This window comes from Rhodococcus sp. NPDC059968, from assembly GCF_042738615.1.
Classification (GTDB): Bacteria; Actinomycetota; Actinomycetes; order Mycobacteriales; family Mycobacteriaceae; genus Rhodococcus_F.
Genome location: NZ_JBHWUE010000022.1, coordinates 57,672 through 114,679 on the forward strand (window position 1 = coordinate 57,672; position 57,008 = coordinate 114,679).

A 57,008-nucleotide genomic window follows, 5' to 3' on the forward strand; every position below is an offset into this window, starting at 1 on the left:
CGGTGAACGACGTTTACCAGGGTGGCCTTGCCGCCCAGCAGCGAGTGACGTCATATGTAAACCTCGCCGCGAGTTCCAACGTCGCTCAACGCGTCGTCGACCAACTCGGGTTGCCGATGTCTGCCGGCGAGCTGCAGGGCAAGATCACGGCCTCATTCCCCCCTGCCACCGCGCTGCTGGACGTCACGGTCACCGATTCGACCGCCGAGGGTGCCGTCATGTTGACCGACGCCGTGGTAGCTCAGTTCCGCAGGCTGATAGACGAATTGGAGACCATCCAGACCGACGCGGCTCCTGCTGCGAGGGTTTCGGTCGTCGATCCGGCCACAGATCCCACCGCGATCAATGGACCCAACTCGCGCCGGCTGCTCGGTATCGGCCTTCTCGCCGGATTGGCGCTCGGCTGTTTGGCGGCGCTCGTGAAGGACCGCATGGACCGCACGATCCGGACATCACATGAACTCGGTGAAATTCTGCCGGTCCCCGTTCTCGCCATTCTCGATGTCGGGGAACCCGGTGCCATCGGGGAGGCTCGGCGACTGCGCACTCGATTGATCCAGGCGGGTGGTGGCGACAGTGGGATGACAGTGATGCTCACAAGTCTGTCGGCACGTTCACAACCGGATGTCTCGGTCATGCTCGCGAAGGCATTCGCCGACAGCGGTCGGCGGGTCGTGTTGATCGACGCGGATACCACGGGAAGTGGCATCTCCAACCATCTTCCCGTGTCCGACTCGGGCCTCGCAGACCTCCTGCGCACGACTGCGTCCCCCGTCGACGAGTTGTCTACGTGCGCTGACACCGGGATCAGCGTGCTGGCCCTCGGATCTGTCGACGATCAAACAAGTGATCTGCTCGCATCCGAGCGCCTCACTCAGATCGTATCCGCACTCCGTAACGACTTCGACTACGTCGTCATCGACGCCGCCCCGGTCGGATCTGCCGCCGACGCACTGACGCTCTCCGGGCGTTGCGACGGCACAGTCGCTGTCGTCGAAATGGGGAGATCGACGTCGCCGCAGGTACTCGGCGCACTGGCGACGTTCGATCAAGGTGGATCCCGGCTGGTCGGAGCGGTAGCAATATCGAAGAAGCACGCCAACTGGCTTCGCAAGATCTTCCGCCGGCCGAACAGCGGACCAATCCGAACACGGAGTACCGACACGGAACCGCAGAAGGAGGAACCCGCGATCGTCCTCGATGCAACGGCAGACACACTCGAGGCGGACCGGTGACCGACGATGTCCTGAATCGGCGGCGGTTGCTGGCTCGTTCACTGGGTGTCGCTGCAGCACTACCGCTGGCGGTTGCCGCATGTTCGTCATCGGCCGAAAAACCGACTGTCGAGTTCACCTCGCCACACGTCTCCGATGTCCCCTCCGCGCGCAACGTCCGTGATTTCGGGGCTGTCGGCGATGGCAAGGCCGACGACACAACGGCGATCGCCACCGCTTGTGCGGTCGGCGACGGGCCCCTAGTTCTCTACCTGCCCGCCGGTGCCTACCGCGTCACCGCATGGCCCGACCTGCCCGACTACGCCGCAGTCATTGGGGACGGCAGCGACGTCACAACCATCGGTTACGCCGGGGACGGACCATTGATCGCACTTCGAGGAAAGCATCGGGTGAGTTTCAAGCGCCTGGGGATCTACGTGACCGGCGCAACCGGCGCGGCGGTGTCCCTGTCCGAATGCTTCAGATGCTCGTTCGATTCCGTCGTACTCCGTGGCGGACACGTCAGTAACAACTATCCCGAGTTCGCACAGCAGCGAGGGGTAATACTCGACCAGAACACGGGTGGCACTGCGTTCATCAATTGCGATGTCAACAACTTCGGAATCGGACTCACGACGTCATGCATTCAGAATTACGTCACATCCTCGAAGTTCACGAGCAATTACGTCGGAGTCCTGGGGACGGGAAACGATCACAGTGCCGGGCTGTCCATGGTCAACGTCGAGTTCGTATCCGACACCGATCCGAACACGACAGACAAGCACGTGTTGATCGACGGAGCCGCAAATGATTGGTGGTTGACGAATGTATGGTTCGAGGGCGCCGACATCGCCCTGTCGATCGGGAATCGCGATCGTGGTGGGCCCGCACAATTCGGCCTGGTCAACTGCAAGGTCGCAGCACGCTCGGTGTGTATGGACCTGGTGTATTGCCGACAGCCCTACCTCGCCAACGTCCAGTTCGATTCGGATACCCAGCGGCCGGCAATCGAAGTCCGCGTCGATTCCGAGGGGTGTCCGGATGGCACCGCTGTCAATCTGCTCTCCAGCACAACTTCCGACATCGATCCGAAATCGTTTCCCGAAGGGTGGAGCGTGACTGGTCGCGGGCAGGTAAGTGGAGTTACCTTCGTAGGAACCGTGATTACTCGCGCAGGCATTGGCAGTGCCGACCTCCTGCAAGCGCAATCCCCCGATGGTGAAGTACTTTCCGCGGTTCTGCCGTCCGGAGAGTGGCTCGTCGACCAAGCGGACGGCGGAGTCGTACTCAAGGATTCGGCCGACAACTACTGGAGACTGACGGTCTCGACCGATGGCAGCGTGAAGACCTCACCGCTCGGCAGGCGCCGACCGACGGGCTAGGCATGCGCCGCTCGCCTTGCAACCCCGAACCACGCTCGGGCCGACGCCCTGAATGTGCGCATTCTCCGTTGGCATCGGCCTTGTTCCAGCGTGCACTCTGGATGCTCGTCATCCTCCTCTCTGCTGTCGCCGCAATTACGGCGGCAGGATGGCCGGTCTATGTGCGCCCGCAGATCGACCCGCTGAGAAGGGCAGACGCAATTGTGGTTCTCGGCGGAACTCCGTACGAGCGATTCGACGTCGGCGTCGAATTGGCCGAGCGCGGATTTGCACCTCAACTCGTCATCTCGAACTCCGTCGGGGGTGGCGACACGACGATGGACAAGTACTGTCAGGGCCACTTCGACTTCGTGGTGAGTTGCTTCGAGCCCGATCCGTGGACCACCAGAGGGGAAGCCCAGGAGATAGGGCGCCGCGCCACCCAGCAAGGGTGGCATCACATCATCGTCGTGACCTTCACGCCCCACATCTCGCGGGCGAGGTACATCGTCGAAAAGTGCTTCGACGGCGAACTGACCATGGTCGCAAGCCCGAGCCCGTCCGGGCTACTCTTCTGGGCCGGAATGTACATCCGTCAATCCGCCGGGTACCTGAATGCCTTCACCGAGCGAGGGTGCTGAGATACCAATCGCCCGGCACTCAGTCACGGCGCCAGCACGCCATCGACGACCGCCTGCATTCTGTACCGAAAAATGCTACGAGAGAACAGCTCCGCGTGTCGGCGGATCGCAGCCCCGTCATAGGTTGATCCGTCGAACGCGCGTATCGCGGTCACGAATCCAGCCACTATCTCTTCGTCGAGAACTCCGGAAACGAATTGGCCCGTCACGTGTGGCACCACGCTGTCGAGTGCACCACCTCTGCCCAGGGCAATCACCGGCGTTCCGCAGGCCATGGCTTCCACCGGGACTATGCCGAAATCCTCTACGCCAGGCATGAGCAGCGCACGAGTCCGGCGCAGCAGATTCAACAGCTGCGCATGCGATACGTGCCCAAGGAAGACAACTGTGGGCCCCGCTATACTGCGGCAATACTCGAGGCTGCGGCCGTCCCCCGTAACCACGAGGGGCACCCCGGCGGCGTTCGCGGCGAGAATCGCCAAATCGGGCCTCTTGTAAGGCACCAGACGCCCGGCGACCAAGAAGAAGTCCTCCCTGCGGGCACCGGGGTCGGGCGTGAAGGCATCGGTGTCGACGGGCGGATGAACCACGACCGCATCGCGGCCCCACCACTTCCTGATGCGCTGCGCGACGGTAGTCGAATTCGCGACTAGTTTAGTCAACAGCGGAGCCGCAGCGAGCTCGGCACGTCGAGCTGTCGACGCGAGCATCGTCAGTGCCGCAGCGCCGGCTCTCCCGCCTGCTTCACCCTCACGGAGCGATGCGTCCCACGCCCAGCGCGCCGGGCTGTGCACATACGCGATTGTGGCGGCGGAAGTCGCGAAGACGGCTTGGGTCGCAAATGCGTGATGACTGATGATCACTGCGGCAGCATCTCCGATATCCATTCGCCGGAAGGCATTCGGCATCAACGGTAGCAACGGCGCATAGGAGCGTTCGCCACCGAGTCGGTACAACTGATTGAGCCAAGTAGTCTCCGGCGCCGTCCGCAGTCCCGACGGAATCCCTTCCGGACGCGCGATCGGAACAAGAACGCGCGCATCCGGCCATTGTGCCGACAACTGTTCGACAACATGCTCCGAACCGGCGACTTCGGTGAATCGCTCATGGACGAGCGCGACGCGGGGAGGGGTCATCGAGCATCCCGTTGGACGATGCCTGCGGAGGGAATCACGGTACACACCTTCCTTTCGGATCTGCGCCGTCGACCAACACCGCCGACAATACCAGCCAGACGTCAGCAGAAAGTCGCATTCATGCAGGTAACAGCACCTTTATCCAGGTTTGAATCATCTGCCTTCCCCCATGTTTTCGGGACCTCGGTTCGGGTAGGCTTACTCCAAGCTCTCCACCGTCGTCGTCTGGCGTGGCAGATCGACTGCTTCAGTCAGGCTTGCTGGCCAGAGGTGAAAGCATGAAGCCTCCACGATCATTGGTGGTTCTCGTCGCGGCCGGCAAGCTTTATACGAGGCCCCTCAGGCATCGAATCGGATCCCACGGTGTACCCAGCGCTGGAATCCGGCTTGGCCCTGTGATGTCGGCCGAGCAAAGCGTTGCTCTTCGCTCGCCCAGGCTTTCGGATGCCTCGGCTTGGCAAACCCTACGGCTGCGGGATCAGCACTTGATCGAGCCGTTCTGGGTGTCGTCCCCGAAACCCTGGGTGCAACGCCACACCGAAGGCGCCTGGGTAGACGAATTTCTCCACATGCGTAGGGAGGCCCGCGCAGGCCGCGCACTACCGCTGGTAATCGAGGTTGAAGGCCGATTCGCCGGTCAGTTCAACGTTGAGCACATCGATTGCGGAGCAAAGAGCGCAGAGGTCGGCGTATGGATCGATTCTTCGCTCACCGGACAGGGCCTCGCGCTCGCAGCTGCGAACCTCCTCGCGGAGTATGTGTTCGACATACTCGGATTGCTCCGGGTCACCGCTCCCGTATGCGTCGACAACCGGCAGGCCACCCGGCTCGTGCAACAGGCCGGGATGCAGCGAGAGGGCACGATGGCCAGCTACCTTGACGTCGGCGGCCGCCGCAAAGATCACGACCTGTGGGCAATTACTTCGACGATGTGGGCGGCCAAGTCGGCCCGGGATTCGAATTCGACCGCGCCGTGACGTCACCCTTGACAAGCTGTGCAGCACGGTCGAACGCGGCTCTGCTCGCTTCGATCTGACTCACCGCCCGACCCAGCAAACCAACCCTCAGCTCCGGAGCGCGCAACCATGTGCTGCGCATCGCACGGCGAAGTCGGTCGTCGACCTCTTCCCCGTCCAGCCTTATCAACTCGACTCCGGCGTCGAACATCGCGGCCAGGCCCTCGAACTTGTCGTCGTAATACCGTGAGGTCGACAGCCCGACGACAGGGATTCCTTGAGACAGGGCGAAGACTGCTACGTGGTAGGCACCTGTGACGATTATCCGGCATCGGCCGATCCGCCGCGAGAGTGATTGCGCGCTGGCGAAACGACCTAGCGGCGGTACCACGTCGGGGAACCCGGTAAGGAGTGGCATCGTCGAGCGACGGTCTTCGGAGTCGTACTCGGACACGATCAGCGGCACCAGTCCGGCACCGGATTCGGCGGCCACGTCACGAACGGCGCGACCCAACACGTCCTGCACCTCGGCTCCGACCGGAGAGTATTCCGCGACTCTGAGACAGACGCCGATGTCCGTGCCGAGGTCCCCGCGCCGAGTCGAATAGCCGAGTTCCACCGCGTCGTCCCCGGTAACCACGACGCGTTCGGGCGGAACACCGAGGGAGTGCAAGAGTTCTGGGCCCCGCAGTCCTTCGCGCAGCGCGATGAAATCGACCCGGGGAAGCACGCGGGCGGCGTGTTCCAGCACCCCGGGATCGTGAATCGGGCCAATCCCCTGCCCGACCATCGCGGTAGGAATTCGATGATTCGTTGCGTACTCGAGCAAATCGAGTGTGCGCTCTGTCTGGAACCGGTCGATATCGGTAAGGTACCCACCACCGATCGCAAGCACCAAAGATGCGCCGTCGATGGCATTCGGTAGCCGTCCACCGTCACGACTCAGTAGCAACCGTTCCGAATTCGTTGTCCTCGCATCGGACTCGTCGTTCGCACCTTCGCCCTCGCCCCTGCGAAGGACGACCCGACGTGCCCGCCGCACGACAGACGCGGGTGCGGCCGCCGCGGCTTCCCATCCCCTGAGGAACGGCCCCGCCGCCTCGGGGCCGAAACGGCCAGCCAGTCCACCCCAACCACGCCTTCTCGGCCAGTCGCCGCCTCGCTGATACCGAATCGGCTCCGCGTTCGGCTCATAGGCCTTCAACAGTGACGATCTGTCGGTGAGGACACCGATTGTGGCGTTGGGCCATCGCTCGGTAATCCTGCGCACTGTGACGTTGAGAATCGCCAGGTCACCCTTGTTGTTCAGCCAGTATTCGCCGTTCTCCAGGAGGACACGGATGTTGGATCCGCCGACCGGCGTCGCGCGGGATTCGCGATTCTCCATATCGGCCCCTTCGGCCACTCATTCGCGCGAGGAGGTCACCGCCCCCCGAGCATGTAGCACCATGTCAGCCCTGACCGAAGGGGCAGGTAGAGGTCGATTTGACGATACCGCAACCCTTTCCTCAACACCACGGTCCGCGCCCGCTACTTCGAGACCACGTCCAGCATTTGGTTGACCCTTTTCCCCCGTTCAGCACAACAATCGACCTACTGGGTGACACAATTACGTCGCGATGCATCTCCGAGCCATGGAGGTCGCCATGCCCCTCACGGACAACGCCGTCAGTCGCTCCTTTTCTCGCTCGAACGAGCTGCAGGCACGGCTGAACAAACTTGTACCGGGCGGCGCGCACACCTATGCGCGCGGTCCCGACCAGTACCCGGACTTCATGGCGCCGGTACTTGTTCGTGGGAAGGGCGCCCGCGTATGGGATGTGGATGGGAACAGCTTCGTCGAATACGGTATGGGACTCCGGTCCGTGACACTGGGCCACGGATACCCCCCCGTTGTCGACGCCGTGTGTGCGGCCATCTCCCGCGGTACGAACTTCAGCCGTCCAACTGAACTCGAATTGCACGCGGCCGAGGACTTTCTCCGAATCGTTCCCGGCGCAGACATGGTGAAGTTTGCCAAGAACGGGTCCGACGCCACCACTGCGGCGGTCCGCCTCGCGCGGGCCGTTACGGGACGAGAGCTGGTGGCGGTCTGCGATCAACCGTTCTTCTCCGTGGACGACTGGTTCATCGGCACAACCGCAATGAACAACGGCGTTCCCTCCGATGTCGCCGCCAAGACACGCGGCTTCCGATTCAATGATCTCGATTCACTTGTCTCGGTGTTCGACGAGGATCCACACCGGGTGGCCTGCGTCGTCATGGAGGCAGCCACCGCGACAGCTGAGCCGACACCCGGATACCTCGACGCAGTTCGGTCGCTCTGCGACGAGCGCGGAGCCCTTCTCATCTTCGATGAGATGATCACGGGATTCCGGTGGTCGCAGGGCGGCGCACAAACGGAATACGCGGTCACACCCGACTTGTCGTGCTGGGGTAAGGCGATGGGTAACGGCTTCCCGATTTCAGCCCTCGCGGGTAAACGCGAGTACATGGAGTTCGGCGGCCTGAACACGGACCACGACCGGGTATTCCTCCTATCCACCACCCACGGTCCCGAATGCGGAGCGCTCGCGGCTTTCCGCGCAGTCGTACACGCCTACGCGACCGAGGATCCGATTTCGCGCATGGAGCAGTCCGGTAGGCGCATCGCTGAGGGAGTCGGCGCAGCCGCTGCAGATATGGGGATTGCGGACTACGTCCAGGTGATCGGCCGGCCCTCATGCCTGATTTTCGTCACGCGCGACCTGGACCGTCAGCCATCGCAGGAATTCCGGACGCTCTTCCTGCAAGAACTCTTGTCCGGTGGCGTTCTGTGCCAATCGTTTGTCACGTCTGCGGCACACTGCTCGGCTGACGTCGATCTCACTCTGGAAGTGATCCATCGCGCTCTCGAAATCTACCGTAGGGCAATTGAATCCGGCGGCGTGGCCGGATTCCTCCGCGGCCGCCCTGTCGCCCCCGCCCTGCGCCGCTATGCGGCACCCCGCCGGATCGATACATCGGACTGATCGTGCAGCCGCAGGGACGGCTCAGCGCAGCAGGCGCCGCGATGCGAACTGGCGGAAATAGGCGAGCTTCGACGGCTCGACCAGTCCGGGAAGAATGAAGTACCAGACCCGTTCCATGCGACGCGGAAGGTCCTCGAAGGCGCCGGTCGCGGTCGCGACCACATGGGCTCCCAGTAGCGACCCGAGCAGGAACGTGGACAGAGTTCCCGTGGAGACGTCGTCTTCCGCGAGGACGTCACCCTCCTCGACCGCACGTGCGACGAGTCGTTCGAAACCCTGCTGCCACGAGGCCACCACGTTGCCGTGCGTCCCCTGGTAGTCGCCGATCTCGTGCTGCAGTCGCAACATCGCCGCGACGATCGGATCGGAACTCGCCGCCTCGATCGCCACATAGGACAGGGCGACGAGCGCTTCCAGCGCCGGCGTCGGCCCGTCACTGACGGACGTCATTCCGGCCGTGAGACGGATCTGCCCCTCGTCGATGACACCGCGGGCCAGGTCTTCCTTGGAACTGAAGTGGAAGTACAATGCACCTTTGGTCACACCGGACTGCTCGATGATCTCGTTGAGACCCGCGTTCGCGTAGCCGAGCCGCAAGAACACGTCGGCCGCCGCCATGAGGACCGAAGCCCGAGTTACCTCTGCTCGAACCTGTCTAGCCATCGACTGCCTCCCGAACAACCCCCCCGACGGGGCGCGCAAACTCCAGCGAACCCTAGCACTTGACAGGCGCAGCCCTGGGGAAGTTGAACCGCGAGTCCGAAAACGAGAACGCGTTCACCGAGGCGTCGTGCGGGGCCGATCGGTGCCCAGCTGCGGATCCGCCTCGAGATTGGTCAATCCGTTCCAGCACAGGTTGACCAGATGCGCGGCGACGACCTCCTTCGGCGGCGTCCGCTCGTCCAGCCACCATGTCGCGGTGGTGGACACCATTCCGACCAGCGCCTGCGCGTACAGCAGGGCAAGGTCAGGATTGAAACCGCGCCGCGAGAAGTCGCCGGCGAGGATGTGCCCGACCTGACCGATGGCCTCGTTGAGAAGACTCGAGTACGTTCCGTCCGGTGCCGCCACCGGAGAGTCGCGGACGAGGATGCGGAATCCGTCGGTGTGCTCCTCCACATAGGTCAGCAGCGCCAGCGCCACCCGCTCGACCCGGATCCGCGAGCGGTTCTGCTTCAGCGAGGACGTCACCATCTCCAGCAGCCTCGACATCTCCCGATCCACGACCACGGCATAGAGGCCCTCCTTGCCTCCGAAGTGTTCGTAGACGACAGGCTTGGAGACGTGCGCCCGCTGTGCGATCTCCTCGATCGACGTCGCCTCGTAGCCTCGCTCGGCGAACAGGGCACGACCGATCTCGATCAACTGCTCCCGGCGTTGCGTACCGGTCATCCGGGTGCGGACCACCCTCTCGGGGGTCGCGTCCACGTCCGTGGCTCGGGGCACCGGAGCACCATCCTTTCCTGACACTCGCGACGACGAAGTGTCGCGGGCAGCGCAGAAACACTGCAGGTAGCACCCACTCTATCGGGACGACCGAGACAAATTTCCGCAGCGGTTCGACGGGCGGCGGGTCGGCATGCGAGGATTCTCTCGCGCAAACGGGCGTGACACCCCGTGTGTGTGGCAATCCGCCGTAGTGTAATGGCAGCACCTCTGATTTTGGTTCAGATAGTTCAGGTTCGAGTCCTGGCGGCGGAGCAGAAGCCTGCGGAGCGATTCCCGCAGGTGGGGCTGTCGAGAACAGCAAGAGCAGGACGACCCAGAGGGAGCTTCATGCCAGTGCAGACCGCCGTGGTCGTCCTCGCCGCCGGCGCGGGAACTCGGATGCGGTCGAAGACCCCCAAGGTGTTGCACGCCCTGGGAGGACGCACGATGCTGGCGCATTCCCTCCACGCCGCCGCGGAGGTCGATCCGACGCACCTCGTCACCGTCGTCGGTCACGACAAGGAACGCGTCGGCGCCGCTGTCAGCGCGCTCGAGACCCAACTGGGCCGCCCTATCGCGATCGCCGTCCAGGACGAGCAGAACGGCACCGGGCACGCTGTCGAATGCGGCCTGTCCGCTCTGCCCACCGATTTCCGCGGGACCGTGCTGGTCACAGCAGCAGACGTCCCGCTGCTCGACGGCCGCACCCTGCACGCTCTCGTCGACGAGCATCGCAGCGAACCAACGCCCGCGGCGGTCACGGTGCTGACGTTCACCGCTCCGGAGCCCACGGGCTACGGGCGGATCGTCAGACTGCCCCACGACGGTGAAATCGCCGAGATCGTGGAAGAGGCCGACGCCACCGAAGAGCAGGCGGTCATCACCGAGGTCAACGCAGGTGTGTACGCATTCGACGCCGAGTTCCTGCGCTCCGCGCTCGGGCAGCTCAACGCGAACAACGCGCAGGGCGAGCTCTACCTGACCGACGTCGTCAAGATCGCACGCGAGGCCGGTGCACCCGTCTTCGCCGCCCACCTGTCCGATTCCGCGAAGGTCGCAGGCGCCAACGATCGCGTCCAGCTGTCGAGGCTGGCCACCGAACTCAACCGCCGCACCGTCGAGAACTGGATGCGGGCCGGGGTCACCGTCGTCGATCCGTCGACCACCTGGATCGACGTCGGCGTCACTCTCGCTCGCGACGTCACCATCCATCCGGGAGTGCAACTGCTCGGCACCACCGCCGTGGGCGAGGACGCCGTGATCGGTCCCGACACCACGCTCACCGACGTGTCGGTCGGCGAAGGCGCCAGCGTGGTGCGTACCCACGGCTCGGACTCGACGATCGGCGCAGGCGCCACCGTCGGCCCGTTCTCCTATCTGCGTCCCGGCACCGTCCTCGGTGCGTCCGGCAAGCTCGGCGCATTCGTCGAGACGAAGAACGCCGACATCGGGGCGCACTCCAAAGTTCCTCACCTGACCTACGTGGGCGACGCCACCATCGGCGAGTACAGCAACATCGGTGCGTCGAGCGTGTTCGTCAATTACGACGGCGTCGCCAAGAGCCGTACGGTGGTGGGGTCGCACGTCCGGACAGGATCGGACACCATGTTCGTCGCTCCGGTACAGGTCGGTGACGGTGCTTACACCGGCGCCGGCACGGTGCTGCGTTTCGACGTACCACCGGGGGCACTCGCAGTCTCCGGCGGGAAGCAGCGCAATATTGACGGCTGGGTGCAACGAAATCGGCCCGGCACCGCCGCCGCCGAGGCGGCGTCCGCCGCGGGACTGCACCACAGTTCAGATCTGCACGAAACCGAGAAGCAAGATTTAAAGGATGGCATAGAGCAGTGACCGCGAATTGGATCGACAACCAGAAGAACCTCATGCTTTTTTCTGGTCGCGCGCATCCGGAGCTGGCCGAACAGGTAGCGAAGGAACTCGACGTGCGGGTCACCCCGCAGACTGCCCGTGACTTCGCGAACGGCGAGATTTTCGTCCGTTTCGAGGAGTCGGTCCGCGGCTCCGACGCCTTCGTGCTGCAGAGCCACCCGGCCCCGCTGAACACGTGGGTGATGGAACAGCTGATCATGATCGACGCGCTCAAGCGCGGATCGGCCAAGCGCATCACTGCGGTCCTGCCGTTCTACCCGTACGCACGCCAGGACAAGAAGCACCGCGGCCGTGAGCCCATCTCGGCTCGCCTGATCGCCGACCTCCTCAAGACGGCCGGCGCCGACCGCATCATCACGGTCGACCTCCACACCGACCAGATCCAGGGCTTCTTCGACGGCCCTGTCGACCACATGCACGCCCAGGGTCAGCTCGCCGAGTACATCCGCGGCAACTACGGCACCGAGAACATCGCCGTCGTCTCCCCCGACTCCGGTCGTGTCCGGGTCGCCGAGAAGTGGGCCGACACCCTCGGTGGCGCGCCGCTGGCGTTCATCCACAAGACGCGCGACCCGCTGGTGCCCAACCAGGTGAAGTCCAACCGCGTCGTCGGTGACGTCGAAGGCCACACCTGCATCCTGATCGACGACATGATCGACACCGGTGGAACCATCGCCGGCGCCGTGAAGATCCTCAAGGAGGCCGGCGCGGGCGACGTCATCATCGCCGCCACCCACGGTGTCCTGTCCGATCCGGCGGCCGAGCGCCTCGCTGCGTGTGGTGCCAAGGAAGTCATCGTCACCAACACGCTCCCGATCGAAGAGTCGAAGAAGTTCCCGACCCTCACGGTGCTGTCCATCGCACCGCTGCTGGCTCGCACCATCAAGGAAGTTTTCGAGAACGGCTCGGTCACGTCGCTGTTCAACGGCAACGCCTAGGCGCTCCGCACCCGTGCGCCTTTCTGGTTGCTCCAGCTACCAGAAAGGCGCACAGGCGTAGCCTGTCCCTGTGTTCACCGGGATCCCCACCGCTGCTCTCGACTTCTACGAGGACCTCGAGGCAGACAACAGCAAGAGCTTCTGGACCGCGCACAAGTCCGTCTACGACGAGTCCGTGCGCGCACCCATGACCGCCCTGCTCGCGGAACTCGAATCGGAGTTCGGCGCGGGCAAGGTGTTTCGCCCCTACCGCGACGTCCGGTTCTCGAAGGACAAGACGCCCTATAAGACCCATCAGGGCGGATTCGTCGAAACCCGCCCCGGCGTGGGCTTCTACGTGCAGATCGATGCCGCCGGGTTGTTCGTCGCGGGCGGCTTCTACTCGCATACCCCGCTCCAGGTCGGGCGTTTCCGTGACGCCGTCGACGACGACCGCAGGGGCCGCGAACTCGTCCGGCTCGTGAAGAAGGTCCGGTCGTCGGGATTCGAGATCGGCGGCGACACAGTCAAGACCCGTCCCCGCGGTGTCGCGGAGGACCACCCGCGACTCGACCTGATGCGTCACAAATCCCTGACCGCCAGCAGGACCTACCAGTCCCCCGACTGGATCGAAACTCCCCGCGCCGCTGACGAAGTGCGCACCGCCTGGCGTTCGATGCGACCGCTCGTCGACTGGCTGACCACTGTCATCGGCGCCGGAGAATGAAACTTACCGGTCGGGAAATGATGTGTGGCACACAGCGTTTGCGCAGCACTTCGAGCGCCTCGGCATGATCTTCGTCACGCTGGGCCGCAGAACCGCAGGTCGTACTTACGGCGATGTGACTCGCACGCCCGAATTCCCCTACTGTGGCTCGTCGTGATCGACGCGCAGACTCTCTCCGGCCCTATCGATATCGCTGCAATTCGAAACGTCCGGCGTTGGTCGCCGGGGGCGTGCGTGTGGTGCGGAGACGACAACGCCGTCGAGATGTTCCGCAACGAACCTCGCTGTGGCACTTGCCGCGAGAAGGAATCGGTCATCGACGAGGCCCGCCGCTTCCTGGGCATGTACGGTCTGCGTCCGCTCGGCGGCACATTGCAGTCCGACGACGACGAAGAGCGCGAGCACCGGATCAACGCCCGCGATGCCCGCCGGGAACTCAACGAGATGAAGCTCGCGGAACTCCCTGACCCGGCGGCCGTCCGCAAGGCACTGCGCCCCCGAGCAGCGAGCGTGGTGTCGGAGCCGCGCAGCACCGCGCATTCCGGAACGTCGTCCGCGACCACTTCGAGCCGTCCGAGCACGTCCCGCACGTCCGCCTCGCCGCCGGTCGCTCCGGTGCGGACCGACGCCGTCGATGTCGCCGCACTGGAAACCCGGGTCACGGGCCTGCTCGATCAGCTCTCGGCCATCGACGCCCAGATGAACCTCATCGGCGAGCCGGCCGGCCTCGCCGCGCGTGCTCGAATCAGCGACCTCGAGAAGCAGCGCGCCACGGTGCTCCGCACTCTCGCGGCCCTGGAGAAGGCCCGGATCGCGGCCGGCCAGTAGGCCATACTTTTCGGGCTGCGGCCGGGTGATACTCTCGCCCTTCATGCAGCCCGCCTCCTCACCCACCGCGCTCGTCATCGACGCGAAGAAGCCGCCGATGGGCCCGATGCTGGTGACGCCCAACGCCCGAATCAACGGCTATCCCGTGCCGCTTCGGTGGGGCCACAACGTCATTCCGGCACCTCCCGGTGTGCATCACATCCAGATCTCCGTCCCGTGGATCGTGGAGCAGGGCAAGGCGCAGATCACCGTCGACAACCGGTACCACCCGGCTCCCCCGGTGTACTACGCGTCGCCGTTCAGCAGTTTCAGCAAGGGCGCCATCGGCCATCGGCCGGTGAAGAACCCGGGGCTGCTCGGGTTGCTGCTGATCCTCACACCGGTACTCGTGCTGATCCTCGCCGTCGTGGCGTTCGCCCTGTTCGGCTAGAGAGGTCGCGGCCACACCATTGACACAATGGGCAATGTGTCTCACCATCGATACATGACCGCACATGTGTCGAGCGTCTCGTTCGTACCGAGGTCCGGACAATCGTGGCGTGCCCCGTGGCAGATGTACGCCGGCCTGCGCGACCACGACCCCGTCCATCACGTCGTCCCCGAGGGCGCACCCGAGAACGACTACTGGGTGTTGTCCCGGCACGCCGACGTCTACGCGGCGGCCCGGGACGCCGAGACGTTCTCCTCCGCCGCCGGCCTCACCACGACGTACGGCGAGCTCGAGAAGATCGGCCTGCAGGACAATCCGCCGCTGGTGATGCTCGACCCGCCTGACCACACCGCGTTCCGCCGTCTCGTGTCGAAGGGATTCACCCCACGGCAGGTCACCGCCGTCGAACCGGGCGTCCGGGCGTTCGTGGTGGAGCGCATCGAACGACTGCGGGAGGCAGGTGGGGGCGATGTCGTGAAGGAACTGTTCAAGCCGCTGCCGAGCATGGTCGTCGCCCACTACCTCGGTGTCCCCGACGAGGACCGAGCGCAATTCGACGGGTGGACCGAGGCCATCGTCGCGGCCAATGCGCAGGGCGACACGCTGCAGGCGACGGGTGCGGTCACCGACCTGATGGGCTACTTCACCGGACTGATCGAGCGGCGGCGCACCGACCCCGGAGACGACACGATCTCACACCTCGTCGCCGACGGGATGGGAGCCGACGGCGACATCACCGGGCTGCTCTCCATCCTCGGTTTCGCGTTCACGATGGTCACCGGCGGCAACGACACCACCACCGGGATGCTCGGCGGCGCAGTCCAGTTGCTCACCGAACACCGGGATCAGCGCCGCGATCTGATCGAACACCCAGAGCTCGTCGGCGACGCCGTCGAGGAATTGCTCCGGCTCACCGCCCCCGTCCAGGGCCTCGCCCGCACGGTGACCCGCGACGTCGAGATCGACGGCACCGTCGTTCCCGAGAGACGGAAGGTACTCCTACTGTACGGCTCCGCCAACCGCGATCCGCGCCGGTTCGGACCGGATTCCGAGGTGCTGGACGTGCGGCGCAGTCCGAAGCAGATCCTCACGTTCAGCCACGGGGCCCACCACTGCCTGGGCGCGGCCGCGGCACGGATGCAGGCGCGGATCGCGCTCGAGGAACTGCTGGCCCGCTGCCCCGACTTCGACATCGACATCGACGCCGTCGTCTACGCGGACGGCAATTACGTGCGCCGCCCGACGAGCGTCCCGTTCCGGGTGCGCGAAGCATGACCGCCGACTGGATGCGGGACGAACGCCCCCGCCTCGCCGCCGAGCGAATCCTCGACGTCGCGGCCCAGCTGTACGTCGAGAACGGCATCGCCGCCGTCGGTATGGCCGAGGTCGCCCGGGCGGCCGGATGTTCCCGGGCCACGCTGTACCGCTACTTCGACAGCAGACAGTCGTTGCAGCTGGCGTTCGTCCACCGCGAGGCCCGGCGCATCGGCGCGCTGGTCGCGGCGGAGGTGTCCGGGGCCGGCGACGCGAAGGACGTGATCGTGGAGGCGATGCTGGCCGCGATCCGGCTGGTGCGCGCCGACCCGACTCTGGCCGCCTGGTTCCAGCTCGGCGACTCCGGCCTCGCCGCGCAGATCGCGCACTCGTCGGACGTCATCGAGTCGCTGGGCACCGCCTTCCTGGGGCAGGCGGGGTTCTCCGGCGAGGAGACGTCCCGGAAGGCACGGTGGCTCGTCCGGATCATCGTCTCCCTGCTCACCGTCCCAGGCGTCGACGACACCGACGAACGCACCATGCTCGAGCAGTTCGTCGCACCGGCACTCGCCGAGCACGACTCCGGACGCGCCTGACGCCGGGCCACCACCGCCCGTACGAACGGGACGCTCGTTCGATCTGAGACGCAACGAGCCTCCCGTTCGTCCGGCGGCGGAGCAGCAGTGGGAGCCGGGAAGAAGGCTCAGGGGACGAAGAAGTACCCCAGGCCCGGAACGATCGTGGCCGAGGATGCGCCGAGGACGGTCGCCGTCACGTGCCCCGATCCCGTGGGCACGTCGACCACCGGTTCCTTCCCTGGCACTCCGAAACTACCCGACGGAACGGTCGCCGTTCCGGTTGCCCCCGTGCTGAGATTGAGCCACCGAATCGTGGTGGCGGACGTGTACGCCGTGCAATTCGCTCCCGGGGTGAACGCCGGGCACATGCTCGTCGCCGACAGCCGTGCGACGCCCGGTCCCGGACTTGCACCGGTGGATGCGGCGAGCGACACCGTCGCGAAGGGAAACGGGTCACCGATGACGCCGGTGAACGGGACCTGGAATGCCGTCGTGGTCACCGACACCGGATCCGGTACGGCGGCGGCGATTCCGGCGGAGGCGGTGGTGAGCGCCACCGCTGCGGCGGTAGTGGCGAGAGCGAGGACAGCGAGCTTCGAATGACGCACAAGTTCTCCTCGGGTCGATTGCGCTCACGCGGTCACTATAAGCGCGATCGTGCCCGAAGTTGATCTTGTCGGTCAGTTCCGCGCGGCGCACACCAGCGCGAAGCGGTCGTCGGGATCGGTCCAGGTGCGGGCGACGTCGAATCCCGCCTCCGCCAACTCCCGTCGGATGCCGTCGAGGGTGAACTTGGCCGAGATCTCCGTCCGCAGCTGCTCCCCCGCGGTGAACTCCACGACCAGATCCAGCTCGCCCACGCGGACCGACATCGCACGCTCGGCCTCGAGCCGCATCTCGATCCACTCGTTGTCGGCGTCCCACAGCGCGACGTGCCGGAACTCGTCCACCGGGAAGTCGGCGTCGAGCTGCGTGTTGAGCACCTGCAGCACGTTGCGATTGAATTGGGCTGTCACCCCGGCGGCGTCGTCGTATGCGGGGACGAGGACGGCGGGAGCGATCACCAGTCCGACCCCGAGGAGGAGGTGCTCCCCCGGTTCGAGGACGTCGGCGATTCCGGAGAGGAACTCCGCCCGCTCGGCGGGCACCATGTTTCCGAGGGTGCCACCGAGGAACGCGATCGTGCGGTGGCCACCACGTGGAAGGTGGTGCAGCGACTCGGTGAAGTCGCTGATGACGCCGCGCACGGTCAGATTCGGGAACTCCACGCCGATCTGCTCCGCAGCACCCTCGAGCGCGGACACCGACACGTCCTGCGGTACGTACGTATGGAGACTTCCGTGCCGGGTGCCGGCGCCCAGCAGGAGCCGTGTCTTCTCCGACGACCCGGAACCGAGTTCCACGAGGATCTCGGGCGCCGCGACCTCGGCGATCTCCCCCGAATACCGTCTGAGCAGTTCCCGTTCCGTACGCGTGGGGAAATATTCGGGCAACGCGGTGATCTGCTCGAACAGCTCGCTCCCGCGGGCGTCGTAGAAGTATTTGGGAGGCAGCCACTTCGGGTTCGACATGAGCCCGACGGTGGCGTCCTTGCGCAGAGCGGCCTTGAGCTGCTCGGGCTGCAGGTACACCTCGAGTGTCGGTGTGGTGGTCATCGTGCTCCCATCTCGAGCGGGGTGACGATCAGGTGTCCGGGGCGTGCGCTGACGAAGTGACGGTCCGGAATCGATTGCCATGCGGGGTTGTCGTCGTAGGGTTCGGACATCACGATGGCCCGCTCGTCGTCGACGAGCGCCGACAGCGAGTGATGCCAGGTGGTGGCCCACAGTTCGCTGCCGTTGCCCAGCAGCAGGTTCAATCGCGAGTTCGGGGCCGCAGCGACCACGGCCTGCACGAGCGCACTCATCGCCTTCTCGGGGTCCTGCTCGCCGAGCGCCCGACGCAGGAGCAGCCACAACGCGGCCGAGTCGGTCGGTGCCTCGAGTTGCAGCAGATCGCTCACGGGCAGCTCCGCGGCGAGCGCACCGAGCGACTCCGGCCACCCGCGCACCACCCCGTTGTGGCTGAAAGCCCAGGTCTCGTCGGAGAACGGTGCACACGCCGTGTGTTGCACCGGCATACCGACCGTGGCCGAACGCGTCGCGGCCACGACCGCCCGGGAGCGGATGTTCGGCAACGTCTCTCGCATCACGGGGTCGGACCAGAGCGGCTGAGCACTGCGGTAACGGGAGAATCCGTCCGTGCCCCACCACCCCACACCGAATCCGTCGGCGTTGATGGTTCCGCCACCCCTCATGTCGCGTGGCGCGTAGGACTGGCGCAGCAGCGAGTTCTCGCCGCGACTCAGCAGGTCGCCCACTGACTGTTCCGGTCCCAGATAGCCCAGGTGTCGGCACATCTCAGCGGTCGTCCCCCGGAAGGTCCCGAGCACAGCGGAATCCGGAGAAGATCTGCCTGCGGATCGGGTGGTCCCAGTTGCGGAACGTCCCACGGCACGCCACCGGATCGGTGCCGAACGAACCGCCGCGCAGCACGCGGTAGTCGCCGCCGTAGAACACCTCCGAGTACTCGCGGTACGGGAACGCCGAGAAACCAGGATAGGGATCGAAGGGCGACGACGTCCACTCCCACACATCGCCGATCAGCTGATGGACGCCGAGCGGGGACGCCCCCGACGGGTACGACCCGACCACCGCGGGACCGAGGTGGCGCTGCCCGAGGTTGGCGAGCGAGGAGTCGGGTTCGGTGTCACCCCAGGGGAATCGGCGCGACCGGCCGGTGAACGGGTCCCACCGCGCGGCCTTCTCCCATTCGGCTTCGGTCGGAAGCCTCTTGCCGTCCCAGCGTGCGAACGCCTCGGCCTCGAAGAAGCAGACGTGCACGACCGGTTCCTGGAGATGGATCGGCTCGGTCACCCCGAACCTCCGGCGCCACCACGTTCCGCAGCCGTCGTTCTCCCAGAACTGTGGAGCATCCAACCCCGCCTCGACGCGGTGCGCCCATCCCCGCTCACTCCACAATTCGGGCCGCGCGTAACCACCGTCGTCCATGAACTCGAGGTAGCGGCCGTTGGTGACGGGGGCGGTGTCGATCACGAACGCCGGAACGTGCACGGGGTGCGCGGACCTCTCGTTGTCGAGCGCCCACGGATCGTCCGACGTTCCCATCGTGAATTCGCCGGAGGGAATGACCACTTCGTCCTCGTCCATCGCCCCGCCGATACGCGGCGCGCTCTCCGCGGTCAGTACTGCTGCACCGGAGCGCAGTTGATGGGTGGCGAGCATCGTTTCGGCATGCTGCTGCTCGTGCTGCGCGATCATGCCGAACGCGAATCCGTTCTCCTCGAGCGGCCGGCCCCGGAACGTGCTGCGGTCGAGCACGTCCCACGCCCTGTCGCGAACAGTACGCATGTATTCCCTGGCCTCGTCCGGGTTCAGCAGCGGCAGAGTCGGCCGGGAGTTCCTCGAATGTTTGAATGCATCGTACAACTCGTCGATGTCGCGGCGGACCGGTTCCCGGCCCCCGACGTCCCGCACGAGCCACAACTCTTCCTGATTGCCGATGTGCGCGAGATCCCACACGAGCGGGCTCATCAACGGGGAATGCTGTGCGACGAGGTCCTCCCCGTCCACACAGTCCGTCAACCCGGCGGTGCGCTCCCGCGCCCGTGTCAACACCGTCTCGATCTTCTCGCGGGTACCCATCAGCGTTCCTCGCTCGGGGCCTGGCCCCGGCAACATCGTTCGGCGGCGGCATCGAGCAGTCTGACGAATTCGGGGTCGGGCGAGTACGCCGCCGCCAGCGACAGCAGAGCTGTTGCCGCAGCGCGCAGTTCGAGATCGGCCAGGCCGAACTCGGCCGCGTCCCGCCAGCGTTCGGCGGTGGGCAGCGCCGCGTCGAGCGCCTCGGCCATGGCACCCGGACCCGACAGCAGCGCGTCGATCGCCGCGATGGGAACCCGCCACTGGTCGTCCGGTTGCGCGTCGAGATAGCGCACCTCGAGATGACCGGCCGCGCGAACGGGCGGAAACAGGGTGGTGAGGTGATAGTCGAGGTCGGCGGGCGTCGGGGGTCCGATCACATCGTCCAGTGCGCCGTCGACCCAGTCCGCGAAAGTTGCACCGTCGGGCGCTGTCCAGTCTGTTCCGTCGTTGCGGATGCACAGCAACGGCACGTCCAGCACCCACCCCGCATAGTCCGCGCTGTGCGGGGTTCCGATGGTGCGCGGCGAATCGAGTTCGAGCCACGTTCGCATCCGCTGCGACGCCCACTGCCCGTCGGGTACCCCGTAGAGCCGCGGCGAAGACGCGAAGGCCGCGATCAATGCGGGTCCGATGGCATGTAGCAGGTGCCACCGCTTCTCCACCGCAACCGGATCGGCCCCGGCGTCCACGCTGATCTGCGTTGCGGCGGTGTTGCACATCATCAGCTTCCCGAAGGGCCCGATGCCGGTGAAGCGGGATTCCATGGCGCAGTACCGCGGCGATTGGAGGAGACGTTGCGCGGGCCGGCGGGTGTCCGCGGCCTCGGACGACATGAGGATCGATCGGGACGACAACAGGTCCGCGAGAACCGCCTGATCGGCGGCGAGATAGTCGCACAATTCGCGTGCGGAGTAATAGGGGGCGCTGGACAGTTCGATCTGTCCGCCGGGTTCGACCGTGACGGCGCTGCCGCCGGGAAGGGGCTCAGCAGGAGAAGAGGGATCGATGGTTCTGGGGGTGTGCGGCCCGAGAGCTTCGGCGAGAGCGGCGAGGTCGGGGCGCACGTATTCCGGCAGTTGCGCGGTCAGCCACTCCAATTCTGCGCCGATCAGCTGCGGTGGCCCCAGTTTGAAGCACACACCACCCAGGTACGCCTCCGCCGCCGGCCGCGACGTGAAACACGTTGTCTCGACGGACTGAACTGCTGTAGCCATTCGACCCTCCCCTTCGGGTGCCGCCTGAACGTCGTTATCGACATTAGAGCGCCTCGGCCGTCGATGCACGCTCCATCGGCATACTTTTCGAGAACCTGCACAGGTACGTTCGAGTCCATTCACTAGGAAAAGGGAGGTATCGGACATGCTCGACCTCGAGCAGGCGCGACGGGACACCCCGGGCTGCCTCGACAAGGTGTTCCTGGACAGTGCGGGCTCCTCGCTTCCGCCGACCCCGGTCATGGACGCCGTGGTCGCGCACCTGCGCCGGGAGGCCGACGTGGGTGGCTACGTCGCGGCCGCCGAACGGACCGACGATCTCGCCACCGTGAAGTCGTCCCTCGGCCGGCTGATCGGAGCGAGCGTCGACAGCATCGCCCTGGTGGACAGTGCCACCACCGCCTGGAACGACTTCTTCCATGCCGTCCCGCTCCGGGCCGGCGACCGCGTGCTGATCTCGGAGGTCGAGTACGCCAGCAACGCCATCGCCGTCCTGCAGCGGGCCCGGTCCGTGGGCGCGACGGTCGACGTGATCCCCAGCGACCCCGCGGGCCAGATCGACGTCGCCGCCCTGGAGACGCTCCTCGACGACCGGGTTCGTCTCGTGTCCCTCGTGCACGTGCCCACCAACGGCGGCCTGGTCAACCCCGTCCGTGAGGTGACGGAGCTGGCACACTCGCACGGCGCGCTAGTGCTGCTCGACGCGTGCCAGTCCGTCGGTCAGATTGCCCTCGACATGGGCGAACTGGGCGTCGACGCGCTGTCCGCCACGGGCCGCAAATGGCTCCGGGCACCGCGGGGCACCGGCTTCCTGTACGTCCGGCCGGAACTGGCAGCGACCCTCGAGCCTGCCGCCCTCGACCTGCACAGCGCGGAGTGGACCGCGGCCGATGCGTACCGACTCGCGACCGATGCCAGCCGGTTCGAATTCTGGGAATGCGACGTCGCCGCACGCCTCGGACTCGGGGTGGCCGCCGACTACCTCCTCGACTTCGGGATGGACGAGGTCGAGGCGGCCGTTGCGGCCGGGGCCGAACACCTCCGGTCGGGGCTCGCGGCGATCCCCGGTGTCACCGTGCGCGACCTCGGCGCCCGCCGCTGCGGAATCGTCTCGTTCACCGTCGACGGGTTCGATCCCGGCGACGTCCGGAAGCAGCTGGCCGCCCGCAACGTCACCGTCACTGCCAGCCTGCGCGGATCGACACTGCTGGACATGAGCGCCCGCGGACTGGACGCCGTAGTGCGGGCGTCGCCGCACTATTTCTGCTCCCCGGACGACCTCGACCGGTTCCTCGTGGAGGTGCGGACACTCGCGAACTAGCGCAGTAGGCTTCCCGCTGTTGATCGAAAATCTAGGACTACTTCATAGTATCTACTACTGTCTGCGGCAGGCGGATTGGTGAGGCTGCGGAGTGCCTGGGCATGTTGGTGGCGGGGTGCGTTGGGCGGCGTCGGAGGGTCGGTTGCGGTCTCGGCGTACCGGTGCGGGACACCGGATCTCTGATCGCGCGGATCTGGACGTCTACCCGGGGCAGGCCCGCGTCGGTTCGGTGGCGGTGGCGCCGGAACGGGTGGAGGCGCTGGATAACCGGGTGCCGGGCTCCACAGGGCAAGAAGTCATCGCTGGAGAACCGGGTGAAGATGGTGCGGGAGAGTGCCGGTGGTGTGGTGCACCCGGTCTCCGAGGACCGCGGCGTGTGGGCTCGGGGGCAGCGGGCGGGGCGCGGGCGGATGCTCGATGACGCAGCCGAGGGCCGATGCACGGTGGTGCGGGTGCCGTGGCGAGACCGGGTGGCCGGGTTCGTCGGTGGGGTGGATCGAGCGTTCTCTGTCAGAGGTGGGGGCTACTGTCCGGGTTGCGATCGGGGCGATGAGTTGCTGGTGGAGGAGCTGGTGGATGACTTCAGGGGTGTTGGTGGTGTCGCTTCCCGGCGGGTGCTGCCGGCTGCGGTCGAAGCGGGATCAGCGCAGGCGCCGGGGCGATGCCGCAGCACGGTCGGGGTAGGGGTAACCGATGAGTACCAGCGGGGATCGTCGGTCTGCGGTTGCGGCGCGGCAGTTTTCGGTGACCACCCGCGCCCATGTGGCGGTCGACGATGCGACCGGTGAGCCGATCGGACTCGACGACGTCGACACCCGGGTGGGGTGGCTCCTCGACCTGATTGCCGCGGCCGGCGGCGAGTTGATGTCGCGGCTGTGGCAGCCGGCGACGTTCGACGTACTTGCCGCCGGGCGTGACCTTCAGGATCGCAGGCTGCCCGTGCAGGGTCATGTCGCCGCGGCCCGCCTCGGCTGGCACCCGAGCTATCCGGACGGGGTCTATGTGCCGTCGCGGGTCACGCGGGTGGTGACCGCGCAGGTGCTGGCGACCCTGCGGACCCTGGCCTATCGGGACACCGCGATCGCGGCACTGTCGGCCCGGTTCGACCCGGCGACCGGGGTTGTGGCGCCGCCGACCGGGTCGGCGGACCACGTGTCTGCGGGTTTCGCTCGGGGCGTGCGACGCCAGCTCATCGCACACGCCCGCCGCACCGGCGGGGCGGCACCGGCCGGCCGGGTGCGGATCACCGACCTGCAGGGACCGCCGCAGACGAGCGCGATGGCCCAACTCTCCGCCGCCGACCGGCAGCTCGCACAGATCACCGCGACAGAGCGTGAGCTGGTGTTGACGGTGAAGCTGCCCACCAGCCCCGCCCCGGCGGGGCGGGAGCAGTGGCGCAATGTCCGGCTGACCGCCAACATCCCCGCGCACCTGCGCGGCAGAGCGATCACCGGTTGGCATCTGCCGACCCTGATCCTCGACCGCCGAGGTCTGCTGTTGCGGTGCGCTGCCACTGAAGCAGTCCCAGCCGCTGATATGACATCGGGAACGACCGCGGTGGGCGTGGACTGGTCCCCGTCCACGCTCGGTGCCGCCGCCATCACCGCCGACAACCCGGAAGGGCTGTCCTCGGACTACCGGGGCTGGACCTACGACGACCGCGGCCTCGGGATCAAACTGGCCCGCCTGCAAGCCGAAGGGCAGCTGCTGCACCGCAAGGCCGCCCGGCTGACCCAACTGGCCGCCACCGCCCCACCCGAGGTCCGCGCGCAGCTGGAGGAGAAGATCGCCGTCCTCGATACCCACCGCACCGCGGTGGGTATCAAGAGAGGGAAGATCAACCGGGAACTGGCCTTCCACTTCGCCCGCCAGGTCACCGACTACGCCGCCGCCCAGGCGCAGATAATCGCGGTGGAGGATCTCACCACCCTCGAGACCCGCGGACACGGACGAGTCAACAACAACCGGGCCGCGCAGTCCGCCCGCCGCCAAGCAGTCACCGCCCTCGCGCACACCGCCGCAGAGGTCGGCATCACGGTGGTCTCGGTGCCCGCCCGGGGATCGTCCGCACAATGTCCGGGCTGCGACGAACCACTTGCCCGCCCCGGCGGCTACCACAACGCGTGGTGCCCGGGCTGCCGGGTCGGCGGCAACCGCGACCACGTCGCGGGGGTGAACCTGGCCAAACGCGCACTGCTCGGCAAAAACAACGTCACCCGGCGGCGTGGGCAGTTACCCGCGGTCCGGGTGGCCGACCACGCGCCGGTGCGCCGGTGCCGCGACACGAACAGTCTGACACCGCGTCGGCCGCGGCACCGCCGGGTCCGCCGCAGCGTGCCCACCGTGACACCGCGGTTGGGGGTGAATCCGAAACAGCATGTTCCTGCACCACAAGCGTCGGTGTGGGACACGGTCAAACCCGCACCGCCGCACGGTGATGCGGGTAGCCGTGACACACGTCTATCTCTAACGCCCGCCACGCAAGTGGCAGATAGTATGAGATTTACGTAGACGCTGGAACTCACCCGAGAACAGAACCAGGACTTCGCGATGACGGACCAGGGATCACCGGCGCTGCCACGCTTCGCCGCAGAGAAGGTCGTGCAACTGCAGACGCGCAAACGCGACGGCTCATGGGTGGACACTCCCGTGAACCTCGCGGTGAAGGGCGATCGGGCGTATTTCCGCACCCCGGGCCGGGCGTCCAAGAACAAGCGGCTGCGCAATTTTCCCGACGTCCGAATCCGCCCGTGCACGTGGTCCGGCAAGCCGACGGGCCCGCCGGCGCAGGCCACGGCGCGACTGCTGTCCGGTGAGGAAGCACGGGCCGCGGGCGCTCTGATCGACGAGAAGTATCCCGTGGTGCAGCGGATCGGGGTACATCTCGCGCACCGTCTGGCACGCACCCCGACACTGCACTACGAGCTGTCCGGCGTGACGGACATCGCCGGATAGCCGGGCGGTCGCCGACCTCCGGGCGCGACGTCCCACTCATCGGGAGATCCACCGAATCGGGTTTTGTAACAGGTTACAGTTTGAGGGTAATCCACGTCACACTACGCCTGTGACCGCCCGAGAGGACTTCCACCCATGGTCGACGCCACACCGATCCGCCCCCGGTCCGCAGCAACGGTCGCCGAATGGGACTACGAGGCCGACGTCGCGGTCGCGGGTTACGGCATCGCCGGCGTGTCCGCCTCCATCGAGGCGGCGCGCGCCGGCGCCGACGTCCTGGTCCTGGAACGCACCAGCGGTTGGGGCGGGGCCGCCGCACTCGCCGGTGGCTTCATCTACCTCGGCGGAGGGACGCCGCTGCAGAAGGCATGCGGGTTCGACGACTCCCCCGAGAACATGAAGACGTTCATGATGGCGGCACTCGGCCCGGGTGCCGACGAGGAGAAGATCACCGACTACTGCGAGGGCAGCGTCGAGCACTACAACTGGCTCGTCGACTGCGGCGTCCCGTTCAAGGAAAGCTTCTGGGGCGAACCCGGCTGGGAACCCCCGTTCGACGACGGCCTGATGTACTCCGGCGGCGAGAACGCGGCGCCCTTCAACGAGATCGCAACCCCCGCCCCGCGCGGCCACGTTCCGCAGATGGACGGCAAGCGGACCGGCGAGAAGGGCGGCGGCTACATGCTCATGAAGCCGCTCGTCGAGACCGCCGAAAAGCTCGGAGTCCGAGCCGAATACGACATGCGCGTCCAGACTCTTGTCACGGACGACACCGGTCGCGTCGTCGGGGTCGTCGCCAAGCAGTACGGCAAGGAGGTGGCCGTCCGGGCGCGCCGCGGCGTCGTCCTCGCCACCGGCAGCTTCGCCTACAACGACAAGATGATCGAGGCCCACGCGCCGCGGCTCATCGGCCGCCCCGGCGCCGCCATCGAGGAGCACGACGGACGGTCCATCCTCATGGCGCAGGCCCTCGGCGCCGATCTCGCCCACATGGACGCCACCGAGGTTGCGTTCGTCTGCGACCCCCAGTTGATCGTCCGCGGCATCCTCGTCAACGGCCGGGGGCAGCGCTACGTTCCGGAGGACACGTACTCCGGGCGGATCGGCCAGATGACCCTCTTCCACCAGGACAACCAGGCGTTCCTCATCATCGACGAGGCGTCCTACGAGGAGGGCGCGGCCGCCACCACGGCCACGCCGTTCCTGCGCGTGCAACCGAAGTGGGCGGCGGAGACCGTCGAGGAACTCGAATCCGACATGGGCCTGCCCGCCGGCGCATTGCAGTCGACCGTCGAGGTGTACAACAAGCACGCCGCCGAAGGATCGGATCCGCTGCTGCACAAGAAGTCCGAGTGGGTGAAGCCGATCGGGTCCCCCGTCGCGGCACTCGACCTGCGCGGGTTCACCCTCGGTTTCACTCTCGGCGGCCTGCGGACAACCGTGAACTCCGAAGTACTGCACGTCTCCGGCGAACCGATCCCCGGCCTCTTCGCGGCAGGACGGTGCACGTCCGGCGTGTGCGCGGGTGGCTACGCCAGCGGCACCTCTCTCGGCGACGGCAGCTTCTACGGCCGCCGCGCCGGCATCAGCGCGGCGAAGCAGGCCTGACCGGACCTACCCGACGAGCCGGACCGTCACGCCGGCCGCGAACCGGTAGGGCTGGGTGCTCAGGACCGCGCCGAGGCTCTTGCGCAGACGCGAGACCTCGGCGCGGACCGCCACCACGTGATCGCGGTCGCCGAACAACGATTCGCTCAGCGAGGCGGCGTCGACGCCCGCCGTTCCCGCGACCGACAGCACCCGCAGGATCTGGGCATGCCGGGGCGAGAGCGCCCGCGTCCAGTTGACGTCGCCCCGGACAGTCACCTGCGGCGCGTCACCGAGGTCGAGTTCCAGTTCGATGGCCGCCCCGTCGACACGCCTGCGCACCAGCCAGCCGTCGCCGAGCGGTTCGGGCACGCACAGCCCGAGCCCCGGGACGAGCAGCGGCCGGTCGAGGCTCGGCGGCGCGACCCGCTCCGGCGCCGCGATGCCACTCGCCTCCGCGACCCACCCGTGCTTGTCGACGACCAGCGCCGGACCGCCCGCCGATGCCAGCAGCGGCGCCGCCCGGCCGCGCAACTTGTCCAGTTGCGCCGTGTGCTCACGCCACAGTGTCGCCTCGGCCAGACGCACCGCGGTGCGAACGAGCGCGACCGTGGTCGGGTGAATGGACATCGCCGACCCACTGATGTCGACCACGCCGAGGATCTCACCGGTGCGCGGATCGTGAACCGGCGACCCGGTGCACGACCAGCCGTGATGCGAGGGCGCATAGTGCTCGGCCGAGAACAGTTGCACCGCAGCATCTTCGATCAGCGCCGTGCCGATCGCGTTGGTCCCGACTGCCTGCTCCGCCCAGCGCGCACCCTCAGTGAACCCGAGGGCGTCGGCCGCCTTCCGGACCCCGCGGGAACCTTCCCGCCACAACAGGACACCGTCGGCGTCGGCGATGACCACGATGAAGTTCGCATCGTCCGCGACCTGCGTCAACGTGCTGCGCAGTTCCGGGAGCACGGTGCGCAGCGCCGTCCGGGTTCGCCGCGCCTCGATCTCGGAGAAGTCGGCAGGCTCCACGTCCGCGCAATGGTCCGGGCTCACTCCGCCCGCCTGCAGACGGGACCACGACCGCGCCACCACGCCCCGTGGAAGCGCGGGCGGCTGCTGCCCGGACAGCACGGCGTCGTGGACCCGGCTGAGCAGCCGCGCATGTCGGGGCAGATCCACACCGGTTGCCACTGCGGTCAGCCGGTCGGCGGTCGGACGTTCAGCGCTCACATCGCCGAGGCTACCCCCGGCGTTGTGAGCCACACCACTGTACGTCATCGGATCGGCTGCAACCCTTCCTCCTGGGCCTTGATCTGGAAGGCCAGATACTTCGAGTAGTGCCGCGACTGATGCAGGTTGCCGGCCATGAACCAGAAACCCGGATGACCGGACCGGCGCCACACCGTGCGCAACTCGCCCTCCTGGTCGAGGCCCCACACGTCCTGGCAGCGGTCCGCGACCGCGTCGCCGAGGAACTTGCGGGCACTCTCACGCATGTTCTTGTAACCGGTCGCGAGAACCACCACGTCCACCGGGATCTCGGTGCCGTCGGCGAACACGACCCCGTCCGGCGTGAAGTGATCGATCTCGGTTCCCTGCTTCACCGTCACCTCTCCGCTCGCGATCAGCTCGGATGCGCCCACGTCGATGTAGTAGCCGCCGCCGCGCCGCAGGTATTTCATGAATAGACCGCTGCCGTCCTCGCCGAAATCGAGCTTGAATCCGGCCTTCCGCAGTCCGTCGAGCATCTCCGCGTCCTTCTCGGCGATGGCCTCCGTCGCCCCGGCGTGGATTCCCGCGAGCAACGGGTACGGAAGCGACGCGAAGATCAGGTCGGCGTCCTGCACCGCGGGCCCACCCTCCTCGTACACGCCGCCGAACAGTCCGGGGATGCCGTGCTTGCTGCTCATCACATACGTGGACGAGCGCTGCAAAATGGTCACGTCCGCACCCTGCTCGTTGAGCTCCTGGGCGATGTCGTGACCCGAGTTGCAGCAGCCGACGACGAGCGCCTTCTTGCCCCGCATCTCCCGGCCGCCGACGAACCAGCTCGAATGCTCGATGGTTCCCTCGAACGTGTCGGCACCCGCGATCTGCGGAATGTTCGGCACCCCACTCATTCCCGTGGCGAGGACGACGTGCCGGGGGTGCAGCGTGCGGGTGGAGCCGTCGTCGCGGGCGACGGTGACGGTCCATTCGCCGGTGGCGTCGTCGTAGCTGCCGCCGGTGAACTCGGTTCCCGTCCATACGTTGAGTTCCATTGCGTCGGAATAGAATTCGAACCAGTTCGCGAGCTTGTCCTTGGGCGTGAACACCGGCCAGTGGTCGGGGAAGTTCAGGTACGGCAGGTGGTCGTACCAGACCGGGTCGTGCAGGACCAGCGAGTGGTAACGCTTGCGCCAGCCGTCGCCGATCCGATCGTTTCGCTCCACCAGCAGGGTGTCGACTCCGAGCTGCCCGAGGCGGGCGGCGAGGGCCAGACCACCCTGGCCGGCGCCGACGATCACGACGGCCGGCTGCTCGGTCTCGAACTCGCCCTTGGCGGTTCGCCGGTCGAGCCAGTTGATCCTGCCTCGGTGGGCGCCGTGATTCGTGCCCTGAACCCGCCGATGGCCCTTCTTCTCCTCGTGACCCTTGATCTCCTCCATCGCGCTGATCAATGTCCAGGCACGCCACTCGCCGTCGTCGTCGCGCCTCAGCCGGACGAAACCGCGGCTGCGCGCCAGGGTCGTCTCGAACGTGAAGAAGGCCTGGATCCAGTCGCCTTCCGGATCGGCCACCACCTCGGCCGGGTGCGCGGGCGAAAGGACGAGGTGGCGCGGCTCGTGCACCGGAACCGAATCCGCGAAGCGCGTCTCGATGTCCGCGCGACCGTGTGTGGTGTGCAGGTCCCAGGTGAACGACAGCAGGTCGCGCCACCAACCGTCGACCAGGAAGTGCTCCGCGGCCCCTGGCACGTCGCCCCGTTCGAGGGCGGCACCGAATCCGGCCACCCAGCGCCGGGCGATGTCTCCCGGCTGCGGGATGACGGTGTCGATGGGGGTGTCGAGTGTGGCGGTCATGATGTCCTCCGTCGTCGGAAATCGAGAAGTTCGATACCTCTGTGATACGGCTCACAAGGATGGGGCGGCAGGGTTGCACCGGATTGCACCGGCCCCACCTCGACGTCGCGCAGCCCGCCCGACGACACCCGATTAGCAGGTCAGCGGGCCATCCGGTAGAGTTCCATAAGTTGTCTCGGCGAGGGTGAACCAGAAGTTCCAATTGGCTGGCTCACCGTGATCGGCGCGGCTACGGCTCTGCTCGAGCGTTTCGCTCCTGGCCGTCGCGCGTTCGTCCCTCGCCGACTCGAACCGCCCGCCAGTTACCACCGTGAGTTGTAGGAGCCGTTTCACCATGTCTGACGAAAATCGCCTCGTAGCCGCCGTGCGCACCGAGTTCGGCAAGGGCGCCGCCCGCCGCGCGCGCCGCGACGGCCAGGTCCCCGCAGTCCTGTACGGCCACGGTGAGGACCCCCGCCACCTGAACGTGCCCTCCCGCGACTTCGCCGCCATCCTGCGCGCGCACGGCACCAACGCCATCCTGACCCTCGACATCGAGGGCAAGGAGCAGGTCGCGCTCACCAAGTCGGTCGTGGTTCACCCGATCCGCAACTACATCGAGCACGCCGACCTCCTCGTCATCAAGAAGGGCGAGAAGGTCACCGTCGACGTTCCCGTCGTCGTAACCGGTGAGGCCGCTTCCGGCACCCTGGTCGCGCAGGACGCCGCCACCATTTCCCTCGAGGCCGACGCGCTGCACATCCCCGAGCAGATCGAGGTCTCGGTCGAGGGCCTTGAGGTCGGCACCCAGATCCTGGCCAACCAGCTCGAGCTGCCCCAGGGTTCCACCCTGCAGGCCGACGCCGAACTGCTCATCGTCAACGTCGTCGCAGCCCCGACCGCTGCCGACCTCGAAGAGGAGACCGCCGAAGCCGCGGGCGAGACCACCGAGGCTCCGGCCGCAGAGGGTGCCGAGAGCTGATCCTCTCGCAACCGCACTGAAGTCGGCGGCGCGTCGTCCCGGATTGCCCGGGGTGACGCGCCGCTGTCGTCTGACACGACCCTATCGCACGGAAGGACCCTGTCGGTGAGTGAAGACACCGCCCTGGTGGTGGGTCTGGGCAACCCCGGACCGCAGTACGAGAAGACCAGGCACAATGTCGGCTTCATGGTGGCCGGGGTGCTGTCCGCTCGCATGGGTGGCAAGTTCAGCGCGCACAAGAAGAGCGGCGCCGAGATCGTCCAGGGACGACTCGAAGGCCGTCCGACGATCCTCGCCAAACCGCGGTCGTTCATGAATCTGTCCGGCGGCGCCGTAGCCGGGCTCGCCCGGTTCTTCTCCGTCGACCCGGGCAATATAGTGGTGATCCACGACGAACTCGACCTCGACTTCGGGACCATTCGCCTCAAGCAGGGCGGAGGCGAGGGCGGGCACAACGGACTGCGGTCCATCTCGAGCGCGCTCGGCACCAAGGACTATCTGCGCACCCGCGTCGGGATCGGCCGTCCCCCCGGACGGATGGATCCGGCGTCGTACGTGCTGAAGCCGTTCTCCTCGGTGGAACGCAAGGAACTCGACCTCGTCTGCGAAGAGTCGGCCGACGCCGTCGAACTCGTCTTGCGCGTCGGGCTCGAGGCTGCGCAGAACCGCCTGCATTAGGCGGCTCCGCCGCCCGTCCGTGGTTGACGAGTCTCTGGACTCGTCAACCACGCACGAGCCGGAAGGGCCTAGTGGACGAGGTTCGCCGACGTGGCGCGGCGAAGTTTGCCCGACGACGTCTTGGGAATGCTGCCGGGGCCGAGGACCGCGACGGTGCGGGGTCGCACGCCGACCTCGGAGAACACGGCGTGCACGACCTCGTGCTCGATGCGCTTGACCACTTCGGGGTCCTGGTAGTCGTTGGTCTCCACCGCGACGGCGAAACTTTCCCGCTTCTTCCCCGCGTCGAGGCGCACGGCCACCGCGTTGCCGGGACGCACTCCGGCGACGGTGCCCGCGGCCCGCTCGATGTCCGTCGGGTAGATGTTGCGGCCACCCATGATGATGACGTCCTTGACGCGACCGCACACGACGACGAGGCCTTCTTCGGTGAAGTAGCCGACGTCGCCGGTGTTCAGCCAGCCGTCCGCGTCCTGCGCGGGCTTGTGCCCGTCGACCGTGACGTATCCGGGCGTGACCGCCTTGCCGCGGACCTCGATGATGCCGACACCGCGGGTCGGGAGCAGCTCACCCTCGCTGTCGACGACGCGCCCCTCAAGGTTCGGCACCATCTTTCCCAGGGTGGCGAGGGCCCGCGCGTTCGGCTTGCTCGACGGGACGGCACGCTGCATCGCCTCGAGGAGATCCGGGTCGACGCGGTCGAGGACCTGCCCCTGATCCGGATCCGGAATGGAGACGGCGAGGGTGGTCTCGGCCATGCCGTAGACGGGGGCGAGTGCGGACGGATTGAGACCGAACCGGGCGCCGGCCTCGGCGAGCGCGTTCATCGTGTCGGGGTCGACCGGCTCGGCCCCGTTCCACATGTACCGGACGGTGCTGAGGTCGACGGCGCCGTCCTCCGCCTGCTTGAGGCGGCGGGCGAGCAGGGAGTACGCGAAGTTGGGTGCGGCCGTCACCGTGCCCTTGTACTTCCCCATCAGTTCCGCCCACAGCAGCGGTGTGCGGAGGAAGTCCATCGGGGTGATGCTCACGACCTCCGCGCCGACCTGCATCGGCACGCTGAGGAATCCGACCATCCCCATGTCGTGGAACAGCGGCAGCCAGCTGATCATCACGTCGTCCTCGATGGAGAACTTGATGCGGTCGATCATGGCGTAGGCGTTGGTGTAGAAGTTCTCGTGCGTGATCTGCACGGCCTTGGGCGAACCGGTGGAACCGGACGTGAGCTGCTGCAGCGCGATGTCGCTCTCGAACGTCTCGACCGGGTCGATCTCGGTGCCCTCGTTCAGCTCGGCCACCGTCACCACAGTGATGCCGCGCTCCTCCAGCAGCGGCTTGGCGGCGTCGAACGGCGCACCGAGGATGACGGCCTTCGCCTGAATCATGTTGATGACGGTCTCGGTGTCCTCGGCCCACACCGCCAGGTCGGTCCGCGGCGTCGGCTGATGCAGCATGGTGACGGACGCGCCGCGCATCCAGGTGCCCTGGCAGGAGGGTGCGATGTCGACGGGCTGACCGGCGAGGATGCCGATGGCGTCGCCGTGGCCGATACCCGCCTCGGCGAGGGCGCCGGCCATGCGGCGCGCGGCCTTGTGGATCTCCCCCCACGGCTGCCGCAGCGGCGCGTCGGGCTCACCCGTGTTGAGACCACGGGTGCTGCTTTCCGCGGTCGCGTACATCTCGTCGGTGAACTTGCTCACAGTCTTCCTCCTGCACATACGGGTGTCCGAACGCAGAAACGGTGAACTCCGGAGCGCCCCGACGACTCACCCATATAAATCCCCCATTGGCCTCCGATCGTTACTTCTCCCTGGATGTGACTGTGCTGCGAGTTCGTCCTCGGCACCCGAGTAACCTGGTATGCGGCCACACGGCCTTCCTGCACGCATTCCGTCCCCCGAGAGGTTCTTCGTTGACTACCCCGTCCGACTCGGCCGACACCATTCCAGCCGAGGCGGCGTCTGTCGCCACGTCCGGCTCACCGGAGGGGAAATCCGAGAAGGGTGTCCGTGCGGAGGCGTCGCGTCGCCGCACGTTCGCCGTGATCTCGCATCCCGACGCCGGTAAGTCGACGCTGACGGAGGCTCTCGCGCTCCACGCGAAGGTCATCTCCGAAGCGGGTGCGGTCCACGGCAAAGCCGGCCGCAAGTCGACGGTGTCCGACTGGATGGAGATGGAGAAGGCCCGCGGCATCTCGGTCAGCTCCACTGCCCTGCAGTTCAACTACCGCTCCACCGAGGCGTCGGCGGACGAGCCCGTCGACAACGTGATCAACCTGGTGGACACCCCAGGTCACTCCGACTTCTCGGAGGACACGTACCGCGTTCTGACCGCGGTCGACGCCGCCGTCATGCTGATCGACGCCGCGAAGGGCCTCGAACCGCAGACGCTGAAGCTGTTCCAGGTGTGCCGTCACCGCGGAATCCCGGTGATCACCGTCATCAACAAGTGGGACCGGCCGGGCCAGACGCCGCTCGAGCTTCTCGACGAGATCCACGAACGCATCGGCCTCACCCCCACTCCCCTGTACTGGCCCGTCGGGATCGCCGGCGACTTCCGGGGCCTGCTGCGGCGCGGCGAGGACGGTGCCGCGCGGGAGTACATCCGGTTCACGCGTACGGCGGGTGGCGCGAAGATCGCCCCCGAAGAGGTCATGGATGCCGACGCCGCCCTCGCGAAGGAGGGCTCCGAATGGGAGACCGCCGCGGAGGAGAGCGAGCTGCTGTCGGCCACCGGTCAGGACCACGACCAGGAGTTGTTCCTCGGCGGCCAGACGTCGCCGGTGATCTTCGCGTCGGCGATGCTCAACTTCGGTGTCCGCCAGATCCTCGACACGCTCGTCGAGCTGGCGCCGCCGCCGCGCTCCCGGGAGGACCTCGAAGGCCACCCGCGCGAGGTCACCGACCCGTTCAGCGCGGTCGTCTTCAAGGTGCAGGCCGGCATGGACACCGCGCACCGCGACCGGCTGGCGTTCATGCGCATCGTGTCGGGCGTGTTCGAGCGTGGCATGGTGGTCACCCACGCCCAGACCGGCAAGCCGTTCACGACGAAGTACGCGCAGACCGTGTTCGGTCGCGAGCGTTCGACCGTGGAGTCGGCGTACCCGGGCGACGTGGTCGGACTGGTCAACGCCACCGCGCTCGCCCCCGGCCACACCTTGTTCTTCGAGAAGAAGGTGGAGTTCCCGCCGATCCCGTCGTTCGCGCCGGAGCACTTCTCCATCCTGCGGGCCGAGAGCGCGGGCAAGTACAAGCAGTTCCGGCGGGCCGTGGATCAGCTCGATTCCGAGGGTGTCGTGCAGATCCTCCGCAACGACCTGCGCGGCGACGCCTCCCCGGTCATGGCGGCCGTCGGCCCGATGCAGTTCGAGGTGGTCGCGGCGCGGATGAAGGCCGAGTTCAACGTCGAGGCCCGGATGGAACCCCTGGGCTACGCGTTGGCGCGGCGCACCGACGCCGAGTCGGCCGACGAGCTGAACCGTCAGCGCGGCGTCGAGGTGTTCACCCGCTCGGACGGGGTGATGCTCGCGCTGGTCAGCGACAAGTGGCGCCTGCAGTACATCCAGAAGGAGCTGCCCGACCTCACGCTCGAGCCTCTCGTGGCCGCCGCCGACTAGCGTCCTGAGGCGCTGACGAAAGTTCCCGGTCTCGACCCATCGACGGGGTCCACACCCCGTCGATGGATCGAAGACGCTACTGCGCCAGCACCTTCCGCCCCGCGGCCACGATCTGCTCCAATTCGTACCGGTGCTGGGCGCTGGCGTCGACGAGCGGCGCTCGCACCGAGCCGGCGTCGAGGCCGGTGAACGTCACCCCCGCCTTCACCAGAGCGACCGCGTATCCGGGGGTGGTGTCGCGAAGCCGAACCAGAGGATGGAAGAACTCGCGGTTGAGCGAGTCGACCAGCTCGGTGTCGTCCTCCTCCAGCGCCCGGTAATAGGCGAGAGACACGTCCGGAGCGAATGCGAACGTCGCGGACGAATAGAGCGTGACGCCGATGCTGCGGTAGGCCCGCTGCGAGACCTCGGCGGTCGGGAGCCCGTTGAAGAACTGAAATTCTTTGTCGCCGAGAGAATCACGCAGAGTACGCACGATTCGTGACGTCAGGTCGAGGTCACCGACGCCGTCCTTGAACCCGACGACCTTCGGCAGTCGCGCGACCGCGAGAGCACTCTGCTCGGTGAACTGGCCGTTCGCGCGGTGGTAGACGATGACCGGGAGGTCACTCGCCTCCGACACCTGCTTCACGTACTCCACCAGGCCCTGGGCCGGCGCTCCGACGAGGTAGGGCGGCAGGAGCAGGATGCCGTCCGCTCCCGCATCCTCGGCGATGGCCACGAATTCCTTGGCGACGGGGAGGGCTCCACCGGCGCCGGCGAAGACCGGGACACGGCCCTTCGTGGCCGTGACCACCGTTTCCACCACGGACCGGAACTCGGCCGCCGACAGCGCGTGGAACTCGCCGGTGCCGCACGCGGCAAACACTCCACCCGGTCCGGCCGCGACACCGGATTCGATGTGCTGTGCCAGGGCGGGAAGATCGACGTCGCCGTTGCTGTCGAACGGGGTGACAGGGAAGAAGAGAACTCCGTCAAGCATGGTTGACTCCTTGGGTCATGGTCGGGTTTTCGTCGGAGAACTGAGTCGCGCTCAGTCGACGAGTCGTTCACCGGTGACGGTGGAGAACAGGTGGGTGCGCTCTGCCGCATACGACAGGGTGATCACCTCTCCGCGCCTCGGCGGGATGCGACCGTCGGCGCGAACAACGATGGGCTGCTTGCGCCCGTCGATGTCCGCCTGGCCGTAGACGTACGCGTCGGCGCCGAGTTCTTCGACGACGTCGATGGTGACGTCGAGCCCGCTACCGGTGGTGATCACGAGATCCTCCGGACGCACACCGAGCGTGACCGAGCTTTCGCCGATGCCGGCAATCGCACCACGCGGGACGGGGACCACGGCGCCGCCGAAGCTGACACCGCCGTCGACGAGGGGAAGTTCGAGCAGGTTCATCGCGGGCGAGCCGATGAAACCGGCGACGAAGACGTTGTTCGGGTGCTCGTACATGCGGCGCGGAGTGTCGCACTGTTGGAGTACTCCGTCTTTCAGGACGGCGACGCGGTCACCCATCGTCATGGCCTCGACCTGATCGTGCGTCACGTAGACGGTGGTGGTGGCGAGACGACGCTGCAGCGCCGAGATCTGCGCGCGGGTCTGCACGCGGAGCTTGGCGTCGAGGTTGGACAGGGGCTCGTCCATCAGGAACACCTGCGGCTTGCGAACGATGGCGCGCCCCATGGCAACTCGCTGCCGCTGGCCACCCGAGAGGGCCTTGGGCTTACGGTCGAGGAACTTGGTGAGGTCGAGAATCCTGGCGGCATCCTGGACACGTCGCTTGATCTCCGCCTTGTCCTCGCCGGCGATGCGGAGGCCGAAGCCCATGTTCTCGCCCACCGTCATGTGCGGGTAGAGAGCGTAGTTCTGGAAGACCATGGCGATGTCACGGTCCTTCGGCTGGAACTCGGTGACATCGTTGCCGCCGATGGCGATCGTGCCCCTGTCCACGTCTTCGAGTCCCGCGAGCATGCGAAGGGACGTCGACTTGCCGCAACCGGACGGTCCGACGAGGACGAGGAACTCGCCGTCCTCGATGTCGAGGTCCAGGTGATCGACCGCGGCCTTGTCGCCGCCGGGGAACAACTTGGTGACGCCTTGGAATGCGACTGTTGCCATGATGGTGGGTGGTCCCTTCACCGGCAGGAACGTGCCGGACGATCCGAGTGGGAGTGTGAAGCAAACGACTCGTTCACATACGTGAATCTTCGTCAAGATAGTGACTTCGTTTCGAAGTATGTACTACCGTGATGTGCATTACAAGGCTCACTCCCAGAGAGGTACGAGAAGACATGACCGACACCGCCTCGCGTCTGCTGATCACCGGCGCCGCAGGAAACATGGGCAAGATGCTGCGACCCTTGCTCCGCAAGCCCGGCCGCACCCTGCGCCTGTTCGACATCGCCGACATCACCGACATCGACCCCGACCACGAGGAGTTCGTCCAGGGTTCGGTCACCGACCGCGCGGCCGTGGCTGCTGCGGTCGACGGCGTCGACGCCGCACTTCACCTGGGCGGACTCAGCACCGAGGACTCGTGGGAGAACATTCTGTCCGTCAACGTGGACGGCACCCAGGCGGTGTTCGAGGCCGCCGTCGCACACGGCGTGACGCGCGTGATCGCAGCGTCGAGCAACCACGCCGTCGGCTTCTGGACACACGCGGAAGCCGGCTCGAACCCGCTGCCCGGCGACGTCTCGCCGCGTCCGGACGGGTTCTACGGCTGGAGCAAGGCAGCAGTCGAGGCGCTGGGCCGGCTGTACCACGATCGCTTCGGCATCGACGTCGTCAACCTGCGGATCGGCTCGAGCTTCGACCGGCCGCCCAACTATCGCGGCCTCGCGTCCTGGATGTCACCGGCCGACACCGCGCGCCTGATCGAGGCCGCACTGTCCGACTCCGCCAAGGGATTTCACACCGTGTGGGGCATCTCGCGGAACACTCGCAGCTGGTGGTCCGCAGCAGAGGGCGCAGCGATCGGGTACGAACCCCAGGACGACGCAGAGGTCTTCGCCGACGAGTTCCTGGCCGACCACGAATGGACGTTCGACGACCCGATCCTCCAGCGGGTCGGCGGCGCGTTCTGCGACCACCCGCTCGGACAACGGATGCGCTGATTGCCATCCGGGGTGGGCACCAGCGGTGGTGCCCACCCCGGGTGCGTCAGACGGAGTAGTCGCCGACGATGCGCCCCAACGCGTCGAGCTGCACCTTGTTGACCAACCCGAGGTGATACAGGTGCAGCTCATTGGCTCCGGCCGCGACCGTGGCCGCGACATGGCTGCTCACGTCGTCGAGATTCTTCGGCGGCAACACCGACACATAGGCGCCGACGTCGACGGCCTCCCCGACGATCGCACGGGTGTCCTTCGTGACGGCGACGGTTTCGGCCGTCCCCGGCCAGGCCGAGACGAGTACGGCGTCGACGTCTCCCGAAGCAGCCGAGGTCAGCGCAGGCGACGGCCCGGTCTTCCAGGGGTTCGGGTGGCAGTGCAGCGTGACGCGGGCCGACGGGATCTCCGCACGCACGGCGCCGAGCACCGCACCCCGGAGAGCGTCGGCGTCCGCGTGGCGCACCGACAGCGCCGCGTCGGCCTCCGCCTCGCCGAGGATGTCGGTGATCGCGGCGTCCGGAGCGAGCGTCCCCATGGACAGCGCATCCACGCCGGAATGCAGCTTCGCGATCATCTTGTCCGGATCGACACCGCGCTCCGCCCACAGTGCGCGTTCCCGTTCGGTGCAGCTGATCGACATCAACGTGTCGCCGATGCCCGGAAATGCGCCATCGGTCTTCTCGTGCGGGCCGACGTGGGCGATCCCCAACTGTCCGCATGCTTCGATCGACACACCGTGGAGGTCGACACCGCGCACCGCCTCCGCCGCCAGGGTGCGGGCGTACCGGACGATGTCGGGATGCCCGGGCGCGAGCGCGTACGGGTAGCGGTCGCCGAAGCAGTTGACGACGGTGACATCGGGATGCGCGTGCCCCAGAACGGTGCTGTGGGACAGAACGATCCATGCGTTCACGCGGATGCCCGCGTCGATCAGGATTCGAGCCGCATCGGCGAACGCATCCTCGGATCCGCCCCACGTCGCTGCCCTGGCCGTGACCACGTTCCCGTCCCACGCGCCAGGTCGGACGGGGCGGTACAGCGCGGCGTGATGCGCGTCGACCACCTTGTGGGCCGGATGCAACGGGGTCGCCGCGCGGGTCGAGTGATAGCTGGCGGCGAGCGAGATCTCGGCGACTCCGAGCGTGCGCGCTCGGTCGACGAAGTGCGGATCACCGAGCACGTCCCACGGATAGGCGTGCGCGACGATGCGATCGACAGTTCTTCCGGACATGCGGTTCCCCTCAACGGTTCGAGTACAGAGTTCGATAGACAAGACGGAGTTCACACATGGGAACACACCTTTCGGCCGGCTGTCCACGACCGACCCCGGCCGACCCGCGTCGCGACGCCGTTCGCGAGGCTCTCGGCGTGACGGACGAACTGGCAGCGGGCACACCCGACGTGACGTACGGCAAGTCGTGGATTCGACACGGTGTCGCCGGTCGCGCACTCACCTGGGCGGCCGGTGACGACGGTCCGGACACCGCGGGCTGGCTCCTCCGCCCCAGCCACGCGGGCGAGAACACGGCTCGCCCTGCAGTCCTGCTGATGCACGCGCACGACGGCGTCAAGTTCTACGGCAAGGAAAAGGTGGCCGACGGCCCCGGCGGAGCCTCACCGGGCGTCCCCGAACTCCGGACCCGCGGTTACGAAAGCAGGTCGGTCGCAACAGGACTCGTGCACGCAGGTTTCGTCGTCCTCGTCCACGACGTGTTCCCCTGGGGCAGCCGGCGCGTGCCCTGGCCGGAACTCCCGGGCCGAGCCACAGCAGCCGGATACGCCGCATTCCCACCTGGTCCGGACACTCCCGAGATCCGTCGGCGCCGATACGACGCGGCAGCCCGCGAGCACGAACACGGCCTTGCCAAAGTCGCCGCCCTGACAGGCACCTCGCTCGCCGGCAAAGTCGTCGCCGAGGACCTTCGGGCGCTGAACGTGTTCCTCACGACCGAAGGCGTCGATCCGAACCGGGTCGCCGCCGCGGGATTCTCGGGCGGCGGCGCTCGCGTCGCACATCTGCTGGCGTGTTCGACACGCCTGCGAGCAGGGGTGATCACCGCGATGATGAGCACTTTCGCGGATGTCGCGGACGGCAGAGCAGACGATACGACGTGGCTGATGATCACTCCGGGCCTGCCGGCGGTGTGCGACTGGCCCGAGATCGCCGCATGCCATGCGCCGCGGCCGCTGCTGGTTCAGTTCGCGCTGGACGACTCCCACTTCAGCCGGCAGGGAATGCGCGACTCCGAGGCCGTGCTGCGTCGGGCGTACGACGGGTCCGAGGCGCTCACCACGCAGTGGTCTGCAGGCGGACACCGGTTTTCAGCCGAAATGCAGGTCGAGGCCGCCGAGTGGCTCGTCCGCAATGTCTAGGCGAACACTCTTGACAGACCCTTGTGACTGCCGTCATAGTGAGTTCGACAATTCACATAGAGGACGTGAGTTCACATACATGAACGAGAACGCGCAGCCGCCGCCACCGGAACCGCATCCACACACCGGGTATCTCAGGCAGGCCGGAGGGCGCTTCGTTCCCACCACCTTCCACGCTGACGAGCCACCCCTGTGATCTCGCCTCAGCAGCAGTAGCCACAATCCCCTGACCCGCCGGCGCGACCGGCACCGAACTTCGGAGCGTGCACCATGGTCACCACCACCTCCCCCCGGCCAGGAGGGCAGTCCGCGCCGCCGGCCTCTCACGGTCGAACTCGTCGCAGACCGGCCTGGCGCAGAGCCTGTGCCCCATACATCCTGATCGCACCGGTGGTCATCCTGCTGACCGTCTTCATCTTCTACCCGGTCGGTAGCGTCTTCTACTACAGTCTGCAGTACTACAACCCCACGACGCCGTGGGACAACGGCTTCGCCGGCCTCGACAACTTCCGGCTGATGTTCGCCGACTCCCTCTTCTGGACCAGCCTGGTCACCACGGCGAAATGGGTCGGATTCCAGGTCGTGTTCCAGTTGGTCCTCGGACTCGGGCTCGCCTTGCTGGTCAACGAGGTGTTCCGGGGCCGTGGCCTGGCACGCGCCCTCGTGTTCTCCCCCTGGGCGGTGTCCGGCGTCCTCACCACCGGCATCTGGCTGCTGATCTACAACCCGTCGACCGGCCTCTTCAAGCTTCTCGGAAACATCGGAATCGGCGACGGCACCGCCGCTCCCATCGCCGATCCGGACACCGCGTTCTGGGCGACGGGCGTCGCGGAACTGTGGCGCGGTGTGCCGTTCTTCGCCATTCTCATCCTGGCCGAGCTGCAGAGCGCCCCCAAGGACCTGTACGAGGCCGCCAACGTGGACGGTGCCAACCGCTGGCAGCGCTTTCGCTTCGTCACCCTTCCGCATCTCAAGGCCGTCATCATCCTGTCAACTCTGCTGCGCGGTGTGTGGGAGTTCAACAACGTCGATCTGCTGTACACCCTCACGGCCGGCGGCCCGGCCGACGTCACCACGACACTGCCGCTGTACGTCTCACAGCTCGCAACCACTGCCCAGGACTTCGGATACGGCTCGGCACTCACCACGGTCGCATTCGTGATCCTGCTGTTCTGCTCGATCCTCTACTTGCGCCTGAGCAAGTTCAACAGTGAGAAGGTCTGACCGTCGTGACCACCACCACCGATCGTCCCGCCGTTGCGCTGTCCGAGCCGGACACCTCCGGGAAGCTGCGCCTACACAAGAAGAAGCCGCGCCTGTTCAGCGTCGGACTGCCACTCGCGCTGTACCTGCTGTTCACTCTCGTCCCGTTCTACTGGATGATCGTGTTCGCCTTCCGGCCCGCCGGATCGAATTCGATGCTCCCCTGGCCCATCACGTTCGAGCACTTCGACACCGTGTGGAACACCCTCGGCTTCAGCTTCTTCTTCAAGAACAGCCTCATCGTTGCCGCGTTGTCCCTCGTTCTGACCACGTTCGTCGCACTGGCCACCGGATATGCGTTGGCCCGCTTCAAGTTCCGCGCCAAGATCCCGTTGGTGATGGCACTGCTCTGCAGCCAGTTCGTGCCTGGCGCCATGCTGCTCATCCCCCTGTTCCAGGTGTTCCGCGAGATGAACCTCGTCAACAACCTGACCGGCCTCATCGTCGCCGACACCGTGTTCCAGCTTCCACTCGCCGCCATGCTGATGGCAGGTTTCATCGCGCAGATCCCGGTGGAGCTGGAAGAAGCCGCGATGGTCGACGGCTGCTCACGCCTGCGCGCGTTCCGCATCATCATGCTGCCGCTGCTGCGGCCCGGCCTGATCGCCGTCGGATCGTTCGCCTTCATCGGTAGCTGGAACAACTTCCTGTTCGGCCTGATGTTCATCAGTAGCCAGGACAAGTTCACTCTGCCGGTCGGACTCAGCTACACCATCGGCTCCTACAACGTCGACTTCGGAGTTCTCGCCGCCGGCGGTCTGATCGCCGCGGTGCCGGTCGTCGCCGTCTTCGCCGTCATCCAGAAGTACCTCGTCCAGGGCTTGAGCGCCGGCGCGGTCAAGGGCTGATCATGACTTTCGAAAAGAGGATCCACATGAACCGGCGAACGCTCCTGCGTTCCACCCTGGTAGGCGCGGCGGCCATGCTCGTGCTCGCCTCCTGCAGTTCCGAAACCTCCCTGCCCGACGGAGCACTCGGCGACCCGAACAACGCCCGGCTCACCTTCTGGGACAACAACGCCGGACCGGACCGCACTCCGCTGTACGAGGAGCTGATCCGGCGGTTCGAGGCCGCCAACCCCGGCATCGACATCGAATACGTGGGCCTGCCGTCGGACAGCGCCCAGCAGAAGTATCAGACCGCGCTCGCCGGCGGCTCGGCGCCCGATCTCGGGATCGTCTCGACCGCCTACCTGGCCCCGCTCGTCGCCCAGAACGCCGTCATCTCACTCGACGACTTCGTGGCGGCGTCACCGCAGCACGACGAATACGACGCCGGAATTCTCGAGTCGGCACGTGAATCCGGCGGCGGCGAGCACCTGTACGGTCTCCCCTACACCAGCAACAACGCCACCCTCTGGTACCGCACCGACTGGTTCGCCGAAGCCGGGATCGAACCCCCCGACACGTACGACGAGTTCTACGAGGCCGCAAAGACTCTGACCGACAAGGACGACGGCCGTTACGGATTCACCATCCGCGGTGGCGCCGGATCGATCTACCCGCTGCTGCAGTACATGTTCGCCAGCACCGGCATCGAGAACTTCTTCGAAGACGGCGAGTCGACGCTGAACCGTCCCGAGATGGTCGACGCCATCGAACGCTTCGCAGCGCTCTACGACGTCGACACCCCGACCGCCGACGTGAACAACGGCTTCCCGCAGATGGTCGCGAGCTTCGGCGGCGGCTCGGTGGCCATGATGCAGCACAACCTCGGCTCGCTGAGCAACCACGAGAAGGCTCTCGGCGACAAGGCCGGAGCTGTGGCGCTACCGCGTAACGAAGACGGAAAGCGCACTGTCATGACGGACCCGTTCCCGTCGTACACCGTGTTCAAGAGCAGCAAGAATCAGGCCGCGGCGTGGAAGTTCGTCGAGTTCATGACGTCCCAGGAATCGCAGGCGTACTGGAACGAGCGCGTCGGACAGATCCCGGTCAACAAGACCGCTCGTTCGGCTCCCGAGTTCGCGAACATGCCGTCGGTGCAGGCTGCGCTCGCGGCACTGGACGACCCGGAAACCGTACTGGTCACCCCTCCGGACTACCTCCCCGACTTCGGGAAGATCGTTCAGGTGCAGATGCTCGGCCAGTGGCAGAAGGTGCTCATCGGGCAGCTCAGCGCACAGGATTTCGCTGACGACTTCGCCGAGAAACTCGATCGTTCCATGGCCAAGTACATCGCCCGCCAGGGCAAGTAGAAGATTTCGAACAGGAAGCGAATCATCATGTCCAGCGTGATCACAGAAGTCGCCGTGCAGGTTTTCAAGACCGAGGCACGCACCTCGGTCGACTCGTACGGTCATCGCCATCCCGGCCCGTCCGTGCCTGCGACGGGGGCGCTCCTGCGGATCACCGATTCCGACGGCGTCAGCGGTTACGTTCTGGGCAAGCCGAACTACCTTCGGCAGGATCAGGTGGAGCAGCACTTCCGGCCTGTCCTGATCGGCTCCGATCCGCTTGCACGCGAGGCGATGGACAAGAAGTTCGCGATTCGTCAGCGAACCCGGGCGGTCGAACTTCCCGAGCACAGCTGCAGCTACCTGGACCAGGCATTGTGGGACCTGGTGGGCAACAGATTCGACACGCCGGTGTGGAAGCTGCTCGGCGGCGCGCGCACCGAGATCAAGGCGTATGCCAGCACCATGTGCGGCGACGACATCGAAGGCGGCCTCGCCACCCCGGAGGATTACGCGAACTTCGCGGTCGCGCTGAAGAGGCAGGGCTACCAGGGCATCAAGCTGCACACCTGGATGCCTCCGCTGCCGGGCTCCCCGAATCTGACCCGGGACATCGACGCGTGTGCCGCCGTGCGTGATGCCGTCGGCGAGAACTTTTCGCTGATGCTCGACGGGTACCACTGGTACTCGCGCACCGACGCTCTGAAGCTCGGTCGCGAGTTGGACCGGCTGAAGTTCGATTGGTTCGAGGAGCCGATGGACGAGTTCTCGCTGCGCTCGTACAAGTGGCTCGCCGACCAGATCGACACCCCGGTGATCGGACCCGAGACCACCCCGGGCCGGCACCGATCTCGTGCCGACTGGATTGCGAACGAGGCGTGCGACATCCTGCGCGTCGGGGCCATGAACGGTGGTGGCATCACACCGGCCCTGAAGACGATGCACATGGCCGAGGGCTTCGGACTCGAGTGCGAGATCCACGGCAACGGCGCCCCCAACCTCGCACTCGTCGGAGCAGGCAACAACGTCCAGTGGTACGAGCGCGGTCTGCTGCACCCGCACGTGGATTACGACTGGGTGCCGCCGCACCTGAATTCCATCGTCGATCCCGTCGACGAGAACGGCATGGTGGCGATGCCGCAGAGGCCGGGCCTCGGCGAGGACATCGATCTCGCGTACATCGAGGCCAACCTCGTTGCGGAGTACTGAATGCGCCACGTCGCCGGCACCGAACACGCGTCAGTAGGTGATATCGCGTTCAGAATGAGAGATAGTGTCTTCATGGTGACAGAAGACATGCGTGGGGCACCGCCGGAAACCCAACCGGTCAAATCTGCCGAACGCACCATCCACATCCTCGAGACGCTCGCCGCATCGCCGACGCGTATGAGCCTCGGCGAGTTGCAGGAAGCGTGCAAGTATCCGCGCTCGAGCCTCCACGCTCTCCTGCGCACGCTCAAGGATCTGCGGTGGATCGAAGCCGACGAGTCGGGGTCGCGCTACGGCATCGGCACCCATGCGCTGCTCGCCGGCACGTCGTACCTCGACAAGGATTCGGTCGTCTCGCGGGCAGCAGCGGTGCTCGAGGCACTCCGGTCGGAAGTGAGCCACACCGTCCACTTCGCGCGGCGCGACGAGGCCAGCGTCATCTACCTCGCCAGCCGCGGTTCGAAGGTCGAGGTTCGGCGCATGCATCGCGTCGGCCGCAAACTGCCGTGCCACGTCACCGCACTCGGCCAGGCCCTGCTCGCCGAACTCACCACCGGTGAGGTCCGGGAGATTCTTCCCGCGAAACTCGAACGATTCACCGAGAACACCATCGTCGACATCGACGACCTCGTCACCGAACTCGGCGAGGTGCGCAACCGCGGGTGGGCCCTCGAACGAGAACAGGGGACGGTCGGTGTGGTGTGCATTGCGACCGTCGTGCCCTACCGAATCCCCGCCACCGACGCCCTCAGTGTGTCCATGCCCGCCGAGGTCGCGTCGTACCCGGGTGAGCTGGAGCGGATCGCCGGCGTGCTCACGAAGCACGCGTCCGCGTGGGCCCGCGAATTGAGGGCCGAAGGGGTGCGATGACGTGACGGAACCAATGGGCCCGAGACCGACCGGGGCCGCGTCGTGCGCCGTCGAGGTGCGCGGCCCGCCGGACCCTCCTGGTAGCTTTCAGATCGAATCGAGCACACTGACGGGCTTTGCGCGGTACCCGTTTGGCCACGAGCAGGAAGCGACACGATGGAGAACGGCATTTCCACCAACGGATCGGGCAGCAACGGCTCCGCCGGCACGAGCCCGGCGTCGGCGTCCCCTTTCGCTGAACCGAGCACGGGCGGGCTGACCGGCCGCAACGGCAAGTCCACGACCAGCTCCGCCGAGACGTTTACCTTCCCGCTGCCGACGCGCAGCTCGGGTTCGCACAGCACCGAGGAGCCGTCCGAAGCCTCCGACACGACGGCGCCGCCCGAGGCTCGTGGGCGCACCGTCATGCGACGCAACGCGATGGGAGTGGCAGCCGTGCGAGTCGCGGGCCGTCTTGCACACACCGAACTGATCGAGGAGCACCTCGCGTCGGCGAGCAGTCACTCGGCCGATCCCACCGTGGACGCCGATGAACTGCTGGCACTGCTCGGCGAGTACCTCGTCGCGGCCGGGTTCGAGCGCCCCGAGATCCACGCGAAGCTGAACGGCCAGTCGATCGTCGTCGACCTGCGCTCGCCCTCCGCGACCGCACGCTGACCCCCGCCGCGGACGCGGTCAGGGCCACAGCACCTCGCGGAGCCACCGGTCGGACTCGCGGCGGTAGAACTGGCGCACATGCCTGCGCCCGGCGTCCGCCTGCCAGAACTCGACACTGTCGGGGACGATGCACCATGCCCGCCAGGTTCCCGACACGAAGTCGGGGTCGGCCTCGATGCGGGCCACCGCCGCCGCGACAGCGCGTTCGTATTCGGCGGGATCGTCCAGGACCTCACTCTGACGACTGGCGGCGGCCACGGCCCGCGCGGTGACCGACCGTTCGCGGAAGTCGCGGGCGGAGAGTGCCGGATCGCCCTCGACGACGGACCCGCGCACCCGCACCTGCCGGCCCTGTTCTCTCCAGTAGAACGACAGTGCCGCAACTGCATTCGCGGCCAGCGCACGACCCTTCGGTGAGCGCGTGTCACCCGAGAACCAGAAGCCCTGCTCCGTGACGTCCTTGAGGAGCAGGAAACGCGCGTCCGGATTGCCTTCGGCATCGACGGTCGACAGCGCGGCCGCGTGCGGTTCCGGAACACCGCTCGCTACGGCCTGCGTGATCCAGTCGAGAAACAGCGCGATCGGCGACTCCGGAAGCGTGTCGACGAGCGGAGGCGTCTCGCCGCCGAGTACGGGCAGGGCGCGAATCCATGCGCGGGTGTCCGGAAACGACGAACGGTCGGGTGTTGTCGGCATGTGCCGACAGTAGCCGCGGCCCGGATCTTCAGGCCGGCGCGGCCGGATCCGTCGGCCCCACCAGCATCCAGCGATGACCGAACGGATCGATGAGTGTCGCGTTGCGGTGCCCGTGCCCCTCCGAGATCCACCGTTCCACCGTGCCACCGGCATCGCGGGCACCCACCAGGACGGCATCGGGGTCGTCGACGGACAACATCAGGCTCACGGACGTCGAACCGGATTCCGGCGCGGTCAGGCCCATCTCGGGGAATTCCTCGGCGAGATAGATCATGCCGGTCGGCAACCGCAGTTCCGCGTGACCGACCCGGCCGTCGTCCATGACGATCGGCTCACCCACCACCTCGGCGCCGAACACCTTGGAATACCACGCGATGGCCTCGACACCCCGCCGCACCGTCAGGTACGGCAGCGCGCCGGGAACGGGGACTTCCGGAGCCATCGTCACCTCCCAGTGTCCGCGGTGCGTCGAGTCCCAGTGTGCCCCCTCAGGCAGACGCTGGAGGTTGCAACATCGCCCACTTGTTGGAGGTGAGCCGGAAACTCGGGAAATCGGAGAGCGCCGCAACCGATTCCCAGGTGCGTTCGTAGCCCGTGTGCGTGATCCGCCAGTTGCCGTCGGGGCACCGAAGATAACGATCGTGATAATAGGCGGACCCGCGCAGCAACATGCCGTCCTCGGGAATCAGTGTGGTGTCCGCGAGAAACCACACCCCTACCGCGGTGTCACCGGTGACGGTGATCTCGGGTTGGCCGCACTGGTGCTCGGTGATGACGTGGGTCCCGAGAGTGTTCTCGAGGAAGGACACGAATGAGTCACGGGAATCGAACGTGAGGTATTCGCTGTACGTCGCCGTGACGTCCGGGACCATCGTGTCGGCGAACTCCACCCACGACTTCGTGTCGAGAGCACGTGAGTAACGGTGCTTGAGCTGCTCGATCTGTTTGATTGCTTCGAGATCCATGACCCCCGCCTCCTGTGCAGCGAACATGCAAGCCCTGGACTGCAGATTAGTCGGATAATCTGCAGGTTCGCCTTGGTTTCCCCCGTTTTGCCCGGATCATGCATATTCAGGCCGTGATCCGGGACACGAAAAGGTTACGAAATGACTGCATGGCCTGCGCGACAGCACACTGTCGACACTACCTTAGGCTAGCCTCACCTGATGAGGGTCCGGGCCGGCAGACCCCCGTCGACGCGAGGATTCCACACACGCGAACGTCGATGCTCGGTTTCTCCTGCTGCACAGCATTTTTGGACATCCGGTGCACCGCCCTTCGAGCAGAAGGGCCGACAATGCCGGACGCCAGACGGGATTGCTGTGACCCCGAATCCACAGGTATCTCGTCCGGCGCTATCGTGACGCTGACGTGGTCACGCGAGAGGGGAATCCATGGATCCGACCCGCATACCGGTGATCGTCGGAGTCGGCGACATCCGCTCCGGCCGTGCGGGTAATCCGGCGGCCCCGCGCGAACCGCTCGACCTGATCACCGAAGCCGCGCGCGTCGCTCTCGCCGACAGCGGCTCCGCGACCCTCGGCTCCCGGATCGACGCGATCCATGCGGTGAAGACCGTCAGCTGGTCGTACGACGACCTCCCCGGACTGCTGGCCGCCCGGTTGAATCTGCCGTCACCACGATCGAGCACCTCCCCGATCGGCGGCCTCTGGCCCGCGGCGCTCCTCGACCGCATCGGCGACGACATCGCCGCGGGCCGGTCGTCGGCAGCGCTCCTCGTCGGCGGCGAGGCGCAGGCGACCATGACGGCGCTCCGGAAGTCGGGCACCGATCCCGCGACGCTGGGCTGGGCGTCGGCGCCGGGCGGTCCCCCCGCCTTCGACCCCGCGGATCTCGGGAGTCCCTCGATGCAGCGCGCCGGCCTGATCGTTCCGACCCGGGTGTACCCGTTGTTCGAGAACCGGGTCGCCCACGAGTCGGGCCTCAGCCCCGACGAGTCGCTGGCGGAGTCGGCCCGGATGTATTCGGCCTTCTCCGAACTGGCGGCGAAGAACCCGGCATCGTGGACATCCGAGGTGTATTCCGCCGAGGAGATCGCCACGGTGAGTCCGGGCAACCGGATGGTGTGCGAGCCGTACCCGTTGATGCTCAACGCCATGCCGTTCGTCGATCAGGCCGCCGCGGTGCTGGTGTGCTCCCTGGCCGTCGCGCGGGAGCACGGCGTTCCGGAGGACCGCAGGGTGTACCTGTGGGGCGGCGCGGGTGCCACCGATCCCGTGGACGTACTGAGCCGCAACGGTTTCGGCACGTCCCCGGCGATGACGGACGCGGTGCGCCGGGCACTGGCGCGGGCCTCGATCGACGCCTCGGCACTCGACATCGTCGACGCGTACAGCTGCTTCCCGGTGGTGCCGAAGCTTCTGACCCGCACGCTCGGCCTGCCCGCAAGCATCGTGCCGAGCGTGACGGGCGGCCACTCCTTCTTCGGCGGTCCCCTCAACAGTTACACGCTGCACTCGATCGCCGAGGTCACCCGAAGACTGCGGAAAGGCGCGGGACCGGCCCTGATCCACGGCAACGGCGGCTATCTGACGTACCAGCACGTCGTGTTACTGGCGGGCGCCCCCCACCCGGGCGGATACGTCGGCGATCCGGAACCGTCGCAACTCGCGTCGGAGGCGCCGGAAGTCGTCACCGGATACGAAGGACGAGCCGAGATCGTCACATCCACGGTGGAGTACGGCCGGGACGGCGCCCAGGCGACCGGCTTCGTCGTGGCGCACACCCCCGACGGCCGGCGTCTGGCCGGACAAACCGGCCCCGCGGAGGCGGCCGCGTTGTCCGCGTTCGCGGAGACCCCGGCGCGATCGGTGATCGGGCGGTCCGTTCACGTCACGGACCGCGACGGCATCCTGTCGCTGCGGTTCTGACGGGCCCTACCAGCGCAGTTCGCCGGCCGCGACGTCGTCGGCCAGCGACCGCACGTAGTCGAGTTCGGCGACCAGCACCGCGCGCCGGTACTCGTCCTCGACGAGGAACAGGCGCGGAAGGAACGACGCGGATTCGGCGAGGCCGGCGTCGAGCCCGGCCAGCTGCTGTTCGAGCACCGTGATCCGCGCACGCAGGGCATCGAGCGCGTCGCCGGAGTCGAGACTCGGCAGGAATGCCAGCGCGGCCGGAAATTCCGGGAACTCGCGAGCCGGCTCCGCGACCATCCCCCGTAGCCAGTGCGTCAACGTTGTCACGCCCGTTCCGGTGAGCCGGTACGTCGTGCGTTCGGGGCGATTCTCGGCCCGTTCCGTCGACTCGACCTCGATCAATCCGTCGCGCAGCAGGCGTTCGATCGTCTGGTACACGCTGTTGCGCTGCGCGACGTTGACGACTTCGTCCTTGTGCCGCTCCTTGATCAGTTGCTGCATGCGGTAGGCGTGCATCGGCTCTTCCGACAGCATTGACAGCACGGCCATCGCCAGCACGGATCTACGCGGTGAGGACATTCGTCGAGCATATCCGCGGCCGTGAATTAGTCATTCTATGTATAGTCACTCTATGACTAACACCGTTCTGATCATCGGAGGAGGAATCGCCGGCCCGGTCACGGCGATGGCCATGCAACGGGCCGGACTCGACCCCGTGGTGTACGAAGCGCACGATCGCGGCGCGGACGGCGTGGGCGCATTCCTGACCCTCGCGACCAATGGCCTGGAGGGACTGCACTTACTGGATCTCGATCGCCAGGTCACCGGACTCGGGATGGACACCCGCAGAATGCGGATCGTCAGCGGAACCGGGAAACAGCTTGCCGAGTTCGACAACGGAGGCCTCACCTCCTTCGGCACGCCGTCCCAGACGCTGCGCCGCGCCGACCTGTACCGCACACTGCGCGACGAGGCCCTGCGACGGGGCGTACGCATCGAATACGGCAAGCAACTCCGGGACGCCCGCCTGGACGGCGATCGGGTCCACGCCGACTTCACGGACGGCACGTCGGCCGACGGCGATCTGCTCGTCGGCGCCGACGGGTTGCGGTCGCGAACCCGGTCCATCCTCGACCCGCAGGCACCCGACCCGCGGTATCTCGGTCTCCTCAACACCGGCGGATTCGCGAGCGGCCTCGCCCTGGACGGCGAACCCGGCGCGGCCCACTTCCTTTTCGGCAAGCGGTGCTTCTTCGGTTACCTCATCCATCCGGACGGTGACGTCTGGTGGTTCGCCAACCCCGGGCGCCGCACGGAACCGTCGGCAGGCGAACTCGCCTCGATCACCCCGGAGCAGCAGCGCGCCGAACTGACCGAGCTGTTCTCGCGCGACGCCGGACCCGCCCGGCAGATCATCGACGCCACCGAGCACATCATCCGGAGCTGGAGCACCTACGACCTTCCGACCGTGCCGACGTGGCGCAACGCGCGGATGGTGATCATCGGGGACGCGGCGCACGCCACGTCACCGTCGTCCGGGCAGGGCGCCTCCATGGCCATCGAGGACGCCGTCGTGCTCGCGCGATGCCTGCGAGACAACCGCGATACCGCCGTCGCCCTGGCAGCGTACGAGACCGCACGCCGCCCCCGGGTCGAGCGAATCGTCGCCCAGGGCAAGCGAAACGGCAGCGGCAAGGCACCCGGACCGGTCGGGCGCGTGATCCGCGACCTGACCCTGCCGACCGTCATGCGGATGGTCGGCCGCAGCGACAGTCTGCGCTGGATGTACGACTATCGAATCGAGTGGTGACCGGGCGGGGTCGCTAATCCAGCTCGGCGGCCAGCTCCATCCACTGTTCCTCGGTGGCTTCCTTCTCCGCGACGACCTGCTTGAGCTCCGTGTCGAGCTTCTGCAGCTTGTCCGGATCGGTGGCCGCCTCCGCCAGCTTCTCGTGCAGCTTCCGTTCCCGGTCGTCCAGCTTCGCCACGGCCCGCTCGAGCCGCGACAGTTCCTTGCGCGCGGTACGTTCGGCGGCCCCGTCCCGCACCTGCTTGGGGGCCGACGCACCGGTGGCCGTCGACGCCACCGACGGTGCGCCGGTGTCGACCATCTTCGCCCGGCGGCGCAGGTAGTCCTCGATGCCACCGGGCAGGTTGGTCAGTTTGCCGTCGCCGAACAACGCCCACGTCGTGTCACAGATGCGTTCAATGAGGTACCGGTCGTGACTGATGACGACCATCGTGCCCGCCCAGCCGTCGAGAATGTCCTCGAGTTGCTGCAGCGTGTCGATGTCGAGGTCGTTGGTCGGCTCGTCGAGCAACAACACGTTCGGCTCCGCCATCAGCACACGCGTCAGCTGCAGTCGGCGCCGCTCGCCGCCGGACAGGTCACCGACCGGTGTCCGCTGCCGGGCCGGCGTGAATCCCAGCCGTTCGGCGAGCTGTCCGGCCGACACCTCCTTGTCGCCCAACGTGATCCGCTCGGCGACGTCCTTGACGGCCTCGAGCACACGCATGTTCGTCGGCAGATCGTCGAGTTCCTGACGGAGCCAGCCGATGTGCACCGTCTGCCCCTGGATGCGCTTGCCCGTCGCCGGCGCGATCTCCCCGGCGAGCGTGCGCAGGAGCGTCGTCTTGCCGGAGCCGTTGACGCCGACCAGGCCGACGCGCTCCCCCGGCGCCAACCGCCACGTGAGGTCGTCGACGAGCACCCGGCCGTCCGGCGTCTCCAGGTGCGCATCCTCGAGTTCGATGACGACCTTGCCGAGCCGGCGCTGCGCGAACGACGCCAGCGCCACATTGTCGCGGGGCGGTGGGACGTCCGCGATCAACGCCTCGGCGGCCTCGATCCGGTACTTGGGCTTGGACGTGCGGGCGGGTGCACCGCGCCGCAGCCAGGCCAGTTCCTTGCGGGCGAGGTTGCGGCGACGTTCCTCGGACGCGTCGGCCTGCCGGGAGCGCTCCGCGCGGGCGAAGATCCAGTCGTTGTATCCGCCCTCGTAGCTTTCGACCTTGCCGCCCACCACTTCCCACGTGCGGTTGGCCACGGTGTCGAGGAACCACCGGTCGTGGGTCACGACCACCAGCGCGCTGCGACGGCTGACGAGATGTTCCGCCAGCCACTGCACACCCTCGACGTCGAGGTGGTTGGTCGGCTCGTCGAGCACCAGCAGATCGAGGTCCTGGACGAGCGCGGCGGCCAGTGCGACACGTCGCCGCTCACCACCGGACAGCCCGTCGACCGACACCTCGAGACCGAGGTTGTCGATGCCGATCCCGGCCAGGATCGACCGGATGCGGGCGTCGCCCGCCCACTCGTGGTCGGCCACCCCGAGCGGTCCGAGCACCACGTCGCCGACGCTCGAGCCGGGCGGAAGGACGCCGCGCTGGGTCACGACCGCCATGCGCAGGCCGCCGACCCGGCTGACACGTCCGGAATCGGGCGCCTCCACTCCGGCCAGCACCTCGAGCATGGTGGTCTTGCCACCGCCGTTGAGGCCGACGACGCCGATGCGTTCGCCTTCCTGCAGTCCGAGGGATACCGAATCGAGCAGCGGCTTGATGCCGAAGGATTTCGATACCTGCTCGAGATTGATCAGATTCGCCATCAGTGCGATCCCTCCGCCGCGTCGTTGATTATTCGGGCGCCCGGTACGGGTCCGCTGGCGACCCGCACCGTGCGACACACCCCCGCACCTGCGAGTTCTGCGCTGACACGGACCGCGGCATCCGCTTCAGCACATAGAAAGGCACATGTCGGGCCCGACCCGGAGACGATGCCGGCCAGTGCACCCGCAGCGACCCCGGCGCGCAGCGTCCGCCGCAGGCCCGGATTCAGTGAGAGCGCGGCCGACTGCAGGTCGTTGCCCAGCAACGGGGCCAGCGTTGCGGCGTCGCCTGTCGTGAGCGCGTGCATCAGGTCTTCGGGTCCGCCGAGTCGCGGCGGATTCCCGTCGGCACGCAGCCGGTCCAGCTCCCGGAACACGGTCGGTGTGCTCAAGCCGCCCTTCGCGAGCGCGAGCACCCAGTGGAACGTGCTGCGGGAGAGCACCGGCAGAAGCCGCTCCCCGCGTCCCGTCCCGACCGCGGTGCCACCGTGGAGGGAGAACGGAACGTCGCTGCCGAGCTTCGCGGCGAACCCGTCGAGTTCCTCCCGCGACAGGTCGAGTTGCCACAGCGCGTTGAGCCCGACCAGGGTCGCCGCGGCGTCCGCGCTGCCACCGGCCATGCCCCCGGCCACCGGGATGCCCTTGTCGATGGCGATCTCGACGTCCGGGCGCCGGCCCGACTCGGCCGCGAGCATCTCGGCGGCCTGCCACACGAGGTTGCTGCTGTCGGTGGGCACGACGCGGGCGTCCTCGCCGCGGACCGTGACCGACAGCGTCTCCGCGGGGACCACCGACACCGTGTCGCTGAGCGAGAGCGCCTGGAACACCGTGTTCAGCTCGTGATAGCCGTCGACGCGTTGGTCCCCGACGGCCAGATGCAGATTGACCTTGGACGGGGCCCTGACTACGACGGGGCGAGGAACGACGGAAAGCACAAGGGTAGAGCTTAGGCGCTCCCGGTACGGGTGCGGAAATGCGCACCATCACGCACTTTGCCGCTCACCTGCGTCACAGGTGCGGGCCGAGCCGGGTAGTGAGGCTGCCGCCGCGGGCGAGGGGCAGACGGGTCCGCGCCGACCGGATGTCGCCGGTGACGTCCGCGGGCCGGTCGTCCGGGTACCGCAGTTCACTCGTGACGGCCCCTGGGCCGTCCAGGACGTCGTGCGAGACGGTGCCGACGCCGAGTTCCAGCTGGTGCCGGAGCAGCGGCAGCGCGCCGAGATCGGCGTTCGTGACCCCGACCCAGCGTCCTGCGCTCTCCCCCGCCCGGCCGATCTGCACCCGCTCACGCAGCAGCAACGTGGACGACTCGGCGAGGGACACCGTCGTCTCGACGCGATGCTCCGCGCCGCCCGCGATCACCGTGGGTTCGAGCGCGCAGTCCAGCACGGCGCCGTCCTCGACCTCCACCGACCACTGCGCCGTGGACAGCACACGATCCCGGCCGGGCAGGGCGAGGGACGCCGCGACGCTGCGCAGCGTCAGCCGGGCACCCGACAGCACCCGGACGGTGACGTCCCAGTGGTCGCCGCCGAGCGGGGTCGCGGCGGTGCCGATCACGTGGACCGTGTCGCGGCCGGTGATCCGCGCTGCGAGTCCCCCGACCGCGGAGATCCGCGGACTGCGGTCGGGGGACGCGACGATCGTCAGTTCGGTGCGCACTACCGGTGCACGTCGGCGAGGGTGCGCACCTGCTCGCGCACCCACTCCAGAGCCGGTCCGGACGACGGGTCCTCCGTCAACGAGATCAGCGCCGTGGGCCGTCCCTCCCGGACCTGCTCGGCGTCGCGGCGCATCACCCCGAGATCGGCCCCGACCAGGGGGGCGAGGTCGGTCTTGTTGATCACGAGAAGATCCGAGAACGTCACACCGGGACCACCCTTGCGGGGAACCTTGTCACCACCCGCGACGTCGACGACGAAGATCTGCACGTCGATCAGTCCCGAGGAGAACGTCGCGGTGAGGTTGTCGCCGCCCGACTCCACCAGGATCAGATCGAGCGGCGGGTTGGCCGCGATCAGGTCGTCGATGGCGTCGAGGTTGGCGGTGATGTCGTCGCGGATGGCCGTGTGGGGGCAGCCACCGGTCTGCACGGCGGCGATGCGCTCGTCCGGCAGCACGGCGTGGCGGCGCAGGAAGTCCGCGTCCTCGGTGGTGTAGATGTCGTTGGTGAGCACGGCCAGCGACAACTCCTCGCGCAGTTGCCTGCACAGCGCGGCGACGAGCGCCGTCTTGCCCGATCCGACGGGCCCGCCGATCCCGATCCGGACGGGCTCCCCCGCCACCCGGACCCGCCGGGGACGGTCGTGCTGATGGTCGTGGGGTTCTCCGTCGATGAAATGCGGTGGCATGGTTGATCTCTCCTTACTGGGGTACAGCTGAGTGTCACGACACGAACAGGGGGCGGTCCCGTAGAACGTGCCGCTCGGCGACGACATCCATGAAGGGGTCGGACACGCTCGACAGTCCGGTCACGCATCGGTCGGCGATGTCGTCGCACAGGTCGGACAACGCGAACGTGCACGCGGCGACCTGCGCAGGGTCGAGTGCGAGCAGACGCTGCGCGGCGATCGCGGACCCGGTCATGGTGGTGTAGACGAAAACCAGCGCCGCCTCCCGGGGTTCGACCGCGGTGACGGATCCGACCACCCCCGAGACCACGGGCAGGTGCGGACGCGCCCCGACCGGCGACCAGTCGTG

53 protein-coding genes and 1 tRNA gene (2 of these 54 cut by a window edge) are annotated in these 57,008 nt (G+C 67.0%); 30 read left to right on the plus strand and 24 right to left on the minus strand.

Annotation, left to right across the window (positions count from 1 at the left end; genetic code table 11):
- The 3 genes in view from ACFWAY_RS19495 to ACFWAY_RS19505 are tightly spaced (at most 2 nt apart) and all read left to right on the plus strand, a layout consistent with a single transcriptional unit that may run on beyond the window.
- Positions 1-1,235: the 3' portion of a Wzz/FepE/Etk N-terminal domain-containing protein gene (locus ACFWAY_RS19495; RefSeq protein WP_378511731.1), read on the plus strand. The gene continues 160 nt to the left of window position 1, outside the view; the window shows 1,235 of its 1,395 coding nt (coding positions 161-1,395); the start codon falls outside the window, past its left edge; it ends in the stop codon at positions 1,233-1,235.
- Complete coding sequence (locus ACFWAY_RS19500; RefSeq protein ID WP_378511732.1) at positions 1,232-2,596, plus strand: glycosyl hydrolase family 28-related protein; 1,365 nt, start codon at positions 1,232-1,234, stop codon at positions 2,594-2,596. Before ACFWAY_RS19495 ends, ACFWAY_RS19500 begins: the two co-directional genes overlap by 4 nt.
- Positions 2,597-2,598: 2 nt before the next feature.
- Positions 2,599-3,216 (plus strand): YdcF family protein, encoded by a 618-nt coding sequence (locus ACFWAY_RS19505; RefSeq protein WP_378511733.1) that lies wholly within the window; start codon positions 2,599-2,601, stop codon positions 3,214-3,216.
- A 23-nt stretch (positions 3,217-3,239) separates the two neighbouring features.
- On the opposite strand, the gene ACFWAY_RS19510 is transcribed toward ACFWAY_RS19505, so the two are convergent.
- Complete coding sequence (locus ACFWAY_RS19510) at positions 3,240-4,352, minus strand: glycosyltransferase (RefSeq protein WP_378511734.1); 1,113 nt, start codon at positions 4,350-4,352, stop codon at positions 3,240-3,242.
- Positions 4,353-4,630: 278 nt separating this feature from the next.
- On the opposite strand from ACFWAY_RS19510, the gene ACFWAY_RS19515 reads away from it, so the two are divergent.
- Complete coding sequence (locus tag ACFWAY_RS19515; RefSeq protein WP_378511735.1) at positions 4,631-5,329, plus strand: GNAT family N-acetyltransferase; 699 nt, start codon at positions 4,631-4,633, stop codon at positions 5,327-5,329.
- On the opposite strand, the gene ACFWAY_RS19520 is transcribed toward ACFWAY_RS19515, so the two are convergent.
- The gene (locus ACFWAY_RS19520; protein ID WP_378511736.1) at positions 5,271-6,695 is read right to left on the minus strand and encodes a polysaccharide pyruvyl transferase family protein; all 1,425 of its coding nucleotides are present in this window, start codon (positions 6,693-6,695) and stop codon (positions 5,271-5,273) included. The genes ACFWAY_RS19515 and ACFWAY_RS19520 overlap by 59 nt on opposite strands.
- 247 nt (positions 6,696-6,942) lie before the next feature.
- Between ACFWAY_RS19520 and ACFWAY_RS19525 the strand changes: the two genes are divergently transcribed.
- A complete protein-coding gene (locus tag ACFWAY_RS19525; RefSeq protein ID WP_378511777.1) occupies positions 6,943-8,319 on the plus strand; it encodes a glutamate-1-semialdehyde 2,1-aminomutase in 1,377 nt (458 codons plus the stop codon).
- A 21-nt stretch (positions 8,320-8,340) separates the two neighbouring features.
- On the opposite strand, the gene ACFWAY_RS19530 is transcribed toward ACFWAY_RS19525, so the two are convergent.
- Positions 8,341-8,982: a ScbR family autoregulator-binding transcription factor gene (locus ACFWAY_RS19530; protein ID WP_378511737.1), complete on the minus strand. Its 642-nt coding sequence runs from the start codon at positions 8,980-8,982 to the stop codon at positions 8,341-8,343.
- Between the two features lie 114 nt (positions 8,983-9,096).
- Positions 9,097-9,711: a TetR/AcrR family transcriptional regulator gene (locus tag ACFWAY_RS19535; protein ID WP_378455377.1), complete on the minus strand. Its 615-nt coding sequence runs from the start codon at positions 9,709-9,711 to the stop codon at positions 9,097-9,099.
- 238 nt (positions 9,712-9,949) lie between these two features.
- Here ACFWAY_RS19535 and ACFWAY_RS19540 point away from each other — a divergent pair.
- The 8 genes from ACFWAY_RS19540 to ACFWAY_RS19575 all read left to right on the plus strand — a co-directional run bounded on the left by ACFWAY_RS19540 (position 9,950) and on the right by ACFWAY_RS19575 (position 16,389).
- Positions 9,950-10,020 (plus strand) — tRNA-Gln (locus ACFWAY_RS19540).
- 75 nt (positions 10,021-10,095) lie between these two features.
- The gene (gene glmU, locus ACFWAY_RS19545) at positions 10,096-11,598 is read left to right on the plus strand and encodes a bifunctional UDP-N-acetylglucosamine diphosphorylase/glucosamine-1-phosphate N-acetyltransferase GlmU (protein WP_378511738.1); all 1,503 of its coding nucleotides are present in this window, start codon (positions 10,096-10,098) and stop codon (positions 11,596-11,598) included.
- Entirely contained in the window at positions 11,595-12,575 is a 981-nt protein-coding gene (locus tag ACFWAY_RS19550; protein ID WP_378455320.1) for a ribose-phosphate diphosphokinase, read from the plus strand. Before glmU ends, ACFWAY_RS19550 begins: the two co-directional genes overlap by 4 nt.
- A 70-nt stretch (positions 12,576-12,645) precedes the next feature.
- The gene (locus ACFWAY_RS19555) at positions 12,646-13,281 is read left to right on the plus strand and encodes a DUF2461 domain-containing protein (RefSeq protein WP_378511739.1); all 636 of its coding nucleotides are present in this window, start codon (positions 12,646-12,648) and stop codon (positions 13,279-13,281) included.
- A gap of 153 nt (positions 13,282-13,434) precedes the next feature.
- Positions 13,435-14,109 (plus strand): hypothetical protein, encoded by a 675-nt coding sequence (locus ACFWAY_RS19560; RefSeq protein WP_378455318.1) that lies wholly within the window; start codon positions 13,435-13,437, stop codon positions 14,107-14,109.
- Positions 14,110-14,152: 43 nt separating this feature from the next.
- Positions 14,153-14,539, plus strand: a complete 387-nt coding sequence (locus ACFWAY_RS19565) for a hypothetical protein (protein ID WP_378455317.1) — start codon at positions 14,153-14,155, stop codon at positions 14,537-14,539.
- A gap of 54 nt (positions 14,540-14,593) precedes the next feature.
- Positions 14,594-15,814 carry a cytochrome P450 gene (locus ACFWAY_RS19570; RefSeq protein ID WP_378511740.1) on the plus strand — a complete coding sequence of 407 codons (1,221 nt, stop codon included), beginning with the start codon at positions 14,594-14,596 and terminating at the stop codon, positions 15,812-15,814.
- The gene (locus ACFWAY_RS19575) at positions 15,811-16,389 is read left to right on the plus strand and encodes a TetR/AcrR family transcriptional regulator (RefSeq protein ID WP_378511741.1); all 579 of its coding nucleotides are present in this window, start codon (positions 15,811-15,813) and stop codon (positions 16,387-16,389) included. Before ACFWAY_RS19570 ends, ACFWAY_RS19575 begins: the two co-directional genes overlap by 4 nt.
- Before the next feature lie 107 nt (positions 16,390-16,496).
- On the opposite strand, the gene ACFWAY_RS19580 is transcribed toward ACFWAY_RS19575, so the two are convergent.
- From ACFWAY_RS19580 to egtA, 5 genes are all read right to left on the minus strand, one after another.
- Positions 16,497-16,979: a hypothetical protein gene (locus ACFWAY_RS19580; protein WP_378511742.1), complete on the minus strand. Its 483-nt coding sequence runs from the start codon at positions 16,977-16,979 to the stop codon at positions 16,497-16,499.
- Positions 16,980-17,051: 72 nt separating this feature from the next.
- Positions 17,052-18,026 (minus strand): L-histidine N(alpha)-methyltransferase, encoded by a 975-nt coding sequence (gene egtD, locus ACFWAY_RS19585; RefSeq protein WP_378511743.1) that lies wholly within the window; start codon positions 18,024-18,026, stop codon positions 17,052-17,054.
- Positions 18,023-18,769, minus strand: coding sequence for an ergothioneine biosynthesis protein EgtC (gene egtC / locus ACFWAY_RS19590; protein ID WP_378511744.1), 747 nt, complete (start codon positions 18,767-18,769; stop codon positions 18,023-18,025). The genes egtD and egtC overlap by 4 nt, the downstream gene beginning before the upstream one ends.
- A gap of 1 nt (position 18,770) precedes the next feature.
- Complete coding sequence (gene egtB / locus ACFWAY_RS19595; protein ID WP_378511745.1) at positions 18,771-20,075, minus strand: ergothioneine biosynthesis protein EgtB; 1,305 nt, start codon at positions 20,073-20,075, stop codon at positions 18,771-18,773.
- Positions 20,075-21,289, minus strand: coding sequence for an ergothioneine biosynthesis glutamate--cysteine ligase EgtA (gene egtA, locus ACFWAY_RS19600; protein WP_378511746.1), 1,215 nt, complete (start codon positions 21,287-21,289; stop codon positions 20,075-20,077). The genes egtB and egtA overlap by 1 nt, the downstream gene beginning before the upstream one ends.
- Positions 21,290-21,434: 145 nt before the next feature.
- Here egtA and ACFWAY_RS19605 point away from each other — a divergent pair, with 145 nt between their 5' ends.
- From ACFWAY_RS19605 to ACFWAY_RS19620, 4 genes are all read left to right on the plus strand, one after another.
- Positions 21,435-22,610, plus strand: coding sequence for an aminotransferase class V-fold PLP-dependent enzyme (locus ACFWAY_RS19605; RefSeq protein ID WP_378511747.1), 1,176 nt, complete (start codon positions 21,435-21,437; stop codon positions 22,608-22,610).
- Between the two features lie 693 nt (positions 22,611-23,303).
- A complete protein-coding gene (locus tag ACFWAY_RS19610) occupies positions 23,304-25,121 on the plus strand; it encodes a zinc ribbon domain-containing protein (RefSeq protein WP_378511748.1) in 1,818 nt (605 codons plus the stop codon).
- Positions 25,122-25,160: 39 nt separating this feature from the next.
- Complete coding sequence (locus tag ACFWAY_RS19615) at positions 25,161-25,565, plus strand: PPOX class F420-dependent oxidoreductase (protein ID WP_378511749.1); 405 nt, start codon at positions 25,161-25,163, stop codon at positions 25,563-25,565.
- 135 nt (positions 25,566-25,700) lie between these two features.
- Entirely contained in the window at positions 25,701-27,173 is a 1,473-nt protein-coding gene (locus ACFWAY_RS19620; RefSeq protein ID WP_378511750.1) for an FAD-dependent oxidoreductase, read from the plus strand.
- Between the two features lie 6 nt (positions 27,174-27,179).
- Here the strand turns inward: ACFWAY_RS19620 and ACFWAY_RS19625 are convergent, their stop codons facing one another.
- On the minus strand, positions 27,180-28,430 hold the full coding sequence (locus ACFWAY_RS19625) for a GAF domain-containing protein (RefSeq protein ID WP_378511751.1): 1,251 nt from the start codon (positions 28,428-28,430) through the stop codon (positions 27,180-27,182).
- Entirely contained in the window at positions 28,427-30,214 is a 1,788-nt protein-coding gene (locus tag ACFWAY_RS19630; RefSeq protein ID WP_378511752.1) for an FAD-dependent oxidoreductase, read from the minus strand. The genes ACFWAY_RS19625 and ACFWAY_RS19630 overlap by 4 nt, the downstream gene beginning before the upstream one ends.
- A gap of 334 nt (positions 30,215-30,548) precedes the next feature.
- Here ACFWAY_RS19630 and ACFWAY_RS19635 point away from each other — a divergent pair, with 334 nt between their 5' ends.
- Both ACFWAY_RS19635 and pth read left to right on the plus strand, forming a co-directional pair.
- Positions 30,549-31,175, plus strand: coding sequence for a 50S ribosomal protein L25/general stress protein Ctc (locus ACFWAY_RS19635; RefSeq protein WP_378511753.1), 627 nt, complete (start codon positions 30,549-30,551; stop codon positions 31,173-31,175).
- Positions 31,176-31,280: 105 nt separating this feature from the next.
- On the plus strand, positions 31,281-31,853 hold the full coding sequence (gene pth, locus ACFWAY_RS19640) for an aminoacyl-tRNA hydrolase (protein ID WP_378511754.1): 573 nt from the start codon (positions 31,281-31,283) through the stop codon (positions 31,851-31,853).
- 68 nt (positions 31,854-31,921) lie between these two features.
- On the opposite strand, the gene ACFWAY_RS19645 is transcribed toward pth, so the two are convergent.
- The gene (locus tag ACFWAY_RS19645; protein WP_378511755.1) at positions 31,922-33,553 is read right to left on the minus strand and encodes a fatty acyl-AMP ligase; all 1,632 of its coding nucleotides are present in this window, start codon (positions 33,551-33,553) and stop codon (positions 31,922-31,924) included.
- Between the two features lie 212 nt (positions 33,554-33,765).
- Here ACFWAY_RS19645 and ACFWAY_RS19650 point away from each other — a divergent pair, with 212 nt between their 5' ends.
- The gene (locus ACFWAY_RS19650) at positions 33,766-35,469 is read left to right on the plus strand and encodes a peptide chain release factor 3 (RefSeq protein WP_378455299.1); all 1,704 of its coding nucleotides are present in this window, start codon (positions 33,766-33,768) and stop codon (positions 35,467-35,469) included.
- Positions 35,470-35,545: 76 nt separating this feature from the next.
- On the opposite strand, the gene ACFWAY_RS19655 is transcribed toward ACFWAY_RS19650, so the two are convergent.
- Both ACFWAY_RS19655 and ACFWAY_RS19660 read right to left on the minus strand, forming a co-directional pair.
- A complete protein-coding gene (locus tag ACFWAY_RS19655; protein WP_378511756.1) occupies positions 35,546-36,451 on the minus strand; it encodes a 5-dehydro-4-deoxyglucarate dehydratase in 906 nt (301 codons plus the stop codon).
- Between the two features lie 51 nt (positions 36,452-36,502).
- Positions 36,503-37,582, minus strand: coding sequence for an ABC transporter ATP-binding protein (locus ACFWAY_RS19660; protein WP_378511757.1), 1,080 nt, complete (start codon positions 37,580-37,582; stop codon positions 36,503-36,505).
- Positions 37,583-37,755: 173 nt separating this feature from the next.
- Here ACFWAY_RS19660 and ACFWAY_RS19665 point away from each other — a divergent pair, with 173 nt between their 5' ends.
- Positions 37,756-38,580, plus strand: a complete 825-nt coding sequence (locus ACFWAY_RS19665) for an NAD-dependent epimerase/dehydratase family protein (protein ID WP_378511758.1) — start codon at positions 37,756-37,758, stop codon at positions 38,578-38,580.
- Positions 38,581-38,626: 46 nt separating this feature from the next.
- On the opposite strand, the gene ACFWAY_RS19670 is transcribed toward ACFWAY_RS19665, so the two are convergent.
- Positions 38,627-39,808 carry a hypothetical protein gene (locus ACFWAY_RS19670; protein ID WP_378511759.1) on the minus strand — a complete coding sequence of 394 codons (1,182 nt, stop codon included), beginning with the start codon at positions 39,806-39,808 and terminating at the stop codon, positions 38,627-38,629.
- Between the two features lie 56 nt (positions 39,809-39,864).
- Here ACFWAY_RS19670 and ACFWAY_RS19675 point away from each other — a divergent pair, with 56 nt between their 5' ends.
- From ACFWAY_RS19675 to ACFWAY_RS19705, 7 genes are all read left to right on the plus strand, one after another.
- Positions 39,865-40,950, plus strand: coding sequence for a hypothetical protein (locus tag ACFWAY_RS19675; RefSeq protein ID WP_378511760.1), 1,086 nt, complete (start codon positions 39,865-39,867; stop codon positions 40,948-40,950).
- A gap of 390 nt (positions 40,951-41,340) precedes the next feature.
- Positions 41,341-42,174, plus strand: a complete 834-nt coding sequence (locus ACFWAY_RS19680; RefSeq protein ID WP_378511761.1) for a carbohydrate ABC transporter permease — start codon at positions 41,341-41,343, stop codon at positions 42,172-42,174.
- 5 nt (positions 42,175-42,179) lie between these two features.
- Entirely contained in the window at positions 42,180-43,061 is an 882-nt protein-coding gene (locus tag ACFWAY_RS19685) for a carbohydrate ABC transporter permease (RefSeq protein WP_378511762.1), read from the plus strand.
- Between the two features lie 26 nt (positions 43,062-43,087).
- Complete coding sequence (locus tag ACFWAY_RS19690; RefSeq protein WP_378511763.1) at positions 43,088-44,410, plus strand: ABC transporter substrate-binding protein; 1,323 nt, start codon at positions 43,088-43,090, stop codon at positions 44,408-44,410.
- Between the two features lie 27 nt (positions 44,411-44,437).
- Positions 44,438-45,598 (plus strand): enolase C-terminal domain-like protein, encoded by a 1,161-nt coding sequence (locus ACFWAY_RS19695; RefSeq protein ID WP_378455290.1) that lies wholly within the window; start codon positions 44,438-44,440, stop codon positions 45,596-45,598.
- Positions 45,599-45,670: 72 nt separating this feature from the next.
- Positions 45,671-46,468 (plus strand): IclR family transcriptional regulator, encoded by a 798-nt coding sequence (locus ACFWAY_RS19700; protein WP_378455289.1) that lies wholly within the window; start codon positions 45,671-45,673, stop codon positions 46,466-46,468.
- Between the two features lie 156 nt (positions 46,469-46,624).
- Positions 46,625-47,125: a hypothetical protein gene (locus tag ACFWAY_RS19705; protein WP_378511764.1), complete on the plus strand. Its 501-nt coding sequence runs from the start codon at positions 46,625-46,627 to the stop codon at positions 47,123-47,125.
- 18 nt (positions 47,126-47,143) lie between these two features.
- Here the strand turns inward: ACFWAY_RS19705 and ACFWAY_RS19710 are convergent, their stop codons facing one another.
- The 3 genes from ACFWAY_RS19710 to ACFWAY_RS19720 are packed head-to-tail and all read right to left on the minus strand — an operon-like array spanning position 47,144 to position 48,786.
- Entirely contained in the window at positions 47,144-47,821 is a 678-nt protein-coding gene (locus ACFWAY_RS19710) for a pyridoxal 5'-phosphate synthase (RefSeq protein WP_378511765.1), read from the minus strand.
- A 28-nt stretch (positions 47,822-47,849) separates the two neighbouring features.
- A complete protein-coding gene (locus tag ACFWAY_RS19715) occupies positions 47,850-48,263 on the minus strand; it encodes a VOC family protein (protein WP_378511766.1) in 414 nt (137 codons plus the stop codon).
- 46 nt (positions 48,264-48,309) lie between these two features.
- Positions 48,310-48,786 (minus strand): nuclear transport factor 2 family protein, encoded by a 477-nt coding sequence (locus tag ACFWAY_RS19720; RefSeq protein ID WP_009478940.1) that lies wholly within the window; start codon positions 48,784-48,786, stop codon positions 48,310-48,312.
- Between the two features lie 429 nt (positions 48,787-49,215).
- Between ACFWAY_RS19720 and ACFWAY_RS19725 the strand changes: the two genes are divergently transcribed.
- Positions 49,216-50,712, plus strand: a complete 1,497-nt coding sequence (locus ACFWAY_RS19725) for an acetyl-CoA acetyltransferase (RefSeq protein ID WP_378511767.1) — start codon at positions 49,216-49,218, stop codon at positions 50,710-50,712.
- A gap of 6 nt (positions 50,713-50,718) precedes the next feature.
- Here the strand turns inward: ACFWAY_RS19725 and ACFWAY_RS19730 are convergent, their stop codons facing one another.
- Entirely contained in the window at positions 50,719-51,279 is a 561-nt protein-coding gene (locus ACFWAY_RS19730) for a PadR family transcriptional regulator (RefSeq protein ID WP_378511768.1), read from the minus strand.
- 52 nt (positions 51,280-51,331) lie between these two features.
- Here ACFWAY_RS19730 and ACFWAY_RS19735 point away from each other — a divergent pair, with 52 nt between their 5' ends.
- Positions 51,332-52,510: an FAD-dependent oxidoreductase gene (locus tag ACFWAY_RS19735; protein WP_378511769.1), complete on the plus strand. Its 1,179-nt coding sequence runs from the start codon at positions 51,332-51,334 to the stop codon at positions 52,508-52,510.
- A 13-nt stretch (positions 52,511-52,523) separates the two neighbouring features.
- Here ACFWAY_RS19735 and ACFWAY_RS19740 read toward each other — a convergent pair whose 3' ends face one another.
- The 5 genes from ACFWAY_RS19740 to ACFWAY_RS19760 form a co-directional block, all read right to left on the minus strand.
- Positions 52,524-54,308 carry an ABC-F family ATP-binding cassette domain-containing protein gene (locus ACFWAY_RS19740; RefSeq protein WP_378511770.1) on the minus strand — a complete coding sequence of 595 codons (1,785 nt, stop codon included), beginning with the start codon at positions 54,306-54,308 and terminating at the stop codon, positions 52,524-52,526.
- Complete coding sequence (locus ACFWAY_RS19745; RefSeq protein WP_378451337.1) at positions 54,308-55,243, minus strand: 4-(cytidine 5'-diphospho)-2-C-methyl-D-erythritol kinase; 936 nt, start codon at positions 55,241-55,243, stop codon at positions 54,308-54,310. Before ACFWAY_RS19745 ends, ACFWAY_RS19740 begins: the two co-directional genes overlap by 1 nt.
- A gap of 73 nt (positions 55,244-55,316) precedes the next feature.
- Positions 55,317-55,970 carry an urease accessory protein UreD gene (locus ACFWAY_RS19750; RefSeq protein WP_378511771.1) on the minus strand — a complete coding sequence of 218 codons (654 nt, stop codon included), beginning with the start codon at positions 55,968-55,970 and terminating at the stop codon, positions 55,317-55,319.
- A complete protein-coding gene (gene ureG / locus ACFWAY_RS19755; protein ID WP_378511772.1) occupies positions 55,970-56,659 on the minus strand; it encodes an urease accessory protein UreG in 690 nt (229 codons plus the stop codon). Before ureG ends, ACFWAY_RS19750 begins: the two co-directional genes overlap by 1 nt.
- Before the next feature lie 34 nt (positions 56,660-56,693).
- Positions 56,694-57,008, minus strand: partial view of an urease accessory protein UreF gene (locus tag ACFWAY_RS19760; protein ID WP_378511773.1) — the final stretch only. The gene runs 318 nt beyond the window's last position; the window shows 315 of its 633 coding nt (coding positions 319-633); its start codon lies off the right edge, out of view; its stop codon occupies positions 56,694-56,696.

Coding starts and splice junctions, on each gene's coding strand:
- egtD (WP_378511743.1), bottom strand. CDS start 18,026: ATGACCACCACACCGACACTCGAGGTGTACCTGCAGCCCGAGCAGCTC.
- ACFWAY_RS19720 (WP_009478940.1), bottom strand. CDS start 48,786: ATGGATCTCGAAGCAATCAAACAGATCGAGCAGCTCAAGCACCGTTAC.
- ACFWAY_RS19510 (WP_378511734.1), bottom strand. CDS start 4,352: ATGACCCCTCCCCGCGTCGCGCTCGTCCATGAGCGATTCACCGAAGTC.
- ACFWAY_RS19615 (WP_378511749.1), top strand. CDS start 25,161: ATGACGGACCAGGGATCACCGGCGCTGCCACGCTTCGCCGCAGAGAAG.
- ACFWAY_RS19515 (WP_378511735.1), top strand. CDS start 4,631: ATGAAGCCTCCACGATCATTGGTGGTTCTCGTCGCGGCCGGCAAGCTT.
- ACFWAY_RS19635 (WP_378511753.1), top strand. CDS start 30,549: ATGTCTGACGAAAATCGCCTCGTAGCCGCCGTGCGCACCGAGTTCGGC.
- ureG (WP_378511772.1), bottom strand. CDS start 56,659: ATGCCACCGCATTTCATCGACGGAGAACCCCACGACCATCAGCACGAC.
- egtB (WP_378511745.1), bottom strand. CDS start 20,075: ATGGGTACCCGCGAGAAGATCGAGACGGTGTTGACACGGGCGCGGGAG.
- ACFWAY_RS19570 (WP_378511740.1), top strand. CDS start 14,594: ATGACCGCACATGTGTCGAGCGTCTCGTTCGTACCGAGGTCCGGACAA.
- ACFWAY_RS19665 (WP_378511758.1), top strand. CDS start 37,756: ATGACCGACACCGCCTCGCGTCTGCTGATCACCGGCGCCGCAGGAAAC.
- ACFWAY_RS19710 (WP_378511765.1), bottom strand. CDS start 47,821: ATGCCGACAACACCCGACCGTTCGTCGTTTCCGGACACCCGCGCATGG.
- ACFWAY_RS19705 (WP_378511764.1), top strand. CDS start 46,625: ATGGAGAACGGCATTTCCACCAACGGATCGGGCAGCAACGGCTCCGCC.
- ACFWAY_RS19690 (WP_378511763.1), top strand. CDS start 43,088: ATGAACCGGCGAACGCTCCTGCGTTCCACCCTGGTAGGCGCGGCGGCC.
- ACFWAY_RS19605 (WP_378511747.1), top strand. CDS start 21,435: ATGCTCGACCTCGAGCAGGCGCGACGGGACACCCCGGGCTGCCTCGAC.
- ACFWAY_RS19695 (WP_378455290.1), top strand. CDS start 44,438: ATGTCCAGCGTGATCACAGAAGTCGCCGTGCAGGTTTTCAAGACCGAG.
- ACFWAY_RS19535 (WP_378455377.1), bottom strand. CDS start 9,711: ATGACCGGTACGCAACGCCGGGAGCAGTTGATCGAGATCGGTCGTGCC.
- ACFWAY_RS19700 (WP_378455289.1), top strand. CDS start 45,671: ATGGTGACAGAAGACATGCGTGGGGCACCGCCGGAAACCCAACCGGTC.
- ACFWAY_RS19520 (WP_378511736.1), bottom strand. CDS start 6,695: ATGGAGAATCGCGAATCCCGCGCGACGCCGGTCGGCGGATCCAACATC.
- ACFWAY_RS19610 (WP_378511748.1), top strand. CDS start 23,304: ATGAGTACCAGCGGGGATCGTCGGTCTGCGGTTGCGGCGCGGCAGTTT.
- ACFWAY_RS19630 (WP_378511752.1), bottom strand. CDS start 30,214: ATGACCGCCACACTCGACACCCCCATCGACACCGTCATCCCGCAGCCG.
- ACFWAY_RS19740 (WP_378511770.1), bottom strand. CDS start 54,308: ATGGCGAATCTGATCAATCTCGAGCAGGTATCGAAATCCTTCGGCATC.
- ACFWAY_RS19725 (WP_378511767.1), top strand. CDS start 49,216: ATGGATCCGACCCGCATACCGGTGATCGTCGGAGTCGGCGACATCCGC.
- ACFWAY_RS19655 (WP_378511756.1), bottom strand. CDS start 36,451: ATGCTTGACGGAGTTCTCTTCTTCCCTGTCACCCCGTTCGACAGCAAC.
- ACFWAY_RS19525 (WP_378511777.1), top strand. CDS start 6,943: ATGGAGGTCGCCATGCCCCTCACGGACAACGCCGTCAGTCGCTCCTTT.
- ACFWAY_RS19675 (WP_378511760.1), top strand. CDS start 39,865: ATGGGAACACACCTTTCGGCCGGCTGTCCACGACCGACCCCGGCCGAC.
- egtA (WP_378511746.1), bottom strand. CDS start 21,289: ATGGCTACAGCAGTTCAGTCCGTCGAGACAACGTGTTTCACGTCGCGG.
- ACFWAY_RS19625 (WP_378511751.1), bottom strand. CDS start 28,430: ATGACGTACAGTGGTGTGGCTCACAACGCCGGGGGTAGCCTCGGCGAT.
- ACFWAY_RS19670 (WP_378511759.1), bottom strand. CDS start 39,808: ATGTCCGGAAGAACTGTCGATCGCATCGTCGCGCACGCCTATCCGTGG.
- glmU (WP_378511738.1), top strand. CDS start 10,096: ATGCCAGTGCAGACCGCCGTGGTCGTCCTCGCCGCCGGCGCGGGAACT.
- ACFWAY_RS19505 (WP_378511733.1), top strand. CDS start 2,599: ATGCGCCGCTCGCCTTGCAACCCCGAACCACGCTCGGGCCGACGCCCT.
- ACFWAY_RS19715 (WP_378511766.1), bottom strand. CDS start 48,263: ATGGCTCCGGAAGTCCCCGTTCCCGGCGCGCTGCCGTACCTGACGGTG.
- ACFWAY_RS19575 (WP_378511741.1), top strand. CDS start 15,811: ATGACCGCCGACTGGATGCGGGACGAACGCCCCCGCCTCGCCGCCGAG.
- ACFWAY_RS19620 (WP_378511750.1), top strand. CDS start 25,701: ATGGTCGACGCCACACCGATCCGCCCCCGGTCCGCAGCAACGGTCGCC.
- ACFWAY_RS19730 (WP_378511768.1), bottom strand. CDS start 51,279: ATGTCCTCACCGCGTAGATCCGTGCTGGCGATGGCCGTGCTGTCAATG.
- ACFWAY_RS19530 (WP_378511737.1), bottom strand. CDS start 8,982: ATGGCTAGACAGGTTCGAGCAGAGGTAACTCGGGCTTCGGTCCTCATG.
- ACFWAY_RS19660 (WP_378511757.1), bottom strand. CDS start 37,582: ATGGCAACAGTCGCATTCCAAGGCGTCACCAAGTTGTTCCCCGGCGGC.
- ACFWAY_RS19735 (WP_378511769.1), top strand. CDS start 51,332: ATGACTAACACCGTTCTGATCATCGGAGGAGGAATCGCCGGCCCGGTC.
- ACFWAY_RS19565 (WP_378455317.1), top strand. CDS start 14,153: ATGCAGCCCGCCTCCTCACCCACCGCGCTCGTCATCGACGCGAAGAAG.
- egtC (WP_378511744.1), bottom strand. CDS start 18,769: ATGTGCCGACACCTGGGCTATCTGGGACCGGAACAGTCAGTGGGCGAC.